The 57,671-nt window shown below is 39.0% G+C and carries 44 protein-coding genes and 1 tRNA gene (1 of these 45 running past the window's edge); 17 read left to right on the top strand and 28 right to left on the bottom strand.

The features are described 5' to 3' along the window. A protein-coding gene (gene uvrA / locus M0R21_06600; GenBank protein ID MCK9617491.1) for an excinuclease ABC subunit UvrA crosses the window boundary here: on the bottom strand, nucleotides 1–2,840 show its 5' portion. 2,077 nt of this gene lie to the left of the window's left edge; the window shows 2,840 of its 4,917 coding nt (coding positions 1–2,840); its start codon is at nucleotides 2,838–2,840; its stop codon lies beyond the left edge, outside the window. A 177-nt stretch (nucleotides 2,841–3,017) separates the two neighbouring features. Next, nucleotides 3,018–4,898: an ABC-F family ATP-binding cassette domain-containing protein gene (locus tag M0R21_06595; protein ID MCK9617490.1), complete on the bottom strand. Its 1,881-nt coding sequence runs from the start codon at nucleotides 4,896–4,898 to the stop codon at nucleotides 3,018–3,020. Between the two features lie 141 nt (nucleotides 4,899–5,039). Between M0R21_06595 and M0R21_06590 the strand changes: the two genes are divergently transcribed. After that, nucleotides 5,040–6,449: a glycosyltransferase family 39 protein gene (locus M0R21_06590; protein MCK9617489.1), complete on the top strand. Its 1,410-nt coding sequence runs from the start codon at nucleotides 5,040–5,042 to the stop codon at nucleotides 6,447–6,449. Nucleotides 6,450–6,451: 2 nt separating this feature from the next. Here the strand turns inward: M0R21_06590 and M0R21_06585 are convergent, their stop codons facing one another. The 11 genes from M0R21_06585 to nuoE form a co-directional block, all read right to left on the bottom strand. After that, nucleotides 6,452–6,649, bottom strand: coding sequence for a hypothetical protein (locus M0R21_06585; protein MCK9617488.1), 198 nt, complete (start codon nucleotides 6,647–6,649; stop codon nucleotides 6,452–6,454). 118 nt (nucleotides 6,650–6,767) lie between these two features. Then, nucleotides 6,768–8,465 carry a tetratricopeptide repeat protein gene (locus M0R21_06580; GenBank protein MCK9617487.1) on the bottom strand — a complete coding sequence of 566 codons (1,698 nt, stop codon included), beginning with the start codon at nucleotides 8,463–8,465 and terminating at the stop codon, nucleotides 6,768–6,770. Nucleotides 8,466–8,517: 52 nt separating this feature from the next. After that, nucleotides 8,518–9,279 carry an MBL fold metallo-hydrolase gene (locus M0R21_06575; GenBank protein MCK9617486.1) on the bottom strand — a complete coding sequence of 254 codons (762 nt, stop codon included), beginning with the start codon at nucleotides 9,277–9,279 and terminating at the stop codon, nucleotides 8,518–8,520. Between the two features lie 38 nt (nucleotides 9,280–9,317). Next, nucleotides 9,318–10,259, bottom strand: coding sequence for a bifunctional riboflavin kinase/FMN adenylyltransferase (locus M0R21_06570; GenBank protein ID MCK9617485.1), 942 nt, complete (start codon nucleotides 10,257–10,259; stop codon nucleotides 9,318–9,320). Continuing rightward, nucleotides 10,256–10,873: a redox-sensing transcriptional repressor Rex gene (locus M0R21_06565; protein MCK9617484.1), complete on the bottom strand. Its 618-nt coding sequence runs from the start codon at nucleotides 10,871–10,873 to the stop codon at nucleotides 10,256–10,258. The genes M0R21_06570 and M0R21_06565 overlap by 4 nt, the downstream gene beginning before the upstream one ends. 15 nt (nucleotides 10,874–10,888) lie before the next feature. Next, nucleotides 10,889–12,010, bottom strand: coding sequence for a hybrid sensor histidine kinase/response regulator (locus M0R21_06560; GenBank protein ID MCK9617483.1), 1,122 nt, complete (start codon nucleotides 12,008–12,010; stop codon nucleotides 10,889–10,891). Between the two features lie 3 nt (nucleotides 12,011–12,013). Beyond that, complete coding sequence (locus tag M0R21_06555; GenBank protein MCK9617482.1) at nucleotides 12,014–12,403, bottom strand: response regulator; 390 nt, start codon at nucleotides 12,401–12,403, stop codon at nucleotides 12,014–12,016. Nucleotides 12,404–12,446: 43 nt separating this feature from the next. After that, complete coding sequence (locus M0R21_06550) at nucleotides 12,447–14,456, bottom strand: ATP-binding protein (GenBank protein ID MCK9617481.1); 2,010 nt, start codon at nucleotides 14,454–14,456, stop codon at nucleotides 12,447–12,449. Between the two features lie 9 nt (nucleotides 14,457–14,465). Further along, nucleotides 14,466–16,190 carry a [FeFe] hydrogenase, group A gene (locus M0R21_06545; protein MCK9617480.1) on the bottom strand — a complete coding sequence of 575 codons (1,725 nt, stop codon included), beginning with the start codon at nucleotides 16,188–16,190 and terminating at the stop codon, nucleotides 14,466–14,468. 12 nt (nucleotides 16,191–16,202) lie between these two features. Then, nucleotides 16,203–18,152 carry a 4Fe-4S binding protein gene (locus M0R21_06540; GenBank protein ID MCK9617479.1) on the bottom strand — a complete coding sequence of 650 codons (1,950 nt, stop codon included), beginning with the start codon at nucleotides 18,150–18,152 and terminating at the stop codon, nucleotides 16,203–16,205. Nucleotide 18,153: 1 nt separating this feature from the next. Next, nucleotides 18,154–18,618, bottom strand: a complete 465-nt coding sequence (nuoE, locus tag M0R21_06535) for an NADH-quinone oxidoreductase subunit NuoE (protein ID MCK9617478.1) — start codon at nucleotides 18,616–18,618, stop codon at nucleotides 18,154–18,156. A 298-nt stretch (nucleotides 18,619–18,916) separates the two neighbouring features. On the opposite strand from nuoE, the gene M0R21_06530 reads away from it, so the two are divergent. From M0R21_06530 to M0R21_06520, 3 genes are read left to right on the top strand one after another with little or no spacing between them, the layout of a single operon-like run. Continuing rightward, a complete protein-coding gene (locus M0R21_06530; GenBank protein MCK9617477.1) occupies nucleotides 18,917–19,165 on the top strand; it encodes an NAD(P)H-dependent oxidoreductase subunit E in 249 nt (82 codons plus the stop codon). Nucleotides 19,166–19,181: 16 nt separating this feature from the next. After that, nucleotides 19,182–21,041 carry a 4Fe-4S binding protein gene (locus M0R21_06525; protein MCK9617476.1) on the top strand — a complete coding sequence of 620 codons (1,860 nt, stop codon included), beginning with the start codon at nucleotides 19,182–19,184 and terminating at the stop codon, nucleotides 21,039–21,041. Further along, nucleotides 21,038–22,222 (top strand): SpoIIE family protein phosphatase, encoded by a 1,185-nt coding sequence (locus M0R21_06520; GenBank protein ID MCK9617475.1) that lies wholly within the window; start codon nucleotides 21,038–21,040, stop codon nucleotides 22,220–22,222. Before M0R21_06525 ends, M0R21_06520 begins: the two co-directional genes overlap by 4 nt. Here M0R21_06520 and M0R21_06515 read toward each other — a convergent pair. The 4 genes from M0R21_06515 to mutL are packed head-to-tail and all read right to left on the bottom strand — an operon-like array spanning nucleotide 22,215 to nucleotide 27,039. Continuing rightward, on the bottom strand, nucleotides 22,215–23,354 hold the full coding sequence (locus M0R21_06515; GenBank protein MCK9617474.1) for an endonuclease/exonuclease/phosphatase family protein: 1,140 nt from the start codon (nucleotides 23,352–23,354) through the stop codon (nucleotides 22,215–22,217). The genes M0R21_06520 and M0R21_06515 overlap by 8 nt on opposite strands. Before the next feature lie 35 nt (nucleotides 23,355–23,389). After that, complete coding sequence (locus M0R21_06510) at nucleotides 23,390–24,319, bottom strand: rhomboid family intramembrane serine protease (protein MCK9617473.1); 930 nt, start codon at nucleotides 24,317–24,319, stop codon at nucleotides 23,390–23,392. A 2-nt stretch (nucleotides 24,320–24,321) separates the two neighbouring features. Next, nucleotides 24,322–25,176: a rhomboid family intramembrane serine protease gene (locus tag M0R21_06505; protein MCK9617472.1), complete on the bottom strand. Its 855-nt coding sequence runs from the start codon at nucleotides 25,174–25,176 to the stop codon at nucleotides 24,322–24,324. A 51-nt stretch (nucleotides 25,177–25,227) separates the two neighbouring features. After that, on the bottom strand, nucleotides 25,228–27,039 hold the full coding sequence (gene mutL / locus M0R21_06500) for a DNA mismatch repair endonuclease MutL (protein ID MCK9617471.1): 1,812 nt from the start codon (nucleotides 27,037–27,039) through the stop codon (nucleotides 25,228–25,230). A 517-nt stretch (nucleotides 27,040–27,556) separates the two neighbouring features. Here mutL and M0R21_06495 point away from each other — a divergent pair. Then, complete coding sequence (locus M0R21_06495; protein MCK9617470.1) at nucleotides 27,557–27,931, top strand: co-chaperone GroES family protein; 375 nt, start codon at nucleotides 27,557–27,559, stop codon at nucleotides 27,929–27,931. Nucleotides 27,932–27,988: 57 nt separating this feature from the next. Here the strand turns inward: M0R21_06495 and M0R21_06490 are convergent, their stop codons facing one another. Next, on the bottom strand, nucleotides 27,989–28,510 hold the full coding sequence (locus M0R21_06490) for a hypothetical protein (protein ID MCK9617469.1): 522 nt from the start codon (nucleotides 28,508–28,510) through the stop codon (nucleotides 27,989–27,991). A gap of 145 nt (nucleotides 28,511–28,655) precedes the next feature. Between M0R21_06490 and M0R21_06485 the strand changes: the two genes are divergently transcribed. Together M0R21_06485 and M0R21_06480 are read left to right on the top strand one after the other, a co-directional pair. After that, entirely contained in the window at nucleotides 28,656–30,302 is a 1,647-nt protein-coding gene (locus M0R21_06485) for an amidohydrolase (protein MCK9617468.1), read from the top strand. A 344-nt stretch (nucleotides 30,303–30,646) separates the two neighbouring features. Beyond that, nucleotides 30,647–30,720, top strand: a tRNA-Arg gene (locus M0R21_06480). A gap of 125 nt (nucleotides 30,721–30,845) precedes the next feature. Here the strand turns inward: M0R21_06480 and M0R21_06475 are convergent. Further along, entirely contained in the window at nucleotides 30,846–31,553 is a 708-nt protein-coding gene (locus M0R21_06475) for a phosphoadenylyl-sulfate reductase (protein ID MCK9617467.1), read from the bottom strand. 202 nt (nucleotides 31,554–31,755) lie between these two features. Here M0R21_06475 and M0R21_06470 point away from each other — a divergent pair, with 202 nt between their 5' ends. Then, nucleotides 31,756–33,117 (top strand): Mur ligase family protein, encoded by a 1,362-nt coding sequence (locus M0R21_06470; GenBank protein MCK9617466.1) that lies wholly within the window; start codon nucleotides 31,756–31,758, stop codon nucleotides 33,115–33,117. Between the two features lie 36 nt (nucleotides 33,118–33,153). Here M0R21_06470 and M0R21_06465 read toward each other — a convergent pair whose 3' ends face one another. Next, on the bottom strand, nucleotides 33,154–34,005 hold the full coding sequence (locus tag M0R21_06465) for a LytTR family transcriptional regulator (protein ID MCK9617465.1): 852 nt from the start codon (nucleotides 34,003–34,005) through the stop codon (nucleotides 33,154–33,156). A gap of 212 nt (nucleotides 34,006–34,217) precedes the next feature. Between M0R21_06465 and M0R21_06460 the strand changes: the two genes are divergently transcribed. The 6 genes from M0R21_06460 to M0R21_06435 all read left to right on the top strand — a co-directional run bounded on the left by M0R21_06460 (nucleotide 34,218) and on the right by M0R21_06435 (nucleotide 46,446). After that, a complete protein-coding gene (locus tag M0R21_06460) occupies nucleotides 34,218–35,390 on the top strand; it encodes a DUF6051 family protein (protein MCK9617464.1) in 1,173 nt (390 codons plus the stop codon). Between the two features lie 307 nt (nucleotides 35,391–35,697). After that, a complete protein-coding gene (locus M0R21_06455; GenBank protein MCK9617463.1) occupies nucleotides 35,698–38,703 on the top strand; it encodes a GH92 family glycosyl hydrolase in 3,006 nt (1,001 codons plus the stop codon). A gap of 159 nt (nucleotides 38,704–38,862) precedes the next feature. Then, a complete protein-coding gene (locus M0R21_06450) occupies nucleotides 38,863–41,406 on the top strand; it encodes a glycoside hydrolase family 2 protein (GenBank protein ID MCK9617462.1) in 2,544 nt (847 codons plus the stop codon). A 248-nt stretch (nucleotides 41,407–41,654) separates the two neighbouring features. Continuing rightward, nucleotides 41,655–42,518: a hypothetical protein gene (locus M0R21_06445; GenBank protein ID MCK9617461.1), complete on the top strand. Its 864-nt coding sequence runs from the start codon at nucleotides 41,655–41,657 to the stop codon at nucleotides 42,516–42,518. 95 nt (nucleotides 42,519–42,613) lie between these two features. Next, complete coding sequence (locus M0R21_06440; GenBank protein ID MCK9617460.1) at nucleotides 42,614–43,936, top strand: pyridoxal phosphate-dependent aminotransferase; 1,323 nt, start codon at nucleotides 42,614–42,616, stop codon at nucleotides 43,934–43,936. Between the two features lie 131 nt (nucleotides 43,937–44,067). Beyond that, nucleotides 44,068–46,446, top strand: a complete 2,379-nt coding sequence (locus M0R21_06435; protein MCK9617459.1) for a PAS domain S-box protein — start codon at nucleotides 44,068–44,070, stop codon at nucleotides 46,444–46,446. Nucleotides 46,447–46,668: 222 nt separating this feature from the next. Here the strand turns inward: M0R21_06435 and M0R21_06430 are convergent, their stop codons facing one another. The 7 genes from M0R21_06430 to dnaE form a co-directional block, all read right to left on the bottom strand. After that, nucleotides 46,669–47,187 (bottom strand): ABC transporter permease, encoded by a 519-nt coding sequence (locus tag M0R21_06430; GenBank protein MCK9617458.1) that lies wholly within the window; start codon nucleotides 47,185–47,187, stop codon nucleotides 46,669–46,671. Continuing rightward, the gene (locus M0R21_06425) at nucleotides 47,184–47,468 is read right to left on the bottom strand and encodes a hypothetical protein (protein ID MCK9617457.1); all 285 of its coding nucleotides are present in this window, start codon (nucleotides 47,466–47,468) and stop codon (nucleotides 47,184–47,186) included. Before M0R21_06425 ends, M0R21_06430 begins: the two co-directional genes overlap by 4 nt. 265 nt (nucleotides 47,469–47,733) lie before the next feature. Continuing rightward, nucleotides 47,734–48,831 carry a redox-regulated ATPase YchF gene (gene ychF, locus M0R21_06420; protein MCK9617456.1) on the bottom strand — a complete coding sequence of 366 codons (1,098 nt, stop codon included), beginning with the start codon at nucleotides 48,829–48,831 and terminating at the stop codon, nucleotides 47,734–47,736. 92 nt (nucleotides 48,832–48,923) lie between these two features. Further along, nucleotides 48,924–49,913, bottom strand: coding sequence for a hypothetical protein (locus tag M0R21_06415; GenBank protein ID MCK9617455.1), 990 nt, complete (start codon nucleotides 49,911–49,913; stop codon nucleotides 48,924–48,926). Between the two features lie 3 nt (nucleotides 49,914–49,916). After that, a complete protein-coding gene (locus M0R21_06410) occupies nucleotides 49,917–50,852 on the bottom strand; it encodes a DUF58 domain-containing protein (protein MCK9617454.1) in 936 nt (311 codons plus the stop codon). Between the two features lie 97 nt (nucleotides 50,853–50,949). Beyond that, nucleotides 50,950–51,267 (bottom strand): thioredoxin, encoded by a 318-nt coding sequence (gene trxA, locus M0R21_06405; GenBank protein MCK9617453.1) that lies wholly within the window; start codon nucleotides 51,265–51,267, stop codon nucleotides 50,950–50,952. Between the two features lie 176 nt (nucleotides 51,268–51,443). Continuing rightward, complete coding sequence (gene dnaE / locus M0R21_06400; protein ID MCK9617452.1) at nucleotides 51,444–54,908, bottom strand: DNA polymerase III subunit alpha; 3,465 nt, start codon at nucleotides 54,906–54,908, stop codon at nucleotides 51,444–51,446. Between the two features lie 188 nt (nucleotides 54,909–55,096). Here dnaE and M0R21_06395 point away from each other — a divergent pair, with 188 nt between their 5' ends. The 3 genes from M0R21_06395 to M0R21_06385 all read left to right on the top strand — a co-directional run bounded on the left by M0R21_06395 (nucleotide 55,097) and on the right by M0R21_06385 (nucleotide 56,987). Beyond that, nucleotides 55,097–55,663, top strand: a complete 567-nt coding sequence (locus tag M0R21_06395; protein ID MCK9617451.1) for a 30S ribosomal protein S16 — start codon at nucleotides 55,097–55,099, stop codon at nucleotides 55,661–55,663. 77 nt (nucleotides 55,664–55,740) lie between these two features. Beyond that, nucleotides 55,741–56,265 carry a ribosome maturation factor RimM gene (gene rimM / locus M0R21_06390; GenBank protein MCK9617450.1) on the top strand — a complete coding sequence of 175 codons (525 nt, stop codon included), beginning with the start codon at nucleotides 55,741–55,743 and terminating at the stop codon, nucleotides 56,263–56,265. Nucleotides 56,266–56,273: 8 nt separating this feature from the next. Beyond that, nucleotides 56,274–56,987, top strand: coding sequence for a methyltransferase (locus M0R21_06385; protein MCK9617449.1), 714 nt, complete (start codon nucleotides 56,274–56,276; stop codon nucleotides 56,985–56,987). A 70-nt stretch (nucleotides 56,988–57,057) separates the two neighbouring features. On the opposite strand, the gene M0R21_06380 is transcribed toward M0R21_06385, so the two are convergent. After that, entirely contained in the window at nucleotides 57,058–57,570 is a 513-nt protein-coding gene (locus M0R21_06380; GenBank protein ID MCK9617448.1) for a cupin domain-containing protein, read from the bottom strand. Nucleotides 57,571–57,671 lie beyond the last annotated feature (101 nt).

The following is a 57,671-nucleotide window of genomic DNA, read 5'->3' as shown; positions in this document are numbered from 1 at the left end:
GAATACAGCAAACGATAAAGATCATAAATACCTGTAAGAGTGCCTACCGTAGAACGAGGATTAACATGCAATTCACGCTGGCCAATGGCAATAACGGGTGTTAATCCCGACACTTCTTCAAAATCAGCCTTGTTTTGCATTCCCATCTGCGAACGCAGGTAAGGAGAAAAGCTCTCCATAAAACGGTTCTTACCTTCAGCAAAGAGGGTGTCGAAGGCAAAAGATGATTTCCCGCTCCCGGAAACGCCGGTAAGTACAGTAATCTTGTTATGAGGAATGGTAATATCAATATGCTGAAGGTTATGGGTGGTAATGCCGGTAAACTTCAACTGCTCCAAAGCCGGCTCTTTTCTTTTTTTATCAGAAAAAACAGGTGGCAACGGAGGAGAAAAGTATCGTTTTAAAGCCTGACCCGTTAAAGACTTGTTGCAGGCTGCAACTTCATCCGGTGTCCCGAAAACGACTACTGTGCCACCTTTTCTGCCACTACCGGGACCTAAATCTATTACATGATCGGCAGCAGCTATCATTCCAAGATGATGTTCAATCAGAATGATTGTATTCTGCTGGTCGACAAGAGCATGTAGAGCCTTCAACAAACGATTCACATCTGCCTGATGTAGTCCGGTGGTAGGTTCGTCGAGAATATAAAGTGTATGCGCCGACTGCGGCCTGGCCAATTCGGAAGCCAGTTTAATCCGTTGCGCCTCGCCACCACTAAGTGTGGACGAACGCTGTCCCAAGCGTAAGTAGCCCAACCCAAGGGCATCCATTGTTTTGACATAACGGAAAATCTTCGGTTGGTCAGTAAAAAAATTACAGGCTTCGGACACTGACATATCGAGAATCTCCGAAATATTTTTTCCTTTATAGCCAACAGCAAGAGTGTCGTTGCCAAAACGCCGGCCATTGCATTCTTCACAAAGTATCTCCACATTGCCCATAAAGTGCATCCCTACTTCCTGATAGCCTGCTCCCTGGCAGCTTTCACATCTTCCGCCTGTAGTGTTAAAAGAGAACATCCCTTTTCCCAGATTTTTGGCTTTAGCCTCCGGCAGAAAAGCAAAAAGGTCGCGAATGTAATCGAACATACCCGTGTAGGTGGCAGGATTGCTTCTTGGTGTACGCCCAATGGGTGACTGGTCAATGGTAATTACCTTGGAAATATTTTCCCAGCCGGTAATGGAACGGAATTTCCCGGAAAGTTCTCTGGCTCCGTGCAACTTGTTACGCAGAAAATTTCCAAGAATTTTTACGGTAAGTGTAGATTTACCAGCCCCAGAAACTCCGGAAACTACATTCAACGCTTCCAGTAAAAAACGCACATCGATATTTTTCAGGTTGTTTTCTTCCGCACCTTTTATTTCGAGCCAGCCATTTCCCTGGCGGCGTTTGGCTGGTACTTCTATCTTTTTCAAACCTTTATAAAAAGATAACGTACAGCTTTTGTGTATTTCTGATTCAGGAAGGTTATTTATTTCCGTTGCCGGAAGATTTAATAGCACCTGACCGCCATCATCGCCGGCAGCAGGACCGATGTCAATCAGCCAGTCGGCATGTTGGATGAAAGCTTCCTCGTGCTCCACCACCATCACTGTATTACCCTTATCGCGAAGTCCTTCCAGCACTTCTATCAAACGATTGGTATCGTGGGGATGCAGACCGACAGAAGGTTCATCAAAAATATAAAGCAAACCCGATAAGCCTGTCCCAGCCTGGGTAGCCAGCCGAAGACGCTGGGCTTCGCCACCCGACAAAGTTGTTGACTCACGGTCAAGGGAAAGATATTCCAATCCCAGCCTTTTCAGCAAATCTATTATCTTGTTCATCTGATAAATTACCGGCCAGGCCACTTGTTTCTCCTGTTCATCAAAAACTAATTCGTTGAGTACCTGCTGCAACTCATCCAATTGCAAAGCAGCAAGATCGGCAATGGAATAGCCATGAATCTTTACCGAAAGGGCGTTATCATTCAGCCGGGTTCCGTGGCAGGCATTGCATTTTACCGAACGCACAAAACGCAGTATGTTTTTGTTCCGGTCGCGTTTAAGAATGGTTTCCATCACCGGAAGGATACCTTTGTAATAGCCGGTTTCGCGAGGTTTTGCAGTAATGCCAGTCCACCGCATACGCGACTCAAGGGTATGTTTTCCGTAAGGAATCTCAATTTTATCGCTTCCATACCAAATAATGTTTTTCTGTTCCGGCGCAAGATCTTTCCAGGGAATATCGGCAGAGAAACCCTCGGCATGGCAAACCTGATCCAAAACATCCATTGTAACCTGTGAATAAATGATGTAGCCGTTGGGTGCCGTTATCACCATGCAACCCTGGCGAAGACTCTTATTTTCGTCGGCGACGATCAGTTCCGGATCCAGACGGTCTTCCACACCCAAACCATTGCATACCGGGCATGCACCGGCAGGAGAATTAAAGGAAAAAAGGCTCCTTTCTATCTTAAAATCATGTGCATTCTCTGTTTTTCCCAAACGGGCAAAAAGCAGACGAAGCATGTCGTAAAGTCCGGTAATGGTTCCGGCAGTAGAACGGGGATTTCGCAACAGCGATTTTTGGTCAATGGCAATGGCAGGCTGCAATCCACGGATGCTCTCCACAGCCGGGTGTCTCATCTTGCCCATCCATTGCAATGCATAAGAAGAAAAAGAACCGAGATAGCGATTTTCGGCTTCACGATAGATCACATCGTACACCAAAGAGGACTTTCCCGAACCAGATACGCCGGTAACCAGTATCAGTTTATTCTTAGGAATATCAATACTAACCGATTTCAGATTGTTTTCCGAAGCATTGCTGATGCGAATGAGATTGTTTTGTTCCATGAGGCAAATTTCGTGAGAAAAAGTTTAGAAGCATAATTTTGCCATATGTAAACACGATAAGGGTATCTTTTAGAGGGAAATGGTTAAAGGTTAATTATTAATGATCAATGATTAATTGCAAACGACAATTTTATACCTATACACTCAAATCGGGAACTTTGAACTAAAGACATTAAATTAAAACAACTCTGCCAGTTGCAACCAGCGGTCTTCTTTTTCGGCAAGCAGTTTTTCTATTTCGGCAAAACGGCACGAAAGTTCCTGCAAGCCGGCAACAGATTCTGCTCCTGAGTTCATCCTTTCCACCAGTTGGTGTTTTTCGGCTTCGAGGGCGGCAATTTCCTGCGTAAGGGCTTCGTATTCTTTTTGCTGTTTGTAGGTTGGTTTAGTACCGGCAGCAACAACCTGTTTTACCGGCTGGTTTTCTTTAGGTGTTGATTTTTCCTGCAGACGTTTTCGCTTATCTTCTGCAATTTTCCACCGGTAATAGTCGGAATAATTGCCATAATGGTCTTTTATCTTCCCGTTTCCTTCAAAGACAAATACATGGTCAACGAGTTTGTCGAGGAAAAAGCGATCGTGTGAAACGATGACAAGGCAACCTTCGAAGGCGATCAGAAAATTTTCAAGCAAGGCAAGGGTAAACACATCAAGGTCGTTGGTAGGCTCATCGAGGATAAGAAAATTAGGACGCTTAATGAGCTGCATCAGAAGATACAATCTTCGCTTTTCGCCCCCGCTCAGCAGGGAAAAGTAATTGTACTGCAATGTATAACTAAACCCAAAATAATGTAGAAATTGTGTAGCAGAAATGGTGGATTTTCCCATCGGGATTTCTTCGGCTATGTCTTTCACCAGGTCTATCACCCTTTTGTCCTCTTTGGGCAGGAATCCTTCCTGCGAATAATATCCGGTAACGAGCGTTTGCCCGGCAACAATACGCCCATTGTCGGGTCGTTCCTTTGCACTCAGCAGGTTGAGCAAGGTGCTTTTTCCCACGCCGTTTTTCCCGATAATGCCAATGCGGTCGCCCTTTTTGAAGGTATATGAGAAGTCGTAAATAAGGGTATTTTCGCCATAACTTTTGCAAATATTATTTATCTCAAGAATCTTTCCGCCCAAACGGTTCATGGAAATATTCAGTTCAAAGTCATTTTTTGAATGCGAACGGTTTGCTTTTTCCTGCAATTCATAAAAAGCATCTTTACGTGCTTTTGCCTTGGTTCCTCTTGCCGAGGGCATCCGGCGCATCCATTCGAGTTCGGTGCGGTACAGGTTAAGTGCTTTTTCCTTTTCGGTAGCCTCTATGGCTTCGCGTTCGGCTTTTTTTTCAAGAAAATAGGAATAATTGCCTTTGTAGCGGTAAATATTTCCTTCTTCCATTTCGAGAATCTCATCACAAACGGAGTCAAGAAAATAACGATCGTGGGTAACCAGTAGCAAGCTGAGGCGCTGGCGCGAAAGGTAGTCTTCAAGGTGTTCGATCATGTTAATGTCGAGATGATTGGTAGGTTCGTCCAGAATGAGCAAATCTGCATTTTCGAGCAGGGTTTTGGCAAGGGCAAGTTTTTTCCGCTGCCCGCCTGACAAAGTACTTACCTGCTGATCAAGGTCAGTAATTTCGAAACGGGTGAGAATTTCTTTCACCCTTGCTTCGTAATCCCAGGCATTAAGCGCATCCATCCGGTTGATGGCATCTTGCAAATCGTTTTGAACATGCGATGCAGAAACAGTGCTCAGCCAAAGACAATGCTCGTAAGCGCTGATAGCCTGCATCACATCACTTCCTGTATTGAACAGTTCGGCAAGCACACTGTTTCTTTCTCTGAACAAGGGAAGCTGCGGGAGGTAAGCCACTTTCAGTTGTTTACGAAAGGTAATTGTTCCTGTGTCGGCTGTTTCTTTCCCGGCGATGATCCGCAGCAAAGTGCTTTTTCCTGTTCCATTGCGAGCGATAAGCGCTACCTTTTGTCCTTCGGCTATACCGAAAGTGATATTGCTGAATAATTCTTTTTCCCCGAATGATTTGGAAAGCTGCTCCGCTAAAAATATGTTCATATCGCCTTGTTTCGGGACAAAAGTAAGCAGATTTGGCAAGTAATGTTTTTCTGTTTTTCAAAACCTGTTTACATTTGATGCGAAAAATAATATTTACTCGTTTTTACTTAAATATTTTGCAAATAATAAATTCTCTTACCCATGCATAGTAATCGGATTAAAAGCCTGCTGGAAGACATTCGTTTCTGGATAATTTTTTTCTGCTTGCTTCGTCTTTACGGTATTACCAACCCGCCTCTCGAAGTTGCCCACAATTGGCGACAAACCACAGTAACTATGGTTGCCCGCAACTTTTACGAAAACGATGCGAATATTTTTTATCCGCGTGTTGATTTTGCCGGGAACAAAAGTGGTGTCACGGGCATGGAATTTCCATTGCTGAATTACCTGATTTACGCAGTTTCGCTGCTTTTTGGCTATGCACACTGGTACGGGCGGATTATCAACCTTATTGTTTCAGGATTGGGATGTTACTTCTTTTACCGGCTTGTTATGAAGTATTTTGGATACAAAACTGCTTTTAATTCTACCATTCTGCTGCTTTGTTCCATCTGGTTTGCCTATTCACGGAAAATAATGCCTGACACTTTTTCGGTTTCGCTCACTCTTGCAGGGGTGTATTGTGGCATTCGGTTTTTCGAAGGAGGACGAAAATGGACATCTCTTGTGGGATATGTGGTGCTATGTTCCGCCGGAATTTTGTCAAAGCTACCTGCCGTATGCGTTCTTGTGGTGGGTTTACCGCTTTTTTTCAGTACGAAGTATGAAATATCTGCAAAAATTATTTTTGCCATAGCGGGTTTGCTATTGCTTATTCCTGTGGGATTTTGGTACGGATATTGGGTTTCTTACTTAGTGGAGCAATATGGATTTCAGCATTTTTTCATGGGGAAAAATGCAATTACAGGTTTCAGGGAAATTATTGCCGAACTGCCGTTAACACTTTCGCAGTTTTATGAAAATGCCATGAAGTTTTCGGGTTTTGCCGTATTTATCCTCGGCGTGTATTTTGCCATTGCAAAACATAATAAATTATTAACAACCCTGCTGCTATTGGTCTTTGCGACATTTTTTATTGTTATTATCAAGGCAGGCAGTACATTTACGCACCATGCGTATTATATGATACCCTTTGTACCGGTTATGGCGCTCACAGGCGGTTATGGTATCGCTCAAATTAATATAAAATGGCTTGCAGTAGTATTACTACTTGCGGTGGCTGCCGAGGGAATAGCCAACCAACAACATGATTTCAGAATTAAAAAGAAAGACAAAACACTAGTGAACATAGAACAAGATATGGACAAAATTTCGGGTAAAAATGATCTTGTTGTTATCAACAGCGGAGCCTACCCCACTCCCATGTATTTCGCACACCGCAAAGGCTGGATTGCCTTTAATGCACAAATATCCGACAGCACTTTCATCACGGGTTTGCAGCAACAGGGTGCCCGGTATATCATTATCCTTAAAAAAACCTTTGGTAGCGAATTGCTATTACCGTATAAAAAGCTTGTTAGTAATGATTATTATGATATTTATGGACTTTAAGGTTAAAGAGTTATTACAGATATAAAATCAGCCGCATTGTTATCAATAATTGTCATATCGGCACTGTAAACAAAACCGTCGCCGTTGATGTCGGAAGCAAGATAACCCATCACGAATCCGACAGCATCGTTGTCAACAGGGCTCAAATTGCCACCGTCAATAAACCCATCCTGATTGGTATCACCTGAAAAAAAGGTCATTTTTCGGATTTTAAAACGCTAATGCATGGAATTTCAATCCATAATAGTACACTGACCTGATAAAACAAAAGTTTTTATCAGCTAACAACTTTACCTGTGTGTTTTCCTGAACGAGTAATTAATAATTACAATATTTCAATAATAATTCGTCGGCAATCGGGGATCCGGCATTTTTTATTTTTTTCCAATCGGCACAGGCAGAAAACAAATTGCCGGAAAAATAGCTGATTATTCCCCGATTAAGATACGCATCCCAGTAATCCGGTTTAATAGTTATGGCTTTGGAAAAATCCTGAAATGCATGGGGAAAATCTCCTAAGAATCTGTAGATATTTCCACGGTTATTTAATGCCTTAACATAGTCAGGATGCAATGCAAGAACGGCATCAAAATCTATTTTTGCACCTTCATAGTCCCGCAATATACCCTTAATTACTCCCCGGTTATTTAAAGCATTTTCAAACCCCGGGTCAAGTTCAATAGCTTTTGAATAATCCCGGAGTGCGCTGTTATAATCTCCAAGATTACCGTAAGCATCTCCTCTATTGGTATATACAAATGCATAATCTGAATAGTTTCCTGCATCATATAATGCATTATTCCAAAGGCTCAGGCTATTTTTCCATATTTTTGTCTGACGATCTGTTTTTATCGCCAAAAGCAAAATAACAATACCAGAAACACCCAATATAATATATTTATGTTTTTTAAAATACCGAATACAATAGTCTATCATATAGCCGACTATCATAAACAATCCAACTGACGAAAGATAGAAATATCTTTCAGCAGTAACCTGAAAACCCACAGGAATTAATTGCAATATCAATATTACAGTAAATAAATAAAAAAGAAAACCGAATATAATAATATGAGAATATTTTGCAAAATATAAAACAATCAATATTAGCATTAATAAAAAAACCGGAGAAACCAGGTAAATAAACGGTAAAGATACTCCAGCCTGGATTTTTGCAGGATAAAAAACAGAAAGATTTATGGGAACAACCATTTTAACTATATAAAACAGAAATCCATAACATGCAATGAAAAGTCGTTGGGCTACGGAATTAATGTGTCCCACCGCACCTGTTTCATTCTGTGTAATAAATGTTAAATATCCCCAAAATAATGCAAATACGAAAAAAGGAATTTTTCCGGGCAATTTTTTCCAATTTATTTTTCCATCAATTAAATAATCAATCAATAATAATATTAAGGGAAATACCACTGCCATTCCTTTTGAAAAACAAGAAAACACAAAAAAGAAAAAAGAAATTATTAAATATTTTATTTTTTTATTGGTAAAACTATAGCTTTGATATGCCAGTAAACCACCAATGAAGAAAAATGTATATAAAACATCTTTTAATTCTGTAGCCCAAACAACCGATTCCACATGTAAAGGGTGAACTGCGAACAACAAACCCGTAATTGTGGCGGCAATCAACTTATGATGGAACCGGTAAATAAAGATAAAAACCAATACACTGTTACAGGTATGCAGTAACAGGTTAACAAAATGATAATAAAAAGGATTAAGCTCAAAATAATGGTAAATTACTGAATAAATAAACATTACCAATGGAGGATATTGCCCGATATTGCCCGAAAAAAAATTAAAAAAAGTGTTCCATGACAAATGTCTTATCAAGCTATTCTCATAAATATAAATATTATCGTCCAAATTGACAAATCCACATTTTAAGGCATTTATCATTGGCAAAAACGAAAGAGCTACAATCAAAAAAACAAAAATATAGCAATATAAATTATTTACTAAAGTATTAAGAAATTTATTAAACAATGTAATCATTCTTTTTTTTATCATCAATACACAGTAATTACATTTTAAAAGTAATTTTTAATCAAATTTCAATCTTCAGGTTATCGTGTGCAAGACGAATATGCTGTGGAAGGCGTTTGTTAATGGTTTCGTGCAACCCGAGAAAATGGCTGATATGGGTAAGATAAGCCTCACGGGGCTGCAGTTCGTCAATAAGCGCCACAGCTTCCGATAATGAAAAATGAGAAACGTGTTTTGAATTACGCAAAGCATTCAGCACAATCACTTCCGAGCCTTTTATCTTTTCCTTCTCCTGTTCCGAAATAAAACTTGCATCGGTTATATAGGTAAAATTGCCGATACGGTAGCCAAAAATGGAAAGTTTATCGTGCATTACTGCTATGGGAATAAATTTGATGCCATTAATATTAAAAGGTGTATTGGTTATGGTGTGCATACATATCTGCGGTGCACCAAAAAAGCGTGTCTCGGTAAAAATATAAGGAAACTCGGTACGTATGCCTTCTAAAACCTGCTGGGCGCCGTAAATATCCATGGTTTTATTAAGAATATAATTAAAACCTCTTATATCATCGAGTCCGGCAATATGATCGCGGTGCTGATGGGTAAAAACTATAGCTTCAATATTTTCTACATTTTGTTTAAGCATCTGGAAGCGAAAATCAGGGCCACAATCTATCACAATATTGGTATCTCCCACCGTAATCATAGCCGAAGTGCGGAAACGTTTGTCGCGTGGGTCGGTACTTTTACATACTTCGCAATTGCAAGCCACTACGGGTACCCCGGTAGAAGTTCCGGTTCCCAGAAATGTTACTTTCATTTTTTCTGCCTCTGGCATAATTTTGCTTTCTGTTTTTATCAATAAATCAAGTCCTCCACTATGGCTTTATCACTTGCTAATTGCTTTTTCAACTCTTCCAAACCAGAAAAAGTTCTTTCGTCGCGTATGCGTTTGGCAAACAACAGGGTTACATTTTCGTCTGTGGGATAGGTATCTGTTCCAAAAGCGTGCAATTCAACAGATATATCCTTCAGGCTACGTTCATTTTTCTGTGAAAAGTTTTTAATGTTCACCAAACCCTTGTAAACGGCATCTTTTAGCTGTGCACTCACTGCATACACACCATCGGGAGGAATAAGTTTACATTCTTCTTCTATCAGGATATTGATGGTAGGAAAATCGGCAAACACAAGCGATTCCTCCATTTTAAACATTTTCCCGATTATCATGTAATGATGGTCAAGATAAGCTGTTGCCCTTTCAATTTTCCCTTCGAGCAGTGCATTCCGGATAAGAGTTGAGCTTACGGTTTCGTTGTGGATATCCTGTTCGGGAATTTCCTCTACTTTAAAATTATAGTATTTCCCTAACTCATATAAATAATTAAAATCCCCTTCGGCATTGTGCCCGAAGTGATGGTTGAACCCTATTACCACTATGCTTGCATGGAGTTTCCCCACAAGAATATTCCGGATAAAGTCAATGGAAGACAAACGGGAAAATTCGATGGTAAAATTGATGATTACAAGATTGTCGAGTCCTGTTTTGCGAAGCAGTTCTATTTTTTCCTCCTGCGAATTGATAAGTAGCAGATTTTTCCCTGCTGTATCGGGATATAGCACTTTGCGCGGATGCGGATGGAAAGTAACGAGCACGGATTCACCACCAATTTGCCGGGCAAGGGTATTAATTCGTCGGATAATTGTTTTATGTCCCACATGCACACCATCAAATGAGCCGGTAGTTACCACCGGTTTTTTAATATTCCTTATATCCTCTAAATTATGAAATATTTTCATTGTTTTACAAAATAAGCCACTTTTTCAAGAGATGTTATCATATCAAACTCCTCAAGGTAAACATGCGGAGGAACATTAATGGGTTTGGGAGTAAAATTCAGCAATCCTCTGATACCTGCACTTACAAGAGTTTCGGCAACCTGAACGGCTTCACTTGCCGGAACAGTTATAATACCTATGCTTATATTTTCCTTTTTGATTATTTCAGAAAGATTTTCATTGGGATAGCAGGGCACACCGGCAAAAACGCGGTTAATTTTATCAGGATTGGTATCAAAAGCTGCAACGATGGATAATTGGGTACGTTTACCGCTGAAATATCCCATTAAAGCACGCCCAAGATTTCCTATACCCACCACAACTACTTTCTGCCCCTGAGGGGAGTCAATGATGGAACCTATAGTTTGGATTAGGTCTTTAATATCGTATCCCTGGCGTTGTGTTCCGGAATGTCCGATGAGCATGATGTCTCTGCGCACCTGCACTGAAGTAAGATGCAGCAGATTTCCGAGTTCATGAGAAAAAATATAGCGTTTTCCTATGTTAAGACATTGGTATAAAGTACGACGGTATTGGCTTAAACGTTCTACGGTTTTGTCGGGTAGTTTTTTCATTCGTAATTAATTAGATTAGTCAACGGGTAAAGTAATGGTAAATGTACTTCCTTTGCCAGGGGTACTTTGAACTTCGATATCGCCTTTATACATATCAACTATTTTTCTGACGATGGAAAGTCCCAGCCCGCTACCGGTAATATTTTTTGTTTCCTGGTTTTTTATGCGTACAAAATCCTGGAAGATGCGTTCGGAATCTTCCTGGCTTATTCCTATTCCTGTATCGGATATTATTATTTTAACACTATCCTTTTCGCGCCGTACAGAACAATCAACGCGTCCTCCTTCTTTATTGTATTTTACGGCATTCGATATTAAATTGTTGAAAATAATTTCAATTTCATCGTTGTCGGCTGTCATGATTATACTTTCCTTTGTATTCAGATACATATCCACGTCTTTCTGAATAGCATAAGGGCGCATGGTATCCATAGCATTGCGTGCTATGGCATTAATATCAACCATTGTAAGATGTTGGGTAGGTTTGCCTGATTCAATTTTTGTAAGATCGAGCATATCCATTATCAGGTTGCGCATACCTTGTATGCGTTCGAGAGAACGGTCGAGCATCTCTGTATATGCATCCACATTTTCGCCAAATTGTTTTTCGCGTATCATGCGGCAGTACCCCTCCACAGCATTAAGCGGGGCTTTCAATTCGTGCGACAACACCGACAAAAACTGAAAGCGGATTTCTTTGCCTGCTTTGTTGAGTTTTTGCGTCATCCGCTTCAGAAAAAGCTGTTTGGTAATGTTTTCGAGCGATGAACGTAATTCCTGTGGTGTGAAAGGCTTGGGAATAAAATCATAGGCACCATCACGGGTGGCTTTAACAGCCAGTTCGAGCGATGCATACGAGGTTATCATTATTACGATAATATCATATTGCCGTTTTTTCACATATTCCAGCACTTCTACTCCCTGTATTCCCGGAAGTTTATTGTCGAGCAGGATAATATCGGGCATTTCTGTATCAATAATTTCTATACCCGCTTCACCACTTTCGGCTTCCAGCACCTGGTAGTCTATGTGTTCATCCATAAATGGATAATCCACCTTAAAATTTTGCAAAATACGGCTTACCCCCGAACGTATTCCCGGTTCGTCGTCAACAACCAATAATTTAAAAGTTGCCATTTTTTATATTTTTAACAATTTGTTGATTTCGCGCTGTAGCTGGTCGGCACGAATCCCTTTATCGAGGAAAAGATCGGCTTTTATCCAAACTTTATCTTCCTCTGCCCTTACGTCGAAAGTCATACCGGTTTCTGCAGTTACCGCTGTAGCAATTATTATGGGTACATCCGGATATTTTTTCTTGATTTTATAACTGAGAATGAAACCGCTGTCGTCATTTTCCATCATCAGGTCAAGAATAGCAAGGTCCGGTTTGGTAGTTTCTATTATCTGTTCGGCTTCTTTCTGGCTTTCGGCAGTGATGGTAGAAAATCCGAATTGTTCCACTTTCGTTTTCATCTGAAACAGATAATCAATATCATCATCAACGATTAATATATTTTTTTTAGCCATATCATTAAATTTTAATTTTTATTATCCAGTTGTATTTTTATTGTTAATCAGTGTGAACTCTTGGTAATGTTATTTTGAAAGTTGTTCCTGTGGAACCTTTTTCAGGGTTATTATTTGAATTTACTACTATGCTGCCTTTGTGCATTTTCACTATACCATAGATGATAGGCAAGCCCAATCCGGTACCTTTTCCTATGCCTTTGGTTGTAAAGAAGGGAGTGAAAAGTTTTCCCATATTTTCAGGAGCAATACCCGTACCTGAGTCCGAAACGCTGAACAGCATCTCATCGTTTGTATCGTTAATGGTAATACTGATTTTTCCGCCGGATGGCATAGCTTCTACCGCATTTTTAATCAGGTTGGTAAACACTTGTGTCATTTGATCTTTGTCAAGCATCCCTATCGGGTTTTTATTAATCGTATTGAGTGAAATTTTCACATTTTTAGGCACAATTACCGAGCTGATACTTTTCTCCATAAGTTTATTCACATTCAATTCTTCAAAATTCACCTGGTTTTTGCGTGCAAAATTAAGCAGACCGCTGACAATTTTTTTACAACGGTCAGCCTGATCAACTATAAGCTCAAGATCTTTTCTTATAGGGTCGTTTTCGAGTGCATCATCTTTTAAAATATTACTGTACATGGTAATTACTCCAAGCGGATTGTTCAGTTCATGAGCAATTCCTGCCGAAAGCTGTCCAAGACTTGCCAATTTTTCGCTCTGTTTCAATGCCTGTTGAGCAGAAGCTAACTTTGCATTTGAATCATTAAGCTCTCTTACAGAATTATGTAATTTTTCAATTGCATAGGGCAAACACATTTCAACCTCGGCAAGTCCTTTTATTATTGCGATGGCATGTTCTTCGCAGGAATCATATCCGCAAACTCCGCAATCGAGATGATCCTGGGGATTTGTTTTCCCCATACTTATATAAACCTCATCTATTTGTTGTTTTGGAGGTTTATTTGGGCGCATATCATGGTTTACAAATGTTTTCGAAAAATCAATACCAGCAAACTCTCTCACATTTCTTTCCCACTCCATCAGGTCGAATTTTTCGAGTTTCTGTAAAACATATTTCCTTACCCTCGATTTTTTAGTAAAACGATGACTGTTTCCTGAAAAGAACGGATAAGGTGACATTCCTGGTCCCATAATACAACCATCGCAGCACAACAGTTCAAGGTGTTCCTGTTCCACCAATTTGGCTTCAAATTCGCGAATAGCTTCCTGAAAATTGTTTCTTCCCTCGGCAACAACGATGTTTCCATCAAGGATATCCTCTTCAATATCAATTGTGCGCAATAATCCACGATTTACAGGAAAAATCCCTCCTTTCCCTCCCAGCGGAGGATCAAATACCGAAGCTATTGTATTTTGAGTGCTGATATTCTTCATTTTGAAAACTTCCCGCAATTCGCGAAAAGTAATCACACAGTCAATTTCTTCCGATTCGGCTTTTTTAGCTATACAGGGTCCGATAAAAACAATTTTCACATCGCTGCCATATTTGTTTCTTACCACCCTGTTCATCGCCACCATAGGCGAAATTATCGGAGCCAAGTTAGATATTAAATCGGGATGGTATTTTTCGATATACGATACAATTGCGGGGCAATCAGATGTTATACAGGGAACTGCATTCCGGTTTAGCAGTATTTTCTTGTACTGCATGGCTACAAGGTCGGCGCCGAAAGCCACTTCTACTACCTTATAAAATCCCAGTGCACGTACCATTCCAATAAACGTCTGATAATTCTCAAACTCACTAAATTCAGCAGGGAAACTCGGTGCAATCATGGCTATAACTTTTTCCTCGGCATCAAGAAGTGTAAACATTTGTGCAATATCTTTCCGAAAAACTTTTGCATACTGGCTGCAAACTTTTATGCAATTTCCGCAGGCAACGCACCGGTCTGAAATTACTTCTGCCTGCCCATGAATGATTTTTATGGCTTTAGAAGGACATTCCCTGACACAGGTATAGCAAACCCTACATTTTTCTTTGATGGTGTAAACAAGATGTTTTTTATCGGATGTACTGATCATATTGCTGATTTATAAAAGTACTTCACGTTTTTTATAAGTGGTATGCAAATATTGCTGGCATTTTTCGCTAAGCGGAGTCGTAAAAAAGTTTTGGTATAGTTCATTAACCCCGGTATTTTTGTGTGCAACCCTGATAGATTCAATTTCATCGGCATCATACAAAGATTTTGCCCGGTTTTTTAATGTAGCGATGTCTTTATAAAGAGGCTGCCCGCCACCATTAATGCAACCTCCGGGGCAAGCCATCACTTCAATAAAATGCAGATCATTTCGTCCGTTGGCAAGTTCGTTAAGCAATTTGCGTACAGAGCCCATCCCATTTACGGCAGCTACGCCAAGAACATGGTTTCCAATTTTTAATTTTGCTTCCTTGTACCCCTTGCTTCCTCTTATTTCATTAATTTTTAAACCGGGTAATTCTTTCCCTGTAAGTTTAAAGTATATTGTTCGCAATACTGCTTCGAGCATTCCACCACTTGCACTTACTATTTTACCTGCACTGCTTCTGTTCCGGAACGGGAGATCAGGAAGTTCGGGTTCGCATTGGGTAATATTAATCCCATTTAAAGTGATGAGTTTTATCAATTCACGGGTTGTAAGAACGGCATCCACATCAGAAATGCCTTTGTGTGTCATTTGTTCACGTTGGGCTTCAAATTTCTTGGCAGTACAGGGCATCACCGAAACACTGTAAATTTTTTCTGCAGGTATATTCTGGATTTCGGCATAATAACTGTTCAACACTGCACCCAACATCTGCTGGGGCGACTTGCAGGTGGAAATATTTTCAATAAAATCAGGACTAAACTGTTCGATATATTTTATCCAACCCGGGCAACAACTGGTAAACATGGGCAGTTTTTCTTTGTTCTGCAGTCGCTGAATCAATTCTTCACTTTGCTCAATGATGGAAAGGTCAACTGCAAAAGCCGTTTCGAACACTTTATCAAACCCGATTTTCCGTAAAGCGGCATTAAGTTTACCATGAATATCCTTTCCGGGCTTTATGCCAAATTCATCGGCAAGTGTTATCGGTACAGCAGATGAATATTGAATTACCACATGCAGATTAGGATTATGCAGAGCATCCTGGAGTTCGCGGAAATGAATTTTTTCGTGCAGGGCACCTGTGGGACAAACCATAATACATTGACCACAGTTTATACAGTTGGAAAGATTGAGCGGCTTGCTGAGTGCAGGGGTGATAAGACTTTTATTTCCCCTCCCGATAAAATCAATGGCGGCAATATCGAGTATTTCGTCGCACATACGAACGCACCTTCCACATAAAACACATTTGGCAGGGTCACGTACAAGGCTTGCACTTGAGGGATCGGTTTTGTATTTATTTTTTTTACCCGGAAAACGCCTTTCTCTTACATTGAGTTCGATAGCAAAATTTTGCAGTTCACAGCTTCCGTTTCTTTCACAATACAGACAATCGTCGGGGTGGTTTGACAGCAATAATTCCACTATAGTTTTACGGGCATTGACTACCTTAGGAGAATGCGTCCATATTTTCATCCATTCTTCCACCGGATATGAGCAGGCAGGAATGAGATTGGGTAAGTTTTCTACTTCCACAACACACATACGGCACGAACCGGTAGCATCAAGTCCGTCCATATGGCACAACACAGGAATGGAAATTCCATTGCGGGAAAGCGCCGACAGTATGGTTTCTCCCCTTTTGGCTTTTATAGACTTATTATTAACTTCTATATTGATGATCATTGCTTTGAATATTTATTTAACCGAAATAGCAACAAATTTGCAGATGTCATAGCATATTCCACATCCTGTACATTTTTCTTCGATAATAAAGTGGGGCGAACGAGGTGTACCAATAATGGCATCGGCAGGGCATTTTTTGATACAAAGAGTGCAACCTGTACATTTATCCACGTCTATATAAAACAAACGAAGATCCTTACAAACTCCGGCTTTACATTTTCTGTCAAAAATATGTTCTTCATATTCTTCTCTGAACCATTTAAGTGTGCTAAGCAAGGGATTGGGTGCCGTTTGTCCTAAGCCACAAAGCGAAGTAGTACGGATTACTTCGGCAAGACTTTCCAATTGCATAATCCCTTTAAAGCGTTCAAGAGTTTCATATCCACTCTCATTAGAAGGACGTTTAGTAATATTTTCCAGTATTTCGTGCATCCTTCGGGTTCCTTCTCTGCAGGGGATACACTTTCCACAACTTTCCCGTTGCAAAAAATTCATAAAGTATTTGGCAATATCCACCATACAGGTATTTTCATCCATCACAACCATCCCGCCCGATCCCATGATAGCACCTATTCCGATAAGTGAGTCATAGTCTATTTCTATATCAAGATTTTGTGGTGTAATACAGCTACCAGAAGGTCCCCCGATGTGTACAGCTTTCAATTCTTTCATTTCGCGGATTCCATCGCAGATATCAAAAATAATATGTCGCAAAGTGGTTCCCATCGGAATTTCAACCAAACCCGCATTCCGGATTTTCCCGGTCATGGCAAATACCTTAGTTCCCTTACTATTTCCTGTCCCGATTTCGTTGAACCAAAGAGCCCCGTTTTCAATAATTGAAGGAATATTGGCAAGGGTTTCCACATTGTTTACCACAGTAGGTTTATTGTACAATCCTTCTACTGCTGGGTAAGGAGGTTTTGAGCGGGGCTGACCGCGTTTTCCCTCAATAGAATTGATAAGTGCTGTTTCTTCTCCACAGACAAATGCTCCTGCACCTTGTTTCACAATCAAATGCAGGTTAAATCCACTGTTATAAATATTTTCGCCCAACAATCCGAATTCTTTTGCCTGTAATATAGCTTTTTTCAATCGTTCAAGTGCCAGAATGTATTCAGCTCTGATATAGATAAAAGCTTTGGTGGCTCCTATGGCATAAGCAGCTATTGCGATACCCTCAATCAGCCTGTGCGGATCGCCTTCGATGATTGCCCTGTCCATAAAGGCTCCGGGATCACTTTCATCTGCATTACAAATAAGGAATTTTTCGTCTCCGGCAGAGGAATGGGCAATTTTCCATTTTTCCCCCGTAAAAAAACCGCCACCGCCTCTTCCCCTCAATCCGCTTTGTTCTACCGTTTCACATACCTTTTCAGATGTAAACTTTGTAATGGTTTTTATAAAAGCACGGTATCCCCCTCTTGCGATATAATCCTCTATTGATAAGGGATCAATGATACCGCAGTTCTGTAAAACAATTCTTTTTTGTGTGGCAAAAAAAGGATGGTTGAAAAAATAAGGCACTCCATCCCACTCCTCATGGTTGGCATGCGGAAACTGCCCGAGTACATATTCAGAAGGTACAGAATAATTAAAAATGCCATCAAGAAGAGTGTCCACCTTATCAGAAGTTATTTTTTCAAAAGATACCCTTGCTTTGCCCGGTAACTGTACGTTAACTAAAGGTTCTGCCGAGCATAAACCGATACATCCGACTTCAATTACTTCAACGTTGAGTTTTTTCTCGTCTATATATTGAATAATAGCCTGTTTTGTGTATTCTGCTCCTGCTACTTTTCCGCAGGTACCCATACCAATGTAAATAACCGGATGAGTAATTTTATTCCGGGTGATCAATAAAAGTCTTTCATTTATTTCCTTTGCATACACGCCTGTTTCGGCAAGTAAAACTTCATTAATCAGGAACTGACTGTTGGGGTTTGATGCTATCGTTTCCATGTTACATCTCCTTTTGTTTACATTCCTGAATAATTTCCTTAATGCTAGTTTGGGTTATTTTTGAATAAAATTTACCATTTATTGAAATTACCGGAGCCAAACTGCAGGCACCCACACATTGCACAACCTCGAGGCTGAATACACCGTCGCGCGTAGTTTGTCCTGCTTTGATTTTTAATTGTTTTTCAAATTCCCGTAAAATGGTACCTGAGCTAATTACATGGCAGGCTGTGCCCCTACAAATACAAATATGGTGCTTGCCTTTTGGCTCGAAACGAAACTGGTCGTAAAAAGTAGCAATACCATATATTTTGCTTGCCGGCATTCGCAGGTATTCGCCAACTTTTATGAGCGATTCTTCGGAAATATATCCAAATTCGTCCTGTATCTCCTGTAAAACAGTGATAAGGTTATCTTTCTGGTTTCGCAGATGCTTTTTGATTATTTCTTCTATGGAAGTATGCATAGAAACGTTTTTTTATTTAAAATTGCCATCACAAATTTAATCATTCCTAAACTATTATTGCACTTTATTTGTTATAAATATAACAATGTTATAATAATAACAGTATTGAAACTCCAGACACATTTTTTTATTACCTGAATTTCAATTATTTATGACTATTTATCCGTGATTTAAAATTAGGTAATTTATAATGAATTAAAATAATTTTATTGTACATTTTAAAATTAGGGAAACGCAACCGATGATAATAAATTTTATACATTTGATTTTCGATTTTTTAGTACTGCATGTATAAGCCATGAGCGAAAGGCACGAAATTAAAATATGTTTAGGAAGTTCTTGTTTTGCAAGAGGTAATAAAAATATTGTTAAAATGATTACACAGTTTCTTTCAGAAAATAAGTTAACTGACAGAGTGTATTTTCACGGTGCCCATTGTTTCAAACAATGTGATAAAGGTCCCAATATTTCAATAAATGGTAAAATAATCGAAAAATTTGATATCGAAAATGTTGTTGACATATTAAAAAAATACTTTTTAAAATAAACTAGGCGGGAAACACATGACAACACCTTTAATTTTGATAGAGAACAGTAAATGTACGGTTTGTTATGCCTGCGTAAGAGCATGCCCGGTAAAAGCCATTGTAGTAAAGCCCAATCAGGAGTTTCCTACCGTAATACACGACCGTTGTATAGGTTGCGGTAACTGTTACCGTGCATGTCCAACTCAAGCTATTGGTTACAGGGACTCAACCCGTGAAGTAATGGATTTGTTGCAACAGAATAAAGAAATTGCCGCAATTCTTTCTCCGTCTATTCCGGGTGAATTTGACGATATTACCGACTACCGGAAATTTGTAACCATGATAAGAGCAATGGGGTTCAAATACGTCGTTGAGGCAGCCTTCGGAGTTGACCTTGTTGCCCATAAATATGCAGAATTGTTTTCTGACTTCAGAGGAAAGTACTATATTACAAGTAATTGCCCACCGGTTTTTACAATGGTTGAAAAATATTATCCAGAATTAATCGAAAATCTTGCTCCTCTTGTTTCACCCAAAATAGCTACTGCTAAAGTTATCCATCAACTTTATGGAAACTCAGTAAAAATTGTTTTTATCGGACCCTGTATTGCTGCAAAAGAAGAAATTTTTAGATACGATGGAGATGCAAAAATTGATGTTGCACTGACTTTCCCCGAATTACGCAAACTTTTTGATATATTTAATATAAAAGAGAGTCAACTCGAATTTTCTGATTTCGACTCTCCTCTGGGCTATAAAGGCGCATTATTTCCCGTGAGTAACGGAATTTTGCAATGTGCCGGTCTCGATGAAAATCTCCTGACAGGTAACATTGTAACCTCAGAAGGAAGAAATGAAACCATAGAAGCCATAAAAGAATTTGACCAAAACCTTGAAGCTATTTGTGAGCATTTTAATATATTTTATTGCGAAGGCTGTATGATGGGGCCAGGAATGAGTCATGATGGGAAAAAATTTATCAGAAAACGACTCGTGGTAGATTATGCCAACAAAAGGTTGAAAAATTTTGACAAAAAAAGTTGGGCAGCACATGTTAGCAAATATAAATCGCTCGATTTGGGCTGCAGCTTTACCAATGACGACCAGCGTTTACCTTTTCCTGATGAAGAAAAAATACAGGAAGTATTAAATATTATGGGCAAGGAAGAATCCGGTGAAAAAGGATGCAGCTCTTGCGGTTTTGAGTCGTGCAGGCATTTTGCGGTGGCAGTGGCACAGGGGCTTGCAAAAACGGATATGTGCAATAATTATTCACTCAAAAGTAAACATGAATATATTAAAACACTGAAAATTACTAATGAAAAACTTGCCAAAACCCAGGAAGCCCTGAAAATGTCGGAAACATTAGCCCGCCAAGAACAACAAGCTACCCAGGAAGCCCTGGAACAAACCTCTGCCATGCTGCAAAAATTACCTTCAGCAGTTGTACTGGTAGATGAAAAACTAAAAATCCTTGAATCAAACCAAAGCTTTATCAATATTCTGGGTGAAGAGGCAAAGGAAATAAATGAGGTAATTCCGGGATTAAAAGGTGCAGATTTAAAGACCCTTCTCAACTTCCAATTCTACAAACTTTTTTCCTATGTAATTGAAAACGGGGAAGATATTATCAATCGCGATATTCACAACAATGACAGCTTATTGAATGTTTCCGTTTTTACACTTAAGAAGAACAAAATCGTAGGAGCCATTATCCGTGATATGTATACTCCGGAAGTTCGTAAAGAAGAAGTGATAAACAGGGTAAATGATGTAATAGAACAAAACCTGGCAATGGTACAGCAAATCGCCTTTCTGCTGGGAGAAGGAGCCTCAAAAACAGAAAAAATGCTAAACTCTGTAATTGAATCGCATAAAGAAACCGGAAAATCATGAAATCAGATTTTTTCATTGAAGTAAACTGTCAGCAAAAAAATCATGAAGGCGAGCGAATTTGCGGAGATATTTTCCTTTCTAAAAAAATAAAAGAAGAAAACCGCATTATTGCCGTACTGAGCGATGGAATGGGACATGGCGTAAAAGCCAACATGCTTTCCACATTAACGGCTACCATGGCGCTCAATTTTACTGAAGAACATCGTGATTTTCAAAAAATAGCCGACATAATTATGCACACCTTACCGGTTTGCAGCGACCGAAAAATGAGCTATGCCACCTTTACCATCATAGACATAGAATATGATGGAGAAACAAAAATTCTTGAATACGACAATCCTCATGCTATTATCATCAGGAAAAATAAAATTTACGAACCTGAATGGAATTGTATTATGATGGAAGGAGAAAAAAATGCAGGTAAAGAATTATTATACTGTAGCTTTTACCCTGAAAAGGAAGACCGTATTATTTTCTGTTCCGATGGCATAACCCAATCGGGATTGGGAAGTGATAAATATCTTTTTGGCTGGGGCCGCGATAACCTGCAGGAGTATGTTCACGAACTGATTACCCATGAGCCTACCCTTTCGGCAACTCGTCTTGCAGCCAAAGTAGTTAATTTTGCACACATTAACGACCATTACCATTCAAAAGACGACAGTAGCTGCGCAGTAATTTATTTCAGGCAGCCCAGAACTTTACTCGTTTGCACAGGTCCTCCTTTTGAAGAAGAAAATGACAAAAAATTAGCTGAAAGGGTAAAAAATTTCAACGGCAAAAAAATTATTTCCGGAGCTACTACCAGCGATATTATTGCAAGAGAGCTTCAACTCGAAATTCAGGACAGCTTCGATTTTGACGACCCGGATTTACCACCTATTTCATTCATGCCAAGTATTGACCTTGTAACTGAAGGCATCCTTACACTGGGGAAAGTAGCTGAAATTCTTCGTGTTTATACAAATAACTATAAATTTTCAAAAGGTCCTGCCGATAAAATTACAAAAATGCTTCTTGAAAGTGATGAAATTTTTTTTATTATTGGTACTCGAATTAACATTGCTCATCAGGATCCCAATTTACCTGTCGAACTCGAAATCCGGCGCACCGTTGTCAGACGAATAGCACGCCTTTTAGAAGAGAAATACCTTAAAGAAACCCACATGGAGTTTATTTAATTTCCATTTTAGGTTGTAAAACACAACTGACGGGAAAATGATCAGAAAACTTTTTTTTAATGATCTGAAAATTATAAGCGTTAAAATGATTGTCGTATAATATGTAATCTATTCTGAATGAAGGAATATTTCCCGCATAGGTTTTTCCCAATCCATTTCCACTAGTAACAAAAGCATCATTAAGCTGTTGAGTCATTTGATGATAAACATAAGAAGAAGGAGTATCGTTAAAATCGCCACAAACAAGTACAGGATGGGGTGATTTTTTGATAAGTTCTACAGCTTCTCTCGCCTGTTTCGCCCTTTTTTGAAAAGCAGCTTTCAGCTTCCAGTATATTTTTTTTGTTCCAAATGTAATATCTTGTTTTTCTGCAGTATTACCAGTAACATCTTCAACAAATAGCAAATCCTCTTTCCCCAACCTGATAGATTCAAAATGGATATTAAAAACACGTAGTGTATCACCCATGTACAATATATCAGTGTATATCATATAGTTATTCTCGCTGTTGCAAAATTGGAAACGATCCATTTTTATAATGGGGTAAGCGCTGAAGGTTACCATGCCCCAATGCTCTAATCGGTTAAAATTTTTAAAATAATCCACATGGGCATATTTAGCCCTCTGCAATTTAACAAGAGTGTCAAGGGTATTGAAATTACGTTTCTTATCAGAATCGGAAAAAAATTCCTGGATGCATAAAATATCAGGGTCTTTCTTTTTAATAAGATCAAAAATACTGTTACGGGTATAAATGTTTTTTTGATTTTCCCAATTATAAAGGTCAAACATACGAACATTGAACGACATAATTTTTAAGCGGGGGCTTATGGTTTCTTCAGGAGTTTTACTATGAAAACTGACGTACGACCGGATATGGTTCCAACCCAAAAGTAATGCAAAAAGTGAAAGAAGAAAATATTTTTTTCTACTGGTAATCAACCATATTACAACAAATACGACGTTGATAACAAAAAATACCGGGTAGGCAATTCCTAAAAAAGAAAAAGCCCACCACCTGTCGGGAGGAATCCAACTTGCAGTATATGATAATAATAATAAAACTATTACGATAAGATTAAAAAAAAGAAATATTTTTCCTATAAAACTTAATTTTTTCTTCTTTTTCATACTATTCTTTCACCAAGTTATGTGAATAGTTTTTTTTATCGTTTTCCGTTGCTCGACCAGAATAAAAACTCTTTTTCTTCCGTGGTTAAACTGTTATATCCTGATTTCGAAATTTTATCCAGTACTTTATCCATTTTCTTCTGATTAGCAGCCCTTCGTGCATTGTATTCTTCATCAGTAACAGGACGTGTACCGGAATAAACTTTTTTTAACTTCGATTTCTTTGTAAATACTTTGTTCCAATATTTATTCAAGGAAAACGAAGGTACCTTACTCATAAACGGTTTTTGCAGAAAAAAGTAAATATAAACAATTCCCCACAAAGCACCCCCGAGATGGGCAATATGTCCTCCTGGATTTTCCCGTTCAATACTGAGTAAATCAATGACTACAAATGCAATAGCTAAATATTTCAGTTTAACTCTACCAAAAATAATCAGTTGTACATTGTATTGGGGTACATACGCTGCAATAGCCACCAATATGGATAAGACGGAAGCGGAAGCTCCCAGGGCAACAGAAACCGGCAATACAGGGCTGAAAACCGGGAACACATTGTATGACACTATGTACACCAATGCACCAGCTATGCCCCCAAAGATATAAACTCCCAACAGTTGTCTTTCACTAAGATACTCCAGAAATATTTTTCCGCTAAAATAGAGAACAATCATATTAAAAAATAAATGCAGAAAATTTTCGTGAAGAAACATGTAAGTAATCAGCGTCCAAGGTTTGGCTATTATAGAATGTATATCAGCAGGAACTGCAAGCCAGTAAACCAGTTTGGTAATACCGGAAACGCCGGTTGCCTCAGGATTTATTTGAAAAAGAAAGAAAAAAAGTGAAACAATACTAACCAATACATAAACGCCTACATTAACGATAATCAATTGAGAGAGCACTGATTTTCTGCTAAAAAACAGCTTTACATCTGCAAAGGGATTATTCGTTGGGTATTGCATAATCAATAATTATTCCTGTTTATTTTTTTATTCCAGTATAAAATAAGAAAGAAACCAAAAATCATACCTCCAAGATGTGCAAAATGGGCAACATTGGATTGACTTCCAGAAATTCCCATGTATAATTCGATGGCACCGTAAAGAATTACAAACCATTTTGCCTTTATAGGTATTGCAAAATAAATGTAAATTGTTGAATTGGGAAACAACATTCCAAAAGCAAGCAACAATCCGAAAACTGCCCCCGAAGCTCCTACCACATTTGGCATATTGAGGTAATATTCCTTATACTCTGTTACAAAATTTATTACACCTTGCAAGGCAGCATGATTAGTGGGATCGAACTGAAGAATTTTAACATTACTACGAAAACTTTCAAACTGGTTAACGATTTCGCCCGAATAGGCACTTATCTGAAATTGATGATTGCTAATTAATGCTGCAAGATTTCCGGTATCAGGATTTGCAATAAAAGCATTCATTAGCCTTAGGTCGGGTTCTATTTGAAAATAAAGGATAATGTAATGGGTAAGTGCTGCACCCACACCTGTTACCAAATAATAGATCAGGAACCGTTTAGGACCCCAAATATTTTCCAAAGCATTTCCAAACATCCATAAAGCAAACATATTAAAGAAAATATGCGCAAAACCACCGTGCATAAACATGTAAGTAATGAACTGGTAAGGGCGAAATTTTTCTGCCTGAAAATAATGTAACCCCAGAAAATCGGTAAGGTCAGTACGAAAAAGCTGGTCGGAAATAATAGTTGCCAAAAAAAATACGATATTGGCTATCAGTAAATTTTTTACTACGGGGGGGAGAATCCTGAATCCTGTCGGACTATATTGATCCATCTTTTTTATTCTTATTTATATTAATTTTTATCTTATCAAATATCATACAAATTATTTAAACCTTGAACTTATTTCTTCAAAATTAATTATTGTAAGTGTAGGTTTCCCTGAAGGTGAAGTATGGGGAATGCTTGAAGCAAACAACTGATCAATTAATGTTTGCATGGCTTTTTCGGGTAAATTTTGTGGTAGTTTTGATGTTAAACTTTTTGCAATCGAAAAAGCAAGGTTAGTTTTTTTATCAATGGTAAGGTCGGTTTTCTGCTTGTTAAAATTTTCAACCATATCTTCAAGGAGCAACTGAATATCGAATTCTGACATGCTGGCAGGAACTCCATTTACAATAAATGTATTTTTTCCAAACTGGCTTATCTCGAAGCCAATGTTCTGCAGTTGAGGTAACAAAGATAGAAGTACCTCTGCATCAGTACCCGTGAGATGTACCGTATGCGGAAACAGCAATTGTTGTGCACTTTCCTGATTATTTTCCATTTCCGACATTAGGCGGTCGAACAGTATGCGTTCCCGGGCTTTTTGCAAATCAATAATCATTAATCCTGATTTAATATTGCAAACAATATAGCGCTTTTGTATCGAAAATATTGCTTTATTTTGCTGTATTTCTGTATCTTCATCCCATTCTACCGTCATGTTTTGCTGCACTGAGGGAGGAATATCTTTCGAGGAGCCAGCCGAAAAAAGTTTCTCTATATCACGGTTATGGGTAAAATTTCTTTCAAATCCCTGCCGGATATTTCCAAAAGGATTGTAATCAGGGTTTATCGTTATTGTGGGAGGTTTGGGCATTTGTCCCCCGACAAGAGGCGGAATATCAAGACTTCTTTCGGTTTCAAAATCAAGGGACGGAGTAAGGCTGTATTTGCCGAGAGCTTGTTTCACTGCTGATTGCAAAACAGCATATACTATTTTACTGTCCTGAAAATTTACCTCTGTCTTAGTGGGATGAATATTGATGTCAATCGTTTTGGGGTCAACTTCAATAAAAAGGAAATAAGAAGGGTAAGTATTATGCGGAAGTAGTTCGAGGAAGGCATTTTCAACCGAATGATGGAGGTAAGCATGTTTGATAAACCTCCTGTTTACAAAAAAGAATTGTTCACCCCGTGTTTTCCGGGCAAATTCGGGTTTCCCGATAAAACCACCGATGGTAATAGCCGAAGTGGACGATTCAACAGGGATCAATCTTTCGTTATAAGTATTGCCCATAAGTGCAACAATTCGTTGTTTCAACGACGATTTTGAAAGAGAAAAAACGTTTTTTTCATTATGGAAAAATGAGAAAGCGATTTCGTTCCGGGCAATGGCTACCCTGTAGAATTCGTCGAGGATATGGTTGGTTTCGGCAAGAAGTGATTTAAGGAACACCCTGCGGGCAGGCACGTTAAAAAATAAATTCTTAACTGATAAAACTGTGCCATCCTGGCATACACAAGGCTGCTGATCTTTAACCACCGAACCCTCTACTTCAATACGTGTGCCCAATTCGTCTTCTGCTCTTTTCGTTTTCAACTCAACCTGGGCAATAGCCGCAACCGAAGCTAGCGCCTCGCCCCGGAAGCCCATAGTACGTATGGCAAACAAATCATTGGCTTCCCGTATTTTTGAAGTGGCATGGCGTTCAAAACTCATCCGGGCATCCGAAACCGACATTCCACAGCCGTTGTCCACCACCTGAATTAGCGTTTTTCCTGCATCCTTAATATTCAGTTGAACTTCTGTAGCTCCGGCATCAATGGCGTTTTCGAGTAATTCCTTCACGGCAGAAGCCGGGCGCTGGATCACTTCGCCTGCAGCTATCTGGTTGGCTACCGAATCGGGCAGTAATCGGATGATATCGTGCATAAGTTAATCGGAGTAATAAAATAATTTGCTGACAAATATTACATTAACGCAGAAATAACAAAAAAATTCCCTACAAAGGTAAAAAATTATCTATGAAAACCGGCATCACTATACAGAATACTCGTTACGGAATTAACAGAAAAAAATTCATTTTATAGATAGGCTTTCCGTTCAGATATGAGTAAATAATTTGGAAGATGAATACTATACCTGACCCAGGTAATGTAAATAGCAATACATAGTTTCATCTATTTTAAAATTGTTATGAATACTTTGTGCCTTTACAGCTTTGCCCCCTACTTTAACAGGGCATCAGCCAACTATGTTTGTACCAGTACCCCAAAGCTGTTGTCTTGCAAAGCAAACGATTTGTATTGTTACCATTCCCTGCAAATCAATTGCAAAGCCTCTATGGATTAAATGAGGGTAAAATAATAATTTGATTTGTAAAAATCCATACATTTGTTTTACGTTGCTTAATAATAAAATGATATTGTAAATTTGTCTTTTTAAATTTATGGAAAATAGTAAAGAAAATCAGTTACGGCAATTAATTGTAGTGGGCGACCGGGTATTAATTAAGCCCAGATCTTTAGCAAACAAATCGAAAGGAGGGTTATACCTGCCACCCGGCTATAAGGAAAAAGAAGAAATACAATCGGGCTATATTATTAAAACAGGTCCGGGTTATCCTGTTTCCTTGCCCGGCGATGATACCGATGAACTCTGGAAGGCAAAGGAAGAAACTATCCGTTACATCCCATTACAGGCTAAAATAGGCGATCTTGCCATTTTCCTGCAAAAAGGTGCCATCGAAATTGTTTATAACGACGAAAAATACTTTATCGTTCCGCAACAATCCATTTTGCTGCTCGAACGATACGAGGAATAAGCCCGGACATAAAAAAAGCAGGGAAAAAACCCTGCTTTCATCCTGTTTCGTTCAGTATTAAGCTCTGGCAGGCAAACGTTTTTCTACAAAATAGAAACTTCCGAATAATACTGTAGAATATAAAAGGGTACCTGCAATTTCGTTACGGAAAAAGGGTATGGCAGCTTCGTAGCAAAGCATAAGCCCCTGGAAATTCATCGGGTAAAGCATCATCCCACTCAACCATGCGGCAAAATTGGTAATGATAAAAAACAAAACCGAAGAAGATACGGCAACCAGCGCTATATTTACAATACTTTTCCTGTTCCGGATTACCATTCCGAGAGATACGGTAATAGCAAATGAAAGATACACTGCCCACATCGTATCATGAAATCCTAAAAACACATCGCTGATAAGTAAAGCAAGCATGGGTATCAAAAAAGCAAGGCTTTTGCGCTGAACATAGGCACCTGCAAATAAAGCAATCGCTGCGACAGGTGTAAAATTAGGCATATGGGGTATCAAACGCCAGAAAGCTGCAATAAATATAGTACTGATCACTACTACAAAGCGAGGGGTGAAAATTTTACCGTTCATATTTTTTATAATAAAATTTATGTTCTAAACGACAAAAGTATAAAAAGGAATTGAAACTGCCTCTTTTTTTCTGAAAAATATCAACAGTGTAAATGTTCATAAATATTTTTAAATGGTTTTTTGTACGTTTGTAAAAATTGAATCCATGATATTACGTCGTTTTTGTTTACTAATTTGTATCCTGTTGCTTATGTTGAACTCCTGTATTGTTAGTCGTCAATATGCTGATATTGTTCTTTACAACGGTAAAGTATATACTGTTGACAAAAAATTTTCCTTTCATGAAAGCCTTGCCGTAAAAAATGGAAAAGTAATAGAAACCGGCAGCACCAAAGCCATAACCCGAAAGTATAAAACAAATAAAAGTATTGACCTTCAGGGGAAAACAGTATATCCGGGTTTTTACGACGGTCATTGCCATTTTTACCACTACGGACTTAATTTACAAAAAGCCGACCTGTTTGGTGTAGCTTCCTATACCGAAATGCTGCAAAGGCTTAAAGAGCACCAAAAAAAATTTCCTAACGGATGGCTTACCGGCATGGGGTGGGATCAGAATCTTTGGGCTGATAAAAACTTTCCCGATAATAAGTTACTCAACGAAGCTTTTCCTGATATCCCGGTGGTACTTTCCCGTGTTGACGGGCATGCCGTTTTGTTGAATTCAGAAGCTATGCGCCTGACAGGCATTAACGAAAATACATTGATGAATAAAGAAGAAGCCGTCTGGAACGATGGAAAACTTTCTGGCGTTTTTCTCGAAAACACTGCTGACAAAGCAAAGAATGCTGTTCCGCGCCCTTCGGTGGAATCTATTACTCAATTGCTGGTTAAGGCACAGGAAAATTGTTTTGCCGTAGGGCTTACTTCGGTTGCCGATGCAGGTCTCGAAAAAAGAGAAATTACAATCATTGATTCACTCCAGAAACAGGGAGTCTTGAAAATGAAAGTGTATGCCATGCTGAATCCTTCAGAAGAAAATTTTGAAACTTATGTAAAAGTTGGTACATACCAAACCGACCGTTTGCACATTGCTTCGGTAAAATTATATGCCGATGGAGCATTGGGCTCTATGGGTGCATTGCTAAAAAATCCTTATAGCGACGCCGACGATAAAACGGGTATTTTAGCTAATCCGGTTAAAAAATTAGAAACATTTTGCAGGCTGGCTTATCAAAATGGATTTCAGGTAAACACCCATTGCATCGGCGATTCTGCAGTTAACCTGATGCTTGGCATCTACGGAAAACTATTAAAAGGCCAAAATGATTTACGATGGCGAATTGAACATGCCCAAATAGTAAGCCCTTCCGATTTTGCAGTATTTGAAAAATTTTCGGTAATTCCCTCGGTACAAGCCACACACGCCACTTCTGACATGTTTTGGGCGGGACAACGTTTAGGTGAAGAACGGCTGAAAAATGCCTATGCCTATAAAAAATTGCTCAATCAAAACGGATGGATTATCAATGGAACAGACTTTCCCATCGAAAATATCAGCCCATTGCTGACTTTTTATGCTGCAGTATCCCGTAAAAATACGAATGGCAAACCCGAAAGCGGCTTCCAAATCGAAAATGCACTTACACGGGAAGAAGCATTACGTTCCATAACTATCTGGGCTGCAAAAGGTGCATTCGAAGAAAAGGAGAAAGGCAGCCTCGAATCTGGGAAAGCTGCTGATTTTGTGGTATTGGATGGCGACATAATGACCTTACCCGAATCATCATTGCCACATGTAAAAATAATAATGACATTCAGTAACGGCGAAGAAGTTTATCCGCTAAAATAGAAAAAACTGCAAACCGATTAGCCCTCACAATCAGATGGTAATAACCTGAACCCGGGATAAAATATGTTTTACATCTACTTGATATTAATCCGTTAGGGTTTTAATATCCATAGAAAGGATTTTTTGTTTTTTATAAATTTTCCGTTAGGGGATTAATAATTGATGCCCTCCGAAAATCTTTCATAAAAAATCAACATTCTATTAACATTCATCGCCTACGACGAAATGTAACATACTGAAATATTACAAGAATGGTTTGTAACCTTACGCCAAACTCAGGTTATATGAATTTTAAATTTACTTTTCGGAATTAAAAAAAGATATTATCTTTGCAACCGCAAAAAGGCTCCGTGGCTCAACTGAATAGAGCATCTGACTACGGATCAGAAGGTTACAGGTTTGAATCCTGTCGGAGTCACCCAATAGTTTAAAAATACCGTACCCAATAAGTGTACGGTATTTTTATTTTGGCATATTTCCGACTGTTTGTAAATTTATTTTCAGATGCTCAATTGACTAAACATAATTTTTTACCGTGTAATATCAATCTTTTTTATGCAATCCGCACTCGCGGTTTTCAGGATTTTCCCACCACCATCTTCCCGAACGCAAATCTTCACCCAAAGCAACACTACGGGTACAGGGTTGACAACCAATACTGGGAAATCCTTTATCATGCAAAATATTGTACGGAATATTATTTTGTCGTATAAAACCCCACAATTGCTCGTCCGTCCAGTGTATCAAAGGGTTTACTTTCAGCATTTGATTCTGTTCATCCCATTCAACCATCTGGTTTTTGGTACGTGTAATGCCTTGTTGCCATCTTAAACCACAAATCCAGACCTGCATTCCTTGTAATGCACGTTGCAAAGGGTCAATTTTTCTCACCCTGCAGCATTGCTTCCTGTTGGCAAGACTATTATAAAAAAGATTGATTCCCTTTTGGTTGACCATTTCCTCCACCTCTTTTTTTTCAGGAAAATACACCCTGATAGGAAGCCGATAACGGTTTTGAGTTTTATGAAGCAAATCATAGGTTTCGGCAAACAACCTGCCCGTATCCAAAGTAAATATGTGAATTGGAACGTCCAAAGTGGCAATCAGATGCATTATTACCTGATCTTCGGCACCCAAACTGGAAGCAAAAGCAACTTTCCCCGCATAAACATCGCTAAAATACCGGATCACTCCTTCCGGACTTGCCTGAGCAAAACGGATATTGAGTTCCGGAATATTTTTCTGTTCCATGATATGTTTTTTTCACCGCAAAGATAACCGTAATGTTTTTACATTTTGCTTCCCATAATGCTATGCAAGGAAAAGCTCTACAAAATATAAAAAAAATTTGGTTGCTTAAAAAAAAATTTAGATGTTTGCTTAATTATTTTACAGACAAGAGTTCTGTTTGATAGAAATGAATTTATTATTAAAGTTTTACTGATTATCGCTTATGAAAGTTCATTTTATTGCGATTTGTGGTAGTGCAATGCATAACCTTGCCATAGCATTGGCTAAAAAAGGATATGAAGTTTCGGGTTCTGACGACGAATTTTTTGAACCGGCAAAAAGCAGGTTACGGAAATACGACCTGTTACCCGGATTAATCGGCTGGCACCCTGAACTACTAACCCCCCAACTGGATGCAGTAATAGTAGGAATGCATGCCAAAGCCGATAACCCCGAACTCATCCGTGCTCAACAATTAGGGCTGAAAATTTATTCTTATCCCGAATACCTTTATGAACAGTCGAAAAATAAAAAAAGAATTGTCATAGGGGGAAGTCATGGAAAAACAACCATCACTGCCATGATTCTGCATGTTTTACAACATTGTAAAATTGACTGCGATTATATGGTAGGCGCCCAGCTCGAAGGGTTTGATGTAATGGTAAAACTCAGCGAAGATGCGCCCCTGATGGTGTTCGAAGGTGATGAATACCTCACCTCACCTATTGACCGTCGTCCGAAATTCCATGTGTATAAACCGGACATAGCCCTGATCAGCGGCATTGCATGGGACCACATCAATGTGTTCCCCACTTTCGATAACTATGTGGAACAATTCAGGATATTTGCCGGACTGATAAGCAATAACGGTGCTCTTGTATATTGCAATGAAGATGTCGAAGTGGTAAAAATAGCCGACCATGTCCCTGAGTCTATTCAAAAATATGCTTACAAAACACTTAGTTTCACCATAGAAAACGGCATTACCTATCTTAACACAAAAAATGGAAAAACTGCGTTGCAGATTTTCGGGAAACATAACCTGTGTAATCTTGCAGGAGCAAAACAGGTTTGCAACCTTTTAGGGGTGAGCGACGAATTATTTTTTAATGCCATTGCTTCATTCAAGGGTGCATCAAAACGTCTTGAGTTGATTGCAAAAAACGATTTTACAGCCATTTATAAGGATTTTGCCCATTCACCTTCCAAGCTGATGGCTACCACCAAAGCATTGAAAGAACAATATCCCGGGCGTAAGCTGGTTGCCTGTATGGAACTGCACACCTACAGCAGTCTGAACAAAGATTTTCTTTCGCAATACCAAAATACACTCGAATTTGCCGATGTCCCCTTAGTGTACTTTAACCATCATGCCCTTGCAATAAAAAAACTGCCGCCTATCAGCTCCGAACAGGTTTTTGATGCCTTCAACAACCCCGATCTACAAGTTTTTACCGACTCTTCCATACTCAGGGCAACATTGCTGCAACAGGAATGGAAAAACTGCAACCTATTGATGATGAGTTCGGGAAATTTTGATGGAATTTCGTTGGATGCGTTAGCCGAAAACATTCTCGCACGCTGATTCCGGGCAAAAGAAACACTTTTGTCAAGCAATAAGTTACACACTAAACCGGGTAAATACCTGCATCACCTTTTCGATATACGATTTTGAAACAGGGATTTGTAAAGCTTCCGGCACATCCAGTTCAAGGTGTAAACCGTCTTTTTCCCTGCGTAAAATCTTCACCTTCTCAAAATTGATAATGAACGAACGATGGCAACGGATTACCATGCTGCCTTCCAACTGCTCTTCCAACTTTTTCATAGTGTTGCGCATCATGAAATGCACAATTTTTTCCTTGTTCAGGTAATAAATTGTAACATAATTATCAGAAGATTCAATATAAAGCAGATGCTCGGCTTTTACTGACAACCGAAGTATACCCTTTTCATCATGAAAGGGAATCATATTTTTTGTGCTATCGGGAACATCTTTTTCTGCCGAAAGTGTTTCAAGTTTGATTTTTTTCTCCCTCCACGAAAAAAAAAGCCAGGTTGCAGAATAAGGTAATAAAAGAACCAGCGCAGTATTTTGAATCGAATTTTTCAACAAATCAGGGAAAAAACGGGAATCGGCAACTATCCATTTTTCGTAAAGCGCATAAAACAGTGCCATAAAAAAAACTTCGGCAACTACCCAAACCAGATACTGCCATAACAGCAAGCTGTGTTTTTTACACCAATGATACATTATCATCCTGCTTACCACAACTACCAGCACTCCGGTGAGTATCACCAGGCTTGAAAACAACAAAAGTTGCCACCGGGTTACATTGTACCATGTTTCCACACCGAAAGGAGCATAAATGTTTATGAACAGCAATGCAAAAGCACTCGTGAACAATATGAGTCTTACAATATTGCCTTTTTCGGTAAGATATTGGGAGATGGGCTTCTGTAAGTCGGACATTCCACTATTGATTTGAGTGCAAATGTACAGATTTTATTCCGGTTTCAGTGGGCAGGAATCATATTGGACTTTTGCTGTTGTGCAATTCGTCCCCCAATGAGAATTTTCATCCCGCATTCCCCGTTTTCGTCCCATTCTGCAGGGTAGTACACCTTTAATTTGAAGGTCTCCTGTTCCGGTGTTTCCTTTGTTTTGCAAATCAGAAATACACTATGCAATATTCATCACTATACCGGGAGTTAAAATCTGTTTTTTCTTTAGAAAATAATGCAATGGCAGTGAACACCTCCGGAGCCACAATACATATGCTGCCTTTTACTTCACGATTCGGGAATTCGTCTGGAATCGGCAATGATAACCGTACAGCCATAGATGATTTTTACAATATCAACGACGAAGATATTATTGAAAACAAAGAATTCCGCTATCCGGTTTTTGTTCCCGGTACGGGTAAAAAATACAAAAGAGCCATACTGCTACTGCACGGACTTAATGAGAGAAGCTGGCTGAAATATTTGCCATGGGGATACTACCTGGCTATAAAAACAGGAGTTCCCGTAATTTTATTTCCCATTGCTTTTCACATGAACCGTTCGCCGCAGATGTGGAGCAACCCCAGAGCCGTTATGCCCTTGCTCATCCGCAGAAATCATTCAGTTGCCAGGGCATCTATGACGACCATTGCCAACGTAGCTTTGAGCGAACGATTGTCGGAAGACCCGTTGCGTTTCATGCTTTCGGGCTGGCAAAGTGCAGAAGATGTGATATGTCTGCTCGAACAAACTAAAAGTGGAAAGCATCCCTTCCTTGAAAAAAATGCGGATATTGACCTGTTTACCTATTCAATAGGCTCGTTTTTAGGGCAGATTCTCATGCTGGCAAATCCCGCTAACCTTTTGCAGCAAAGCCGGATGTTTCTTTTTTGCGGAGGCTCGCTTTTCAGCCAAATGAACGGCGTTTCGCGGTTAATAATGGACGAAACGGCTTTCCGGAAGATTTACCATTTTTACATGTGCGATTTGCAAACCCAAATACGCCAACGACACCCGTTTTTTGTGCATTTACAACAAACATCTTTGGGTAACGCGTTTATTTCCATGATAAGAGAAAGCAACAGGCGCACTTTCAGAGAACACACAATTGCAAAACTGCACGACAAAATACAGGCTATCTGCCTCAAAAACGACAGTGTGATACCTGCCACAGGAATAATACAAACCCTCGGTATCCACGGTAAGCCACCCTTCTGTAACGTGGAAGTTTTCGACCCGCCATTTCCCTATTCACACGAAACGCCATTTCCAGTTGCCAATCCTGGGCTTAGTCCCCTTGTTGACACCGCTTTCGCCCATGTTTTTGAAAAAGCTTCGGGATTTCTTAACTAATTATTCTGGTTTACGGGATTAATAATTCTGCTTCGTTCCGGATTGCATTACAATATCATGCAGCCAAAAAAATATTCTTAATCCTTTCATCTTAGCCATTTAAAACGGGTTTTTACAACATCGAAGCACTTTTTCAACCACTCAAAACCTGCCTCTACTACATTTTGAAAGTACATTTTTAACTGTTGTAAACTACAGCTTCTGACCCTAAGTCTTAATTTCCATTTGCACTAACTACAAAACTTATTACAAAGAAAATGGCATATCGGATATATTGTTAAATTCGGAGCGTTAAATCCAAGAAAAAATGAAAAAATACAGCAATCACAAATACAAAATATTAACCTCAGCGGTTATTATAATCCAGATAATTCTTGTAACTTTTTCCACTACCGGTAACCACTTTTCTTCAAATAGTAATCATCCTATACTTTCCGGTAACCCTACAAAATATGTCAACCCCTTTATCGGAACCGGTGGACATGGACACACCTACCCTGGTGCAAGTGTACCTTTTGGCATGGTGCAGTTAAGCCCGGATACCCGCCTTGATGGCTGGGATGGCTGTTCAGCTTATCATCACAGCGATACGATAATTTACGGTTTCAGCCACACGCATCTTAGCGGTACCGGTTGTTCCGACTATGGCGACATTTTGCTGATGCCAACAGTTGGCAAGGTATTTTGGAAAAGGGGCAGTCCTAAAAACATGGCAGAAGGATATTGTTCCTCTTTTTCTCATGAAAATGAAGAAGCTTCCGCCGGTTACTATAGTGTCTTGTTAAATAAAGGACATGTAAAAGCAGAACTTACAGCAACTGCACGCTGCGGATTGCATTGTTATACTTTTCCGGAAAGTAAGAATGCCAATATCATCATTGATCTTTCGCACCGCGATAAAGTGTTGGATTCTTACATTCATTTTTCCAAAACAGACGAGATAGAAGGTTATCGCCGGTCGCAGGCATGGGCTGACAACCAGATAGTATATTTTGTTGCAAAATTTTCCAAGCCTTTCGACCGTTCGACCATCGCTGTCAACGATCAGTTAAATTCCTATCTAAATGAAACTAACGGAAAAAATGTAAAAGCATCTGTAAGTTTTATCACCAACAAAGGAGAACAAATCCTGGTGAAAGTTGGGATTTCTGCTGTAAGCATGGAAAATGCAAGATTGAATATGGAAAAAGAAATACCGGGCTGGAACTTTAAAGATGTGCGAAACAATGCCGAAGAAAGCTGGAATAAAGAACTGAGTAAGATTACGGTAGAAGGTGGTTCCAACGATCAGAAAGAGGTGTTTTACACAGCACTTTACCATGCTTTGCTTAGCCCCAATTCATATTCGGATGTGAATGGAGAATACCTTGGCAGAGATTTTAAAGCCCATAAGACGGAAAACTTTGATTATTACACTGTTTTTTCGCTTTGGGATACCTATCGTGCACTGCATCCTCTGCTCACCATTACCGACCGCAAACGCACTTCCGATTTTATCAACACCTTTATTAAACAGTTCGAACAAGGAGGCAAATTGCCGGTATGGGAGCTTGCCGCCAACGAAACTGATTGTATGATAGGGCATCATGCCATTCCGGTAATTGCTGATGCTTATTTAAAAGGAGTTAGTGGTTTTGATGCAGAAAAAGCACTCAATGCAATGGTTAGTAGTGCTATGCTGGATGAAAGAGGCGGAAAAGCATACCGTGAAGTGGGTTTTCTGAGTACCGATGATGATGGCGAATCTGTTTCCAAGACTCTTGAATATGCTTTCGATGACTGGTGCATTGCCCAGATGGCAAAAAAAATGAAAAAAGAAGATATTTATAAAGAGTTCATACAGCGTGCACAGTCCTATCAAAATCTTTACGATCCATCTACCGGATTTATGCGGGCTAAAGTAAATGGAGGCTGGTATTTCCCTTTTGACTCTAAAGAAGTGAATAGCAATTACACCGAAGCCAATGCCTGGCAATATACTTTTTACGCCCCACAGGACATCAGCGGAATGATGCAACTTTTTGGTGGTAAAGACAAATTTGCTCAACGTTTGGATGATCTTTTTACTACCAAATCAGAAATCTCAGGACGAGAACAACCCGACATTACAGGTTTAATCGGTCAGTATGTGCATGGAAACGAACCCAGCCACCACATGGCTTACCTGTACAACTACGCGGAACAACCCTGGAAAACCCAGGCTATGGTACATCGCATCATGAAAGAAATGTACACAGCCGCTCCCGATGGGCTGTGTGGCAACGAAGATTGCGGGCAAATGTCGGCATGGCTTGTTTTAAGTGCCATGGGATTTTATCCGGTAACTCCGGCAGCAGATGAATATGCTATTGGAACCCCCATGTTTAAAAAAGTTACTCTGCATCTCGAAAATGGAAAAGACTTTTCTATCGAAGCTAAAAATTTAGATGCCAATAATTACTACATACAGTCAGCTACTTTTAACGGAAAAGCTTATAATAAGTGTTTTATCACCTATGAGATGATTGAAAAAGGTGGAAAACTGATTTTTAACATGAGCACCCAGCCTAACAAAGAATGGGGAAAGGAAGTTCCGGTAGCAGAGATTCGCGATAATAAAGTGGTAGCAGTACCTTTTGTAAAAGAAGGCAAACGAACTTTTGCCGATTCCATGCAGGTAGAACTTGGCTGCATAACCCATTCTGCACGTATTCATTATACACTTGATGGTTCAACACCTTCCATTGCTTCGCCAGTTTACGAAGAGCCATTGGTAATTAAAAATACTACCACGTTAAAAGCTTTTGCAGAAGCTCCGGACTATTTCCCAAGTAAAATCATCACCTCTTTTTTTGGAAAGCGTAAATCCGGTGTTACTATCAAACTAAACAGCAAATACAACCCTCAATATGCTGCCGGTGGTAATGAGGCTCTTATTGACGGGCTGAAAGGGAATACTAATTTCCATACCGGTTTATGGCAAGGTTATGAGGGCGTTGATTTAGATGTAGTAGTTGATCTCGGTAAAGAAACCCCAGTAGAAAAAATTTCCATTAATTTTCTTCAGGATCAGGGAGCATGGATTTTTATGCCTAAGAAAGTTGATTTTTATGTTTCGAAGGATGGCAGTACATTTCTCAATGCCGAAACTGTAAACAACCCTGTTTCTGAAAAACAGGATGGCGGTATTATTCATACATTTGCAATGGGCTACAAGAACACTACCGTCCGCTTTATTAAAATAGTTGCCCAAAATCGTGGCGTTTGCCCTGAATGGCATCCGGGTGCTGGTGATAAAAGCTGGCTTTTTGCAGATGAAATAACCATTGAATAACCATGGAAAAAGATGGACTTCTGGATGAAAAAAAGGTAAATGGTAAAGGAACTTCGATTTATTTTACTTTAAGAACGGCCAAATATATCTGGTAAAATGATTAACCCTGAATATTTATTTCAAATTTAAAAATCAATAATTTATCTATATTTTTACAAATTGAATAGTCTTAGAAACCTTGCACTTCCGCTTATTCTCACTTTGTTGTTTGGACAAGCCTTTGCCCAAAAGGAAAATCCTTTTGTAAAAAAAACAGAGTTAAACCAGCACTGGCAGTTTAAACGCGCTGGCGGAAGCAAATGGCTGCAAGCTACTGTCCCCGGTTGTGTACATACAGATTTGTTGAATAATAAGCAGATTGAAGATCCTTTCTTTGGTGAGAATGAAAAGAAGGTTCAATGGATAGAAAACGAAGACTGGGAATACCAATGTAGTTTTGTTGTTGACAGCACCATGCTTAATTTTCAGCATATCGAATTGGTGTTTGAAGGACTGGATACCTATGCCAGTATGATGCTGAACGGGATTCCATTGCTTCAGGCAGATAATATGTTTTGTACCTGGAGCGAAAACGTAACCAAACGGCTAAAGAAAGGCACCAATACCATCTTTATCCGTTTTTCTTCGCCGGTAAGGCTGGGAAAACTAAAAGCCATGAAACTTCCTTACACCCTTCCGGGAGATGAAAAGGTTTTTACCCGCAAAGCTGCTTATCATTTCGGATGGGACTGGGGACCACGTCTGGTTACCACAGGTGTCTGGAAACCAGTTTACCTGTTTGCATGGAATGATTTCGTTTTACGCCAGGCGCAAATCCAACAACAAAAACTTACTCCTGATTCTGCAATATTAAATGCCAATCTTGAAATTGAATCTACTCAAGAACAAAATATCACCATTAAAATTTCTGATACCGTTTCTGGAGAAGTATATTCAGAAACATCAGTAAAACTTTTCCCCGGAATCAATGAAAAGAGTATTTCCTTTCTGATTCACAGCCCCAAACTATGGTGGACTAACGGTTTGGGGAAACCTTTTCTTTACAATATTCAAATTACATTAAATAAAACTACCACAGAAAGGCAGGATACCGTTATCAGAACCGGGCTTCGCAAGCTGGAAATCATCCGGCAAACGGATAGCACAGGAAACGGATTTTATGTGCAGTTAAATGGTGTTCCTATTTTTATGAAAGGTGCCAATTATATCCCCTCGGATAATTTTTTAGCCCGTACCGGAAAAGAAACTTATTCACGAATCATTCAATCTGCGAAGCAAGCAAACATGAATATGCTTCGCGTGTGGGGTGGTGGCATTTACGAAAATGATGAATTCTACAATCTCTGCGACGAAAACGGCATCCTTGTGTGGCAGGATTTTATGTTTGCCTGTAGTATGTATCCGGGCGACAGTGCTTTTGTGGAAAATGTGAAAGCCGAAGCCATTGACAACATCACAAGACTAAGAAATCATCCCTGCCTGGCACTTTGGTGTGGCAACAACGAGATGAGCGAAGGCTGGCACAACTGGGGTTGGCAAAAACAGTACCGTTACTCGAAGAAAGACTCGGCAAATATCTGGCATAACTATCAGAAGATATTTGAAGAAATGCTTCCGGCACTGGTTTACGAGTTTGATTCCGGAAGGTATTACCATCCCTCCTCTCCTACTTACGGCTGGGGCCGGAAAGAAAGCTTGACGCACGACGACAGTCATTACTGGGGTGTTTGGTGGGGAATGGAACCCTTCAGTGTTTACAGAAAAAAGATAGGGCATTTTATGTCGGAATATGGTTTCCAGGGATTCCCAAGCATGCAAACCATTGATTCTTTCACATCGCCGACAGATCGTTTTTTGTATTCTGATGTATTAAAAGTACATCAGAAACATCAGACAGGATTTGAAACCATACAAACTTACCTGGAACGCGACTACCGTCAGCCTAAAGATTTTGAGAGTTATACCTATGTGAGCCAGCTTTTGCAGGCAGAAGGAATGCGTACTGCAATAGAAGCTCACCGCCGGGCAAAACCTTACTGCATGGGAACGCTTTACTGGCAGTTGAATGACTGTTGGCCAGTGGTTTCCTGGTCGTCCGTTGACTATTTGGGGAGATGGAAAGCATTACATTATTTTGCAAAGAAAACCTATGAGAATGTGATTCTTTCTACCGTAGAAGAAGGCGGAAAAGTGAATGTGTATGCCGTTTCCGACCGCTTACAGGATTTACCTGCAAAACTGGAACTGAAACTAATGGATTTCGACGGAAAGGTTTATAAAAAAATCATTCAGCAGGTGAATGTTCCGGCAAACAGCAGCAAAATACTCTTTACTTTCAGTGCAGACGAATATATTGATAGCAGCTTAAAAAATAACATTTTATTACAGGCAAACCTTTCCAACGACGATGCAGTAATTGCAAAAAATATCTTTTATTTCCTTCCTATAAAGAAACTTAACCTGCCCAACCCGGAGATAAGCTATACAATAGTGCCCCATGGCGACGGTTTTCAAATTAAATTGAAATCGAAGAATTTGGTAAAGAATGCTTTTCTTTCTCTTTCGAAGGGAAAGGGATTCTTTTCGGATAATTATTTTGATATTTTGCCCGGCGAAGAAATCATTATTACCTATCACACCCAAGATATGATAGAAAATATAGATAAAAAGATTAAAATTGCATCTGTTTTTAGTAGTTATTAGAAAATAAAGGTGCTGAATTTTTATTCTTTGCGAACTTTGTGTTTCAATATTTTAAAATTTAACCACAAAGCACAGTAGCGGTTTTCACAAAGGTCTCAAAGGTTTTTAATAGAAGAAAAGAAGAATGAGATATTTGCTAAACAAATTAAATTTTTATGAACCGAGCATGTTTATATAAAAACACAAACCTGCATGAAAATAATAACATGCGAGCTCCATCCGGCATATTAATAACAAATTATTTTCGGATGAAAAGTAAGCTTTTTATTTTCTTTTTGTTGTTACTGGTGTCTCTATTCGGCAAGGCGCAGGTAGTGGAGATTTATGATAAAAATGAAGGTAACACCCCTGCAAAAGATACTACCAAGGTGGTTGTTGCTCCCGATCTCACCAACCCCTTATTTGAAGATTACGTCAAAACGACTATTTATCTTTCGCCCGACGACAATCTGATCCGTTATGCACTTTATCGGAAAAACTTCACTGATCAGTTTCTTGCAGAATATGAAACCGAACGTATTTACCCGGCAAGTCGTATTTTCGGTTTTTCGCAAGATGGGAAATATTACCGTTCGGTAAAGATTGATGAAAACAACTATGTATTTGCCGAAAAAGTAAATAACGGCAAAATGAGCTTTTACTTTTGTCGTAATCTCCCGCATATTTACGAAGATGTGGAATTTATTACCTCCGATCCCAAAAATTTGGGCTACCGTAATACCATGATTACAGAAGACGAAAGCCGACATCGTTATCGCAACGATTATCATTATTTTGTTACCGTTGCGCCGGATACTTTTCAATTGGTTCGCATCACTAATTTTCAGGAATTTGCCACCAAATATCTTAAAGATTGTCCGAAGGCTTACGATATGGCAATGAAATTCAGAACCAACAGGTATCATAAAAAAATTGAACGGATAGCCCTTCCTGCAATTTTTGTTACTGCCATTGCCATCATAGTTGCAAATAATTTTGATAAACAGATTTTCCTTACAGTGGGAGGCGGAACAGCTCTCGTCTATGGCGCTTATAGCTTTTTGACCCGTCATCACAAACCCAATCCCACCCAGGTATTGCACATTGTTCAGGCACACAACGGCTGCCGTTAAATATTTTTTGTTATTTCAAAATAATTCTAATAAGTTTGACCCATGAAGTTTTGTTACAGAAACTGATGGATTTTTAATGATTTATATATTATAAAATGAAAGATACACCCATAAATTACGAGGCTGTCAGCCGTATAATCAAAGAATTAAATTTGAATGGTAAAGTAGAAAAAGCTTCCATCCGTGAAATTAAAAAGCTCATCAATTGTATCGAAAACGAAACTGGAGAACGTTTTGTGCGAATGGAAATGGGAGTTCCGGGGCTTCCGCCATCGCAAATAGGCATTGATGCAGAAATAAAAGCCCTAAAAACAGGAATTGCCGCCATCTACCCCGACATTGAAGGCATACCCGAATTGAAAGAAGAGGCTTCGCTGTTTATTAAAATGTTTATTAACATCAATGTTAGTCCCGAAGGTTGCATCCCCACGGTAGGCTCCATGCAGGCAGGATTTGCTTCCTTTCTTACCCTTTCACGGATACATGAGGGCAGAGATACTACCCTGTTCATTGACCCCGGTTTTCCCGTACACAAACAGCAGCACCATGTATTAGGTCTTAAATATGAAAGCTTCGACGTGTATAATTACAGGGGCAAAAAACTGCGCGAAAAACTGGAATCGTATTTTTGCAAAGGGAATATCCATTCCATGCTGTACTCCAACCCCAATAATCCCTCCTGGATTTGTTTTACCGACGAAGAATTGCGCACCATTGGTGAACTGGCAACAAAATACAACATCGTTGTACTGGAAGACCTTGCTTACTTTGCGATGGATTTCCGGAAAGATTATTCACATCCCGGACAACCGCCTTACCAGCCTTCGGTAGCTAATTACACAGACAACTACATACTTTTTATTTCCAGTTCCAAAGCATTTAGTTATGCCGGACAGCGTATCGGCATTATGGCAATTTCCGACCATTTATTTCACTCCCGTTTTCCCAAGTTATTGCAATATTATTCGTTCGACGTCTTCGGAAAAGCCATGATATATGGTACTGTATATGCATTAAGTTCTGGCACTTCCCATTCGCCGCAATATGCGCTCGCCGCCATGTTTAAAGCCGCCAACGACGGGAAGTTAAATTTTGTTGACAGTGTTAAAGAATACGGCGAAAAAGCCCATATCATGAAACAATTATTCACCGATAACGGGTTCACCATTGTGTACGACAAAGATAATGGATACCCCATTGCCGATGGTTTCTATTTTACCATTTCCTATCCCGGAATGACCGGAGCGCAACTGATTGAAGAATTGCTTTATTATGGCATCAGCGCCATTTCGCTTGCCATTACCGGAAGCGAACATACTGAAGGACTTCGCGCCTGTGTTTCCCTGGTACAGCGTAACCAATTTCCCGACCTGGAATTTCGTTTGAAAAAATTCAAGGAACATCATCCCATCAATTAATAAGAAAAATACCTGAAGAACTTTCAGGTATTTTTTTGTATCTTTATACCTTGGTTCAGCCCTGCCTAAAAAGGCAAAGTATCCTCTTCTTTCCCGGGTATCTGGCCATTAGTAAATAAAATTATATGCTGATGAATTACGAAGAAATTTTTCATATTTCGCCCGAAGCCATGCTTATTATAAATGCTGAAGGCAAAATAACCGAATGTAACTCAAAAACCGTTCAGTTATTTGATTATACCAATAAAGAAGAAATAGTTGGTAAATACCTGCTCAGCTTCGTTGTAGATTCGCATAAAAACTATTTTGCCGAGAAATTTAATATTGCCAACACAGAAACATGCTCTACAACAATTGAGTTTTTTCTGATAAAAAAGGATGGTAGCGAGTTCATCTCTGAAATAAGTTGCCATCCTATTTTTAATGACTCCGCGCAATTTACAGGGCATATTATTATTATTCGTGAGATTACGCTCCGTAAGAAAATGGAGGAAGAGATAATGCAGAGCCAGGAAAAGTTTGAAAAAATATTTAATAATCTGCTAATCGTCTTTTTCCAGGTTGATATGGAAAATATCATAACCGAAATCAGCCCGTCTGTTACCCTTTTTGCAGGTTACTCACGGGAAGAACTCATAGGAACACCGGTTTCGCAGTTTTATTACAACCCTGAAGACAGAGACATATATATTAACCTTCTTCAAAAAAAAGAAATGTTGATAGAATATGAAATACAGTTTAAGCGCAAAGATAATTCCGTAATTTGGGTATCCTTAAACTCGCATTGGATCAAAGACAGCGAGAATAATATCATAGGTACCGAAGGAACCATGCACGATATAAGCCGACGAAAAGCCATCGAAGAAAAAGTAAAACAACAATACCGAAACATTGAATTTCTCTCCGAATCAGCTACAGGTTTTGTTGCCATGAGCAGTACCGATAATATCTATTCCTACATTTGTAACCGGATAAGCCTTTTATTTCCCAATTATTTTATTGCAGCCAACTCATTCGATGCAAAAACCGGTATATTAACTAATGAAGTGTACACTACAGGTACTCCCAAAGTACAGGAATATTTTGATCTTATAAAAAATTACCTTCCGGATTTTACCGTTGACCTTAATGCTCACCCCAAAGCGTATGCCCATTTATTAACCGCAAAGGTTTTTAAGTTGGAAAGTAACATCCAAAATACTACATTCTTTCATTTACCCGACAAAGTAATAAGGATTTTGAACAGAGTCGTCGAGGTAACCGATGTATATCGTGTTGGAATTGCATGGCATAACGAATTGTACGGCAATTTAACACTTGTTGTAAAAAAAGATGAAATTCTTCCAGTTAAAACAATAGAAGCCTTTACAAACCAATGTGCAATAGCCTTCCAGCGCAGGTTTTCCGAAATTGCCCTCAAAAAAAGCGAAGAACAGTATAAAACCCTGATTGTATCAATGGGTGAAGGAGTAGGAATAGTAAACACAAACGAAATATTTGTTTTTACTAATCCCATGGCTGAAGCAATTTTTGACGTAGAAAAGGGGAAGTTAATCGGCAGAAGCATTTTAGACTTTATTGATAAAGAACAAATATCATTTGTTAAATCGCAAACCAACCACAGATCTGTCGGCGGAAAAGACAGCTACGAATTAAAAATTAAAAGCGAGCTTGGCGAAGAAAAAGTCATTTTGGTAACAGCCACTCCGCAATACGACAACAACAAACAATTTATCGGGACATTCGGTATTTTCAGGGATATTACCATCCGTAAAAAGCAGGAAGAACAAATTAAAAAATATTCCAAAGAATTACAGGAAGCCAACGCCACCAAGGATAAATTCTTTTCAATAATTGCCCACGACCTGCGAAGCCCATTCCAATCCATTAAAGGACTGGCTGATTTGCTATATGAAGATTTCGAAGAAACCGATCCGGATGAAATGAAAACTTTCCTGAAAAGCATCAGGGATACGGCTGACAACACGTATAAATTACTGCTAAATTTACTCGAATGGGCAAATATACAACGCGGAAATATTGTGTATAATCCCGTCAGCTTAGATATTGCTATCTTAGTAAGAGAAGCCTTTGTTTTGCTGGATGTACAGACTACCCCAAAAAATATCAAATTAGTTTCTCTTATTCAGTCTGGAACAATTGTTCTTGCCGACGAACGTATGCTGCAAACCATAATTCGCAATCTGGTATCGAATGCCATCAAGTTTTCGTACCCCAAATCGGAAATAATTCTTGAATGTCAAAATACCGGAAACAATAAAGTAGAAATTCGTGTGAAAGATAATGGAATTGGGATGGATGAAGAAACTGTAAACGACCTGTTCAATATTGCCCGTAAGGCACGTACCGAAGGTACTGCCAACGAAAAAGGAAGCGGACTGGGGCTTATCCTGTGCAAAGAATTTATCGAAAAACACAACAACACCCTTTGGGTAAGCAGTCGGCAGGGTGCAGGAACAACCTTCCATTTTTCTCTCGACACGCCATAAACCCGGCTATATCCATATTGCCGGATATTTAACCAATTATGATTAATCTCGAGTCGGAAGTAAAACATTTACTCATACTTAAGCGCTTCAGCCGGATTGGTATTTGCCACTTTCAGGGCATGGTAGCTCACCGTGAAAAGAGCAATAAACCATGCAATCAAAAAAGCGGCGATGAAAGCCCACATGGATATTTGTATGCGGAAAGCAAAACCCTGCAACCATTTATCCATGGAAAACCACGCCACAGGCCAGGCAATAACTGTAGCAATCAATACTAACTTGGTGAAATTGAGGCTCATCGTTTTTCCAATCATCCTGGGTTTTATAATACGAATTGATTTTACGATCAAATGCTTTGATATCAAACTTGCCGGGAATAAGAAAATATGTCGGATAGTTCCAATTGCCACGGACTTTTAAAAAATCTTTGTTATTATATACGATCGGCAAACTGGTAAAAGATGCCAACGCATTGACCGAAAGGTGAAAATGATTAACATCTTTTATCACGCCGGTTACCCGGAAATTATACTGATCGTTGTAACGCAACATTTTACCTATAGGATTTTCGTTTCCGAAAAACAACTGCGCGGTACTTTCGGTGATGACGATGGTAAAAGAGTCGGTTAGCGCTGTTTTAGGATTACCAAGGATAAACGAAAAAGAAAAAATGTCGAAAACAGACGAATCAGCAAAAAGGAAATCATTCACCCGTATGCGTTTATCGTTGTATTTAATCACAGGATTATTGAAAGCAGTCCGTGCTCCTTTTGCACTTGCGGAAAATCCCGGAGAATATCATCCACGTAAGCCGTACCCAAAAGGCTCCAATCCGAATAATCGAGACGGTAAATCTGATTGTAATTTTTATTGAACTTATCGTATTGCCGCTGGTCGTTTATAAACAGCATGATCAGGATAAAAATAGGCAATCCGGTAGCTAATCCAATCACATTTATGATAGAATAAATTCTTTGCCTAAGAATGTTGCGCAGGGCTATTTTAAAATAATTTCTGAACATAATCTTACCATTTCAATCCAGAAAAGTATTAATCGTACCAAAAATACAAATTACTGTATTAATGAATTTTATAAACAGTTCATTAATTAGCTGATAAAATAATGTTCGAAGAGAATAAAAACTACGTACGAAAACGAACATGTCTTTGCACAAACGCTAATTGCTTAAAGCGATAATAATAGGCAATACTTTAGCTGAGACTGAATTGGGATGTGTTTTCCCGGTTAAGCCGGGCGACCGCTACAAGGGATAGCATTTGTCCACATCAGACATTAAACCGTATATGGAGAATGTCACCATCCTCCACTACATAGTTTTTCCCTTCCACGTATAGCTTGCCGGCTTCCCTGCAGGCATGTTCCGATTTCAGGGTAATAAAATCGTTGTATTTCATCACTTCCGCCCTGATAAAACCCCTTTCAAGGTCGCTGTGTATAACCCCCGACGCCTGCGGAGCCGTCATCCCTTTTTTTATTGTCCATGCACGCACCTCTTTGGGTCCGGCAGTAAAAAAGGTTTGCAGGTTCAGCAAATGATAAGCCGAACGTACCAGTTTATTCACCCCGGGCTCGGTTAATCCCACTTCGTGCAGAAAATCAAGCCTGTCGTTTTCGTCGTCCAGTTCGGCAATTTCCGCTTCCATTCCGGCAGCAATTATGAGGATGTCGGCATTTTCTTCATCAAACACAGCAATAACATTTTCAGTAAAACGATTTCCCGAAACTGCAGATGCTTCATCCACATTACAAACATACAAAACGGGTTTGTCGGTAAGTAAAAACAGGTCGGCAACATGTTTACGGTCTTCGGCAGATACTGGTGCTGTCCGGGCTGGTTGCATATTCTCGAAGTGGTTTTTATAAATAGTTAAAACTTCGAGAACATGCTTTGCCTCTTTATCGCCTGCTTTTACAAGCTTTTCGTAACGTGCTATCTTTTTCTCAACCGATTCGAGGTCTTTCACCTGCAATTCAAAATCGAGCAGTTCCTTATCACGGACAGGATCAACGGAGCCTTCGATATGCGGCAGGTTAGGGTCTTCAAAACACCGCAGTACATGGATGATGGCATCTACATTCCGTATGTCGCCCAGGAATTTGTTCCCTACGCCTTCTCCCCTGCTCGACCCCTTTGCCAAACCAGGAATGTCAACAATTTCAACGGTTGTAGGAACAATTTTTGCTGAATGAATCAATGCATCAATAGCAAACAATCGGCTGTCGGGCACGTTTACGATTCCGATATTAGATTTTGACGAACTAAATGCAAAAGCCGAAGTTTGTGCTTTTGTATTTGAAATGCAATTAAATAAAGTTGTTTTGCCGGTATTTGCCAAGCCCACAATTCCACACGAAAGACTCATGAATATATTTTTTACCTGGCAAAATTACAAAATTGGAAGTTGCTGTTCAAACGATAATAGCAATACCTTCTTTTTTTATAAATAAAATGGTTTTAGTACAAACCGTCATGATGTGGTTCAAAAAACAGTTCATCTTCCTTGATGTCGGGCGTCCTTACCAGCGAAACATCATTCCATACAGCCGGATGCATCAGAAATTGGTATCTGCCTGGTAAAATTTGCTGGGGATATTCAATCCATCCTGGTCCTGAATTATCACTAAGATAATTTAAATATTTACTTATCTGTGAGTTATAAGTATCAAATTTATAGATTCCCTTTTTAAGCAAATCACGTTGGTCGAGCAAATGCTGATTGTTGATAAGGGTAAGGTTAATGGGTATTTTACTTCCGTGGGCGGCATAGTATTCTGCTTTCAGCCCGGTTTTTCTGAACCATTCATCGTTGTAAGCCGTTAAAAGTGCAGACATCCGGCGGTTAATGAAAGAGAGATTAAAAACATCTTTCTTTTTTACAATTATTTTGATATTGTTGCCTCTGTAATCAATCATATAATTGTTAATTGCTTCATTCTGCAAATCGCCCGTGTATTGCTCAGCCCATTTGGGAGAATATGCATGCACATACAGATCGAGGGGGGAAATATGCGGTTGCACATCTTCTTTTTTTTCTTTCAAAAAATGGATTAGTTGCAGATATCTGTGCTGAATAGAGCTGTCACTTTTTTCATCGGGTGCATCGAGCATAACAAAATAAGTTGCCGTATTTTTTCCTATAAGGTTTTCTTCAATAAAATAACTGTAATAAGCATATTTTACATCACGTTCATGCACATCGTGCCTTATAACTATAAGCTTCAGAGGTAGTTTTGTTTTGTCTGCCGCCCAATAGGTTTTAAAGTCCCAAAATACATAACCATTTTCCTTCATGGTTTTAATAAAATGATAGTAATGTGGCAATTCCTTAATTGCTTCCTGTAAACTAGCTTCTTCCGTTTTATTTTTTCCGGGATGCTGTGTATAAGAAGTTTTTATGATTGAAGCCAAAAAAACAATAAGAACTAAATAAATTATCCTCTTCATACATTAATGCATTTTTTCTCTTTTTACTAGATATGGCAACAAAATTTGTTTATATCCGAGATTTATGTTCGCTTCGACGTAGTCAATTCCATACGCACCACATTTATAGGAAAGTTCACGCGAAAAATTTTGCATTGTCTGCACATACTGTTTTTTTATTTCGGCAGGATTGAGTTTCAATTCTTCACCGGTTTCCAAATCAATAAACCGCAGGGGACGATTCTCAAATACCAAATTTTGTTCTTTTTGCTTTTCCATCACATGGAACAATATTACCTCATGCTTATTATGTCTTAAATGCTGTAAAGCCGAAAATAATTCCGATTGATTCTCTCCGCTGTCCATCATATCACTAAAAATAACAACCAACGAGCGTTTATGAATCATTTCGGCTATATAATGCAATGCTTCAACAGCAAAGGTTTGCTTTTTGTTTTCCGGTGGTAAGGGTGGCAACAGTTTTTCCAGTTCCGAAAACAGATGTTTATGATGAACAGAGCTTGAACGGGCATGGATATGTTTTTCAATTGTGCCTGAAAAAATGCTCAGACCCACAGCATCACGTTGTTTTTGCAAAAGATACATCAGGGAAGCCGCAGCATAAACGGAAAAAGTAATTTTATCGGGAAGTTCGGATGTATGTGTTTCCCGTACCGGAAAATACATTGAAGATGAATTATCAATGATAATCTGACAACGCAGGTTCGTTTCTTCTTCAAACCGTTTGACAAATAATTTTTCGGTACGCCCGTAAAGTTTCCAGTCAATATTACGGGTAGATTCGCCAGTATTGTACAGTCTATGTTCGGCAAATTCAACAGAAAAACCATGAAACGGACTTTTATGCAGTCCGGTAATAAAACCCTCCACTACCTGACGTGCTAAAAATTCGAGTGAACCAAACTGCTGAATTTGATTTCTATCAAGAGTATATTCCACTAAAAAATAATTTTAGAAGTGCATATATAACAATTTTTTGGACTTTTTATTGTAAAAATCCTTTCAGCAATTTATCAGAAAACAGTAACTAAAGCTATCAGAAAAGTTTTTCCAATTTACCAACCAATACGGCTTTTGGGACTGCCCCTACCTGTTTATCAACTATTTCGCCATTCTTAAAAAATAATATTGTGGGTATATTCCTTACGCCAAAGCGTGCTGTGATTCCGGGATTGCTGTCAACATCCAGTTTCCCTATTACTGCTTTTCCATCGTATTCTACTGCCAATTCTTCTATTATGGGTTTTACCATGCGGCAGGGACCGCACCATTCTGCCCACAAATCAACAATAACGGGTTTATCAGTCTTGAGTACAATTTCTTCAAAATTGCTGTCGGTTAGTTCTATTGCCATTTTTTATATATTAAGAAGTTACTTTTTGTGTTTTCCAAAATTACATTATTATTTATTTTCGACAAATATTTTAGCATCTCAAAAAAAAATTCAGTACAGGATGGATGCATCCTCTCTATCATAAAAATCAGTTTTTTGATAATCAACTTTTTATTTCTGCTATTTACATTACAATATTAATTTACTTTTAGTTTTAGTAAATTTTCGTGATACAATGCGGAAATAACCTCAGCAGCATCCGTTTTTAATTTAGAGGGGTTCATCGAAACGCTGAGCTTGCTTTCATCATCGTTAAAAATAAATTTAACTTTGCTATTACCTTTTTTATTGGATTTCAAAATTCCAGAAAGTATGTCGTATAATTTATCAGTAAACAGGCTTACCGGAATACTAACAGTAATTGTATGGGTAAGTTTTTCCATCACATCCTGCAATAGCATTATATTTTGCACTTTCATTTCCAACAAATCAGGATTACTAAATCTGGGCTGAACGATAGCTGTAATGTACAATAAGTGTCCGACCTCAAGAAAGTGTTTCAACCTTAAATACTCTTCCGAAAAAAGGGAAATAGAATAGGATTCTTCAAAATCCTCAATGGTAAAATTGCCAAAAGGCTTCCCTGTTTTCGTGGTTTTGCTTGCTGAGGCAGTAACAATTCCCGCAAAGTATAATGTTCGTCCGGCGAGGGGTTTCAAGTCGTTTTTCAGGCTTGCAAGTTTCACATTACAATAATTTTCAATTTCAAATTTATAATCATCAAGGGGATGACCCGAAAAATAAAAGCCAGTAACTTCCTTTTCCATTTTAAGCTGTTCCAGCATTGGCCATGGCTCACACACCGGCATGGGAATTTCAGTAAAATCTTCCGAAACGACATCTCCAAAAAGGGAATGTTGTGAACTGTCCTGCCGGTTTTGAAAATTGGTAGCCGATTTGATGAGTTTTTCAATAAATGTGGTGTCGTTATCAGCAGGTTTATAAAAAAATTGCGCCCTGTGGGTAGCATTAAATCCGTCGAACGCACCCGCATAAGCTAACGCTTCGAGGCAACGTTTATTTACAGCCCTTAGACTGATTCTTTTTACGAAGTCAAAAATATTTCTAAAAACACCATTTTTTTTTCGTTCCATTATTATTGCTTCGGCAGCCGAAGCTCCCACCCCTTTTATTGCAGCCAGTCCAAAACGTACATGTCCTTTTACATTTACGTTAAAGTTAAGATAGCTTTCATTCACATCTGGACCTAATATCTTAATTCCTATGCGGTTACATTCTTCAATATAAAATGTTATTTTACTGATGTTATTGAGGTTATGGGTAAGTACCGAAGCCATGTATTCGGCAGGATAATGGGCTTTTAGGTACCCTGTTTGGTAAGCCACAATGGAGTAAGCTGCTGCATGCGAACGATTAAATCCGTATTTGGCAAATTCACCCATCAGTTCATAAATTTCGATTGCCAGTTTTTCTTCAATACTTTTTTGCCCGCAGCCTTCGATAAATTCTTTTTTGAGTTTTTCTATCGTGCTCATGTTCTTTTTGCCCATCGCTTTTCTCAATTCATCGGCTTTGCCCCCAGAAAAGTCTGCAAGTGCCTGTGAAATTTGCATAATCTGTTCCTGATACACCATGATGCCGTAGGTATCTTTCAGGATACCCTCGAGGAGAGGATGCGCGTACACAATTTTTTCTCTACCTTGTTTACGATTGATAAAATTGGGGATATTTTCCATAGGTCCCGGTCTGTACAAAGCATTCATGGCAATGAGGTCTTCAATACAGTTAGGTTTCAGCTCCCTCAATCGCAAACGCATACCTTCCGATTCGAACTGGAAAGTTGCAACGGTATCTCCTTGTTGAAAAAGCTGGTAGGTAAGCTCGTCGTCCATAGGCAACGTATTCATATCAATCTTTACGTTGTGTCGTTCGTAAATGCTTTGTACTGTATCCTTGATGATGGATAAGTTGGCAAGGCCCAGAAAATCCATTTTAAGCATTCCCACTTTTTCGACTAATTTGCCTTCGTATTGGGTAACCATTAGTTCTGAATCCTTTGCGGTAGCCATAGGAAGGTGGTTTATCAAATCCTGTGGTCCAATGATTACCCCGCAGGCATGTGTACCGGTATGGCGTGCGGAACCTTCGAGTTTTTGTGCAAAATTGAGAGTCTTACGTATTAATTCACTCCCTTTTTCTTTTTCCTGTGCCAGTTCCGGAACTTCTTTAAAGGCATCTTCGAGTGAAACATTTGGCCTTTCTGGCACTAATTTAGCCAATCTATCAGCTTCCGGCAAAGGAAGTTTCAGTACTCTTGCCACATCGCGTATGGCTGATTTTGCAGCCATTGTACCAAAGGTTACTATTTGAGCAACCTTTGACTCTCCATACTTTTCCACAACATATTTTAGTACCTTATCTCTTCCCTCGTCATCAAAATCCACATCAATATCGGGCATGCTTATGCGGTCGGGGTTCAAAAAACGTTCGAAGAGTAATTTATATCTTATGGGATCAACATTGGTTATACCGATACAATAAGCTACTACCGAGCCGGCTGCCGACCCTCTTCCAGGACCTACCAAAACGTCCATTTTTCTTGCAGCATTAATAAAATCCTGTACAATAAGAAAATAGCCCGGATACCCCATTTTTTTAATTACCGATAATTCATATTCAATTCTTTCTGTCAGTGTTTCTGTAATTTCGGGATACAATCGTTTTGCACCTTCATAGGTAAGATATTTCAGGTATTCATTTTCGTCAGTAAAATTATCGGGAAGCGGAAATACCGGAAGTACAACGTCTTCTGCAAAAATGGAAAAGTTTTCAATTTTTTCAACGATTTTTTGGGTATTTTCTATGGCTTCGGGAACATCCGAAAAAAGCGCTTTCATTTCTTCCTGCGTTTTCAGATATTCCTGCCCCGTATAGTGCATATCGTTTTCTTCATCAAGTTCTCTGTTTGTATTCAGGCATATAAGTATTGTATGGGCATCATAATCATCAGCGTCAACATAATGCACATCGTTGGTTGCAATGACTTTTACGCCTAATTTTTTTGACAATGCAATAAGTTCCCGGTTTACATCCGTTTGCTCGGGAATACCATGCCGCATTAGTTCAAGATAAAAATCATCTTTAAATATTTCAATATATTCTTTAAGTATTTCTTCGGCTTTTTCTACACCTTGTGTGCGAATTATTTCCGGAATTTCGCCTCCTAAACAAGCAGAAGAAGCGATTAGTCCCTCGCTATATTTACTAAGTAATTCCTTGTCAATACGAGGTGTATAATAAAACCCCTCAAGAAAACCCAGCGAGCACAAAATAGAAAGATTACGATAACCTGTGAGGTTCTTTGCCAATAAAATCAAGTGAAATCCGCTTCTGAATTGCCGCCCCTGTTTATTAAATCTGCCATGAGGTGCAACATACATTTCGCAACCAATGATGGGTTTAATTCCATTTGCTTTAGCCTTTTCACAAAATTCGAGAACACCATACATATTTCCATGGTCGGTAATGGCAAGTGCTTCCATACCGTCGTTTTTTGCTTTGCTGAAAAGTTTTTCAATTTTGGCAGCACCGTCAAGAATTGAATACTGCGTATGTACATGCAAATGGGTAAAAGTGCTCATAAGTAAACTATGTATGAAGTAGTTGTATCTATTATTCCGTAAAGGTAAAAATAGGTAAAATAGAACAGGCACGTCATTTTGTTGATAAATAATTAAAAAAAGTGGGTTGCATTGTTATTCAGGATTTTTTTACGAAATTTGCAGCCGTTTTAATTAAACTTAGTTATTCATATTATAATTTTTAAAAAATGCCCACAAAAATCAGGTTACAACGTTTTGGTAAAAAAGGCATGCCTTTTTTTCATATTGTAATTGCAGATGGTCGCGCACCTCGGGATGGTAAATTTATTGAAAAAATTGGTTCCTATAATCCGATAGCAAAACCCGCTGAAGTACAAATTGATTTTGAAAAAGCCATACAATGGATTCGTACTGGAGCTCAGCCCACGGAGACCGTGCGAACAATTCTCAGTCAAAAAGGTGTCTTATTGAAAGTACATTTACAAAAAGGTGTTGAAAAAGGCGCTATGACGCAGGAACAAGCCGATGTACGTTTCAAAGAATGGGTTGCTGATAAAGAATCTAAATTAATTAGCAAAGCAAAAGAAAACGAACTCAAAACAAAAGAAGAGAAGAAAAAACGTTTTGAAGCAGAAGCAAAAATAAACGAAGCCAAGGCTCAGGCTATTGCAAAGAAATATGCCGCCAAAGCTGCTGCAGAAAAAGCAGAAAAAGAAGAAGCTTCTGCAACTGAAGAAGTGGCTCCGGCTGCGAATGAAGAACCCGCTGCTGAAGAACCCGCACAAACAGAATAATCTTTCTCTAAAAAAAAATTCTGGGCTGAGGCAATACCTCAGCCTTTTTTATATCTTCGCTTCCGAATTCACTTTTTATGAACATTCAGGATTGTTTTTACTTGGGTAAAATAACCAAAACTTCCGGCACAAAAGGCGAAGTAGTTTTTTTTCTGGATGTTGACGATATCAACTCCTACAGAAATCTTTCCTCCGTTTTTATTGACCTTAACGGCGATCTTGTACCTTTTTTTATCGAAAAAATCAGCTTCCAACACACTAACAACGCCACTGTTTCACTTACCGACATTAATACCACAGATCAAGCAGGAATACTGGTCAACATGAATTTATACCTCCCATTGCATATGCTTCCCCCATTGCAAGCCCATCAGTTTTATTATCATGAAGTTATTGGCTATAAAGTAATTGATTACAAAAATGGAGAAACCGGTATTGTACAGAAAGTGCTTGAATATCCCCACCAGGCTATTTTAAGCATTTCTTTTCTGAACAAAGAAATTCTGATACCTGTTGCCGACGAAATTATCACACGCATAGATAAAGAAAACAAAACTTTATACATCAAATCACCTGAAGGACTTATAGATATTTATCTTTAATTTACCCATTGGCAACAACCTTTCATTTCAAACAATTCGCCGTAGAGCACGACAAAAGTACCATGAAAGTGGGAACTGATGCCGTTTTGTTAGGTGCATGGGCAAATGTTTCCCATGCCGGACCTATTCTTGAAATAGGAACTGGCTGCGGTATTATCTCCCTGATGCTCGCACAAAGGTTTAACGCCTTGGTTACAGCTATTGATATTGATTTTCTTTCTGTACAACAAGCCATTGCTAACGTTGTATCGAGTAAATGGCACCAAAAAATCACCGTAATTCACACTTCGTTACAAGAATTTACAAACAGCCAACCTGGTCTTTTTGACGCAGTTGTATGCAATCCTCCTTTTTTTAATCAATCTCTGAAAGCTTCCACTTACCGGAAAAATCTTGCCCGCCACAACGACAATTTGCCTCCGGAAGAGTTGTTCAATGCCGTAAATCAACTATTATCACCAGAGGGTCTGTTTTCGGTGATAGCCCCCATAGAAATTTTTTCATTATTCGAACAAAAAGCATTGTTGAATAATTTTGTAACGACAAGAAAAACGGAAATTATTCCAAAAGAAGGGAAAAGGACTAGCCGGGTTTTGCTGGAATTTTCGAAGAAGAAAAGGGTCTCCACGGAAAATCACCTGACTATCCTCACTATTGATGACAAATATACTAATGAATATATTTCACTGACAAAAGATTTTTATTTATTTCTGCACTCGTAGCTTCGCCAGATAATTCCTATTATTTTTTACATAGACATATAGCTATCCAGCAATCAAGCATATAATTCATTTACTTTTCCCGGGTAAACTCAGTAATAATTTTTTGGTGTAGAGGAAACAACTTCAGAATTTCACTTCTGTTTGCCAATTCAAAATCGCTGAAGTCAAAACCGGGAGATACTGTACAGCCCACAAGTGCATAGGCACCTGCATACTTAGGTGAGGCGGCAAACCAGCAACCCTGTGAAACCACACCCGTTAATTGTTCCCCTTTCTCTGGATGGGATCCCAAGGACAATTCATGATAGTCCCCTTCGGGTGTAATAATATGGATTACAAGGGAATCGCCAGCATAAAAATGCCAGATTTCATCGCTTTTTATTTTGTGAAAAGCCGAAAAATCAGGATACTGAAGTAAATAATAAATCGCTGTTGAAAAATTGCGGTTCCCCGAAAATCTTTCGGGAAGATGCTGTCGGGTTAGTATTTCCTGCGAACGGTAAAATTCGCGAAACCAACCTCCTTCAGGATGGGGCTGTAATTTAAGATGTTCAATCCAGAAGTCCGTAGTAGGGTTTGTCATTAGTTATGTTCCTATTTTTTTACTTTGTCGAAGTTTTCAAGGTTTTCGTTGAAAATATATATTAATTTAAAGGATACCACATTGTTATACTGATCTCTTTT

The sequence above is a fragment of the Lentimicrobiaceae bacterium genome, from assembly GCA_023227965.1.
In the GTDB taxonomy this organism is placed as follows: domain Bacteria; phylum Bacteroidota; class Bacteroidia; order Bacteroidales; family JALOCA01; genus JALOCA01.
Note: the sequence above shows the minus strand (reverse complement) of the source record. Positions and strands in the feature narration are given on the sequence as shown.

Coding starts and splice junctions, on each gene's coding strand:
- M0R21_06575 (MCK9617486.1), bottom strand. CDS start 9,279: ATGAAAGTAACATTTCTGGGAACCGGAACTTCTACCGGGGTACCCGTA.
- M0R21_06540 (MCK9617479.1), bottom strand. CDS start 18,152: ATGGAAACGATAGCATCAAACCCCAACAGTCAGTTCCTGATTAATGAA.
- M0R21_06380 (MCK9617448.1), bottom strand. CDS start 57,570: ATGACAAACCCTACTACGGACTTCTGGATTGAACATCTTAAATTACAG.
- M0R21_06505 (MCK9617472.1), bottom strand. CDS start 25,176: ATGGATCAATATAGTCCGACAGGATTCAGGATTCTCCCCCCCGTAGTA.
- M0R21_06475 (MCK9617467.1), bottom strand. CDS start 31,553: ATGGAACAGAAAAATATTCCGGAACTCAATATCCGTTTTGCTCAGGCA.
- M0R21_06590 (MCK9617489.1), top strand. CDS start 5,040: ATGCATAGTAATCGGATTAAAAGCCTGCTGGAAGACATTCGTTTCTGG.
- M0R21_06455 (MCK9617463.1), top strand. CDS start 35,698: ATGAAAAAATACAGCAATCACAAATACAAAATATTAACCTCAGCGGTT.
- ychF (MCK9617456.1), bottom strand. CDS start 48,831: ATGAGTCTTTCGTGTGGAATTGTGGGCTTGGCAAATACCGGCAAAACA.
- M0R21_06520 (MCK9617475.1), top strand. CDS start 21,038: ATGAAATCAGATTTTTTCATTGAAGTAAACTGTCAGCAAAAAAATCAT.
- M0R21_06495 (MCK9617470.1), top strand. CDS start 27,557: ATGGAAAATAGTAAAGAAAATCAGTTACGGCAATTAATTGTAGTGGGC.
- rimM (MCK9617450.1), top strand. CDS start 55,741: ATGAACATTCAGGATTGTTTTTACTTGGGTAAAATAACCAAAACTTCC.
- trxA (MCK9617453.1), bottom strand. CDS start 51,267: ATGGCAATAGAACTAACCGACAGCAATTTTGAAGAAATTGTACTCAAG.
- M0R21_06415 (MCK9617455.1), bottom strand. CDS start 49,913: ATGAAGAGGATAATTTATTTAGTTCTTATTGTTTTTTTGGCTTCAATC.
- M0R21_06470 (MCK9617466.1), top strand. CDS start 31,756: ATGAAAGTTCATTTTATTGCGATTTGTGGTAGTGCAATGCATAACCTT.
- M0R21_06570 (MCK9617485.1), bottom strand. CDS start 10,259: ATGAAAATATTTCATAATTTAGAGGATATAAGGAATATTAAAAAACCG.
- mutL (MCK9617471.1), bottom strand. CDS start 27,039: ATGCACGATATCATCCGATTACTGCCCGATTCGGTAGCCAACCAGATA.
- M0R21_06580 (MCK9617487.1), bottom strand. CDS start 8,465: ATGATTACATTGTTTAATAAATTTCTTAATACTTTAGTAAATAATTTA.
- M0R21_06465 (MCK9617465.1), bottom strand. CDS start 34,005: ATGTCCGACTTACAGAAGCCCATCTCCCAATATCTTACCGAAAAAGGC.
- M0R21_06460 (MCK9617464.1), top strand. CDS start 34,218: ATGCAATATTCATCACTATACCGGGAGTTAAAATCTGTTTTTTCTTTA.
- nuoE (MCK9617478.1), bottom strand. CDS start 18,618: ATGCATACTTCCATAGAAGAAATAATCAAAAAGCATCTGCGAAACCAG.
- M0R21_06490 (MCK9617469.1), bottom strand. CDS start 28,510: ATGAACGGTAAAATTTTCACCCCTCGCTTTGTAGTAGTGATCAGTACT.
- M0R21_06585 (MCK9617488.1), bottom strand. CDS start 6,649: ATGACCTTTTTTTCAGGTGATACCAATCAGGATGGGTTTATTGACGGT.
- M0R21_06545 (MCK9617480.1), bottom strand. CDS start 16,190: ATGATCATCAATATAGAAGTTAATAATAAGTCTATAAAAGCCAAAAGG.
- M0R21_06510 (MCK9617473.1), bottom strand. CDS start 24,319: ATGCAATACCCAACGAATAATCCCTTTGCAGATGTAAAGCTGTTTTTT.
- M0R21_06555 (MCK9617482.1), bottom strand. CDS start 12,403: ATGGCTAAAAAAAATATATTAATCGTTGATGATGATATTGATTATCTG.
- M0R21_06395 (MCK9617451.1), top strand. CDS start 55,097: ATGCCCACAAAAATCAGGTTACAACGTTTTGGTAAAAAAGGCATGCCT.
- M0R21_06485 (MCK9617468.1), top strand. CDS start 28,656: ATGATATTACGTCGTTTTTGTTTACTAATTTGTATCCTGTTGCTTATG.
- M0R21_06525 (MCK9617476.1), top strand. CDS start 19,182: ATGACAACACCTTTAATTTTGATAGAGAACAGTAAATGTACGGTTTGT.
- M0R21_06440 (MCK9617460.1), top strand. CDS start 42,614: ATGAAAGATACACCCATAAATTACGAGGCTGTCAGCCGTATAATCAAA.
- M0R21_06435 (MCK9617459.1), top strand. CDS start 44,068: ATGAATTACGAAGAAATTTTTCATATTTCGCCCGAAGCCATGCTTATT.
- M0R21_06550 (MCK9617481.1), bottom strand. CDS start 14,456: ATGATCAGTACATCCGATAAAAAACATCTTGTTTACACCATCAAAGAA.
- dnaE (MCK9617452.1), bottom strand. CDS start 54,908: ATGAGCACTTTTACCCATTTGCATGTACATACGCAGTATTCAATTCTT.
- M0R21_06445 (MCK9617461.1), top strand. CDS start 41,655: ATGAAAAGTAAGCTTTTTATTTTCTTTTTGTTGTTACTGGTGTCTCTA.
- M0R21_06595 (MCK9617490.1), bottom strand. CDS start 4,898: ATGAACATATTTTTAGCGGAGCAGCTTTCCAAATCATTCGGGGAAAAA.
- M0R21_06425 (MCK9617457.1), bottom strand. CDS start 47,468: ATGTTCAGAAATTATTTTAAAATAGCCCTGCGCAACATTCTTAGGCAA.
- M0R21_06515 (MCK9617474.1), bottom strand. CDS start 23,354: ATGAAAAAGAAGAAAAAATTAAGTTTTATAGGAAAAATATTTCTTTTT.
- M0R21_06560 (MCK9617483.1), bottom strand. CDS start 12,010: ATGGCAACTTTTAAATTATTGGTTGTTGACGACGAACCGGGAATACGT.
- M0R21_06530 (MCK9617477.1), top strand. CDS start 18,917: ATGAGCGAAAGGCACGAAATTAAAATATGTTTAGGAAGTTCTTGTTTT.
- M0R21_06565 (MCK9617484.1), bottom strand. CDS start 10,873: ATGAAAAAACTACCCGACAAAACCGTAGAACGTTTAAGCCAATACCGT.